Origin of the sequence: Kitasatospora sp. NPDC085464, from assembly GCF_044541955.1 — a bacterium.
Taxonomy (GTDB): Bacteria; Actinomycetota; Actinomycetes; order Streptomycetales; family Streptomycetaceae; genus Kitasatospora.
On sequence record NZ_JBITTM010000030.1, the window covers coordinates 56042 to 112986 of the forward strand.

The 56945-nt window shown below is 73.8% G+C and carries 50 protein-coding genes (2 of these 50 running past the window's edge); 30 read left to right on the forward strand and 20 right to left on the reverse strand.

The features are described 5' to 3' along the window. The 14 genes from ACIGG8_RS25765 to ACIGG8_RS25830 form a co-directional block, all read left to right on the forward strand. On the forward strand, positions 1 to 707 hold the 3' end of the coding sequence (locus tag ACIGG8_RS25765; protein WP_396551092.1) for a cytochrome ubiquinol oxidase subunit I. The gene continues 838 nt to the left of window position 1, outside the view; only the last 707 of its 1545 coding nucleotides appear in the window; its start codon lies beyond the left edge, outside the window; it ends in the stop codon at positions 705 to 707. Between the two features lie 50 nt (positions 708 to 757). Beyond that, positions 758 to 1783, forward strand: coding sequence for a cytochrome d ubiquinol oxidase subunit II (gene cydB / locus ACIGG8_RS25770; RefSeq protein WP_396551093.1), 1026 nt, complete (start codon positions 758 to 760; stop codon positions 1781 to 1783). A 4-nt stretch (positions 1784 to 1787) separates the two neighbouring features. Continuing rightward, positions 1788 to 5354 carry a thiol reductant ABC exporter subunit CydD gene (gene cydD, locus ACIGG8_RS25775; RefSeq protein ID WP_396551094.1) on the forward strand — a complete coding sequence of 1189 codons (3567 nt, stop codon included), beginning with the start codon at positions 1788 to 1790 and terminating at the stop codon, positions 5352 to 5354. 69 nt (positions 5355 to 5423) lie between these two features. Beyond that, positions 5424 to 7247, forward strand: coding sequence for a GAF domain-containing protein (locus ACIGG8_RS25780; protein WP_396551195.1), 1824 nt, complete (start codon positions 5424 to 5426; stop codon positions 7245 to 7247). A gap of 179 nt (positions 7248 to 7426) precedes the next feature. Further along, positions 7427 to 7840: a hypothetical protein gene (locus ACIGG8_RS25785; RefSeq protein WP_396551096.1), complete on the forward strand. Its 414-nt coding sequence runs from the start codon at positions 7427 to 7429 to the stop codon at positions 7838 to 7840. Further along, positions 7830 to 8234 carry a hypothetical protein gene (locus ACIGG8_RS25790; RefSeq protein ID WP_396551098.1) on the forward strand — a complete coding sequence of 135 codons (405 nt, stop codon included), beginning with the start codon at positions 7830 to 7832 and terminating at the stop codon, positions 8232 to 8234. The genes ACIGG8_RS25785 and ACIGG8_RS25790 overlap by 11 nt, the downstream gene beginning before the upstream one ends. A gap of 364 nt (positions 8235 to 8598) precedes the next feature. Then, entirely contained in the window at positions 8599 to 9633 is a 1035-nt protein-coding gene (locus ACIGG8_RS25795) for a substrate-binding domain-containing protein (RefSeq protein WP_350523693.1), read from the forward strand. A gap of 107 nt (positions 9634 to 9740) precedes the next feature. Beyond that, positions 9741 to 10337 carry a hypothetical protein gene (locus ACIGG8_RS25800; RefSeq protein ID WP_350523694.1) on the forward strand — a complete coding sequence of 199 codons (597 nt, stop codon included), beginning with the start codon at positions 9741 to 9743 and terminating at the stop codon, positions 10335 to 10337. A gap of 233 nt (positions 10338 to 10570) precedes the next feature. Further along, the gene (locus tag ACIGG8_RS25805) at positions 10571 to 13252 is read left to right on the forward strand and encodes a hypothetical protein (RefSeq protein ID WP_396551100.1); all 2682 of its coding nucleotides are present in this window, start codon (positions 10571 to 10573) and stop codon (positions 13250 to 13252) included. Between the two features lie 133 nt (positions 13253 to 13385). After that, positions 13386 to 14417 (forward strand): phosphate ABC transporter permease subunit PstC, encoded by a 1032-nt coding sequence (pstC, locus tag ACIGG8_RS25810; protein ID WP_396551102.1) that lies wholly within the window; start codon positions 13386 to 13388, stop codon positions 14415 to 14417. Between the two features lie 64 nt (positions 14418 to 14481). Further along, positions 14482 to 15738: a phosphate ABC transporter permease PstA gene (gene pstA, locus ACIGG8_RS25815; RefSeq protein WP_396551104.1), complete on the forward strand. Its 1257-nt coding sequence runs from the start codon at positions 14482 to 14484 to the stop codon at positions 15736 to 15738. Between the two features lie 38 nt (positions 15739 to 15776). Next, positions 15777 to 17612, forward strand: a complete 1836-nt coding sequence (locus tag ACIGG8_RS25820; protein WP_396551106.1) for a substrate-binding domain-containing protein — start codon at positions 15777 to 15779, stop codon at positions 17610 to 17612. Beyond that, a complete protein-coding gene (locus ACIGG8_RS25825) occupies positions 17609 to 18523 on the forward strand; it encodes a sortase (RefSeq protein ID WP_396551108.1) in 915 nt (304 codons plus the stop codon). Before ACIGG8_RS25820 ends, ACIGG8_RS25825 begins: the two co-directional genes overlap by 4 nt. A gap of 23 nt (positions 18524 to 18546) precedes the next feature. Next, positions 18547 to 19479 (forward strand): phosphate ABC transporter ATP-binding protein, encoded by a 933-nt coding sequence (locus tag ACIGG8_RS25830; RefSeq protein WP_396551110.1) that lies wholly within the window; start codon positions 18547 to 18549, stop codon positions 19477 to 19479. A 5-nt stretch (positions 19480 to 19484) separates the two neighbouring features. Here ACIGG8_RS25830 and ACIGG8_RS25835 read toward each other — a convergent pair whose 3' ends face one another. Then, a complete protein-coding gene (locus tag ACIGG8_RS25835) occupies positions 19485 to 20351 on the reverse strand; it encodes an HAD family hydrolase (RefSeq protein ID WP_396551112.1) in 867 nt (288 codons plus the stop codon). A 201-nt stretch (positions 20352 to 20552) separates the two neighbouring features. On the opposite strand from ACIGG8_RS25835, the gene ACIGG8_RS25840 reads away from it, so the two are divergent. Continuing rightward, positions 20553 to 20741 carry a hypothetical protein gene (locus ACIGG8_RS25840; RefSeq protein ID WP_396551114.1) on the forward strand — a complete coding sequence of 63 codons (189 nt, stop codon included), beginning with the start codon at positions 20553 to 20555 and terminating at the stop codon, positions 20739 to 20741. A gap of 101 nt (positions 20742 to 20842) precedes the next feature. Here ACIGG8_RS25840 and ACIGG8_RS25845 read toward each other — a convergent pair whose 3' ends face one another. The 5 genes from ACIGG8_RS25845 to ACIGG8_RS25865 form a co-directional block, all read right to left on the reverse strand. Then, positions 20843 to 23503 carry a protease pro-enzyme activation domain-containing protein gene (locus tag ACIGG8_RS25845; protein WP_396551116.1) on the reverse strand — a complete coding sequence of 887 codons (2661 nt, stop codon included), beginning with the start codon at positions 23501 to 23503 and terminating at the stop codon, positions 20843 to 20845. A gap of 288 nt (positions 23504 to 23791) precedes the next feature. After that, on the reverse strand, positions 23792 to 24436 hold the full coding sequence (locus ACIGG8_RS25850) for an SIMPL domain-containing protein (RefSeq protein WP_396551118.1): 645 nt from the start codon (positions 24434 to 24436) through the stop codon (positions 23792 to 23794). A 117-nt stretch (positions 24437 to 24553) separates the two neighbouring features. Continuing rightward, entirely contained in the window at positions 24554 to 25231 is a 678-nt protein-coding gene (locus ACIGG8_RS25855; RefSeq protein WP_396551120.1) for a hypothetical protein, read from the reverse strand. Between the two features lie 94 nt (positions 25232 to 25325). Next, positions 25326 to 26198 (reverse strand): hypothetical protein, encoded by an 873-nt coding sequence (locus ACIGG8_RS25860; RefSeq protein WP_396551122.1) that lies wholly within the window; start codon positions 26196 to 26198, stop codon positions 25326 to 25328. Further along, positions 26195 to 26710, reverse strand: coding sequence for an RNA polymerase sigma factor (locus ACIGG8_RS25865; protein WP_350523708.1), 516 nt, complete (start codon positions 26708 to 26710; stop codon positions 26195 to 26197). Before ACIGG8_RS25865 ends, ACIGG8_RS25860 begins: the two co-directional genes overlap by 4 nt. Positions 26711 to 26826: 116 nt before the next feature. Between ACIGG8_RS25865 and ACIGG8_RS25870 the strand changes: the two genes are divergently transcribed. The 7 genes from ACIGG8_RS25870 to ACIGG8_RS25900 all read left to right on the forward strand — a co-directional run bounded on the left by ACIGG8_RS25870 (position 26827) and on the right by ACIGG8_RS25900 (position 33262). After that, positions 26827 to 27738, forward strand: coding sequence for a serine/threonine-protein kinase (locus ACIGG8_RS25870; RefSeq protein ID WP_396551124.1), 912 nt, complete (start codon positions 26827 to 26829; stop codon positions 27736 to 27738). Between the two features lie 90 nt (positions 27739 to 27828). Further along, on the forward strand, positions 27829 to 28716 hold the full coding sequence (locus ACIGG8_RS25875) for an LLM class flavin-dependent oxidoreductase (protein ID WP_396551126.1): 888 nt from the start codon (positions 27829 to 27831) through the stop codon (positions 28714 to 28716). A gap of 140 nt (positions 28717 to 28856) precedes the next feature. Beyond that, on the forward strand, positions 28857 to 29453 hold the full coding sequence (locus ACIGG8_RS25880; protein ID WP_396551128.1) for a hypothetical protein: 597 nt from the start codon (positions 28857 to 28859) through the stop codon (positions 29451 to 29453). 226 nt (positions 29454 to 29679) lie between these two features. Next, on the forward strand, positions 29680 to 30690 hold the full coding sequence (locus ACIGG8_RS25885) for an ABC transporter ATP-binding protein (protein WP_396551130.1): 1011 nt from the start codon (positions 29680 to 29682) through the stop codon (positions 30688 to 30690). Continuing rightward, positions 30674 to 31573 (forward strand): ABC transporter permease, encoded by a 900-nt coding sequence (locus ACIGG8_RS25890; RefSeq protein WP_396551131.1) that lies wholly within the window; start codon positions 30674 to 30676, stop codon positions 31571 to 31573. The genes ACIGG8_RS25885 and ACIGG8_RS25890 overlap by 17 nt, the downstream gene beginning before the upstream one ends. An 11-nt stretch (positions 31574 to 31584) precedes the next feature. Continuing rightward, on the forward strand, positions 31585 to 32502 hold the full coding sequence (locus ACIGG8_RS25895; protein ID WP_350523715.1) for an ABC transporter ATP-binding protein: 918 nt from the start codon (positions 31585 to 31587) through the stop codon (positions 32500 to 32502). Between the two features lie 43 nt (positions 32503 to 32545). Further along, on the forward strand, positions 32546 to 33262 hold the full coding sequence (locus tag ACIGG8_RS25900; protein WP_396551133.1) for an ABC transporter permease: 717 nt from the start codon (positions 32546 to 32548) through the stop codon (positions 33260 to 33262). Between the two features lie 135 nt (positions 33263 to 33397). Here ACIGG8_RS25900 and ACIGG8_RS25905 read toward each other — a convergent pair whose 3' ends face one another. The 11 genes from ACIGG8_RS25905 to ACIGG8_RS25955 form a co-directional block, all read right to left on the reverse strand. After that, positions 33398 to 34636, reverse strand: a complete 1239-nt coding sequence (locus tag ACIGG8_RS25905) for a CynX/NimT family MFS transporter (protein WP_396551135.1) — start codon at positions 34634 to 34636, stop codon at positions 33398 to 33400. 63 nt (positions 34637 to 34699) lie between these two features. After that, positions 34700 to 35431: a FadR/GntR family transcriptional regulator gene (locus ACIGG8_RS25910; RefSeq protein ID WP_396551136.1), complete on the reverse strand. Its 732-nt coding sequence runs from the start codon at positions 35429 to 35431 to the stop codon at positions 34700 to 34702. Between the two features lie 375 nt (positions 35432 to 35806). Beyond that, positions 35807 to 36664 (reverse strand): HAD family hydrolase, encoded by an 858-nt coding sequence (locus ACIGG8_RS25915; RefSeq protein WP_396551138.1) that lies wholly within the window; start codon positions 36662 to 36664, stop codon positions 35807 to 35809. A gap of 87 nt (positions 36665 to 36751) precedes the next feature. After that, positions 36752 to 38026, reverse strand: coding sequence for a serine--tRNA ligase (gene serS, locus ACIGG8_RS25920; protein ID WP_350523720.1), 1275 nt, complete (start codon positions 38024 to 38026; stop codon positions 36752 to 36754). Between the two features lie 517 nt (positions 38027 to 38543). Continuing rightward, positions 38544 to 39479 carry a prephenate dehydratase gene (pheA, locus tag ACIGG8_RS25925; RefSeq protein WP_350523721.1) on the reverse strand — a complete coding sequence of 312 codons (936 nt, stop codon included), beginning with the start codon at positions 39477 to 39479 and terminating at the stop codon, positions 38544 to 38546. A gap of 135 nt (positions 39480 to 39614) precedes the next feature. Continuing rightward, complete coding sequence (efeB, locus tag ACIGG8_RS25930) at positions 39615 to 40961, reverse strand: iron uptake transporter deferrochelatase/peroxidase subunit (RefSeq protein ID WP_396551141.1); 1347 nt, start codon at positions 40959 to 40961, stop codon at positions 39615 to 39617. A gap of 14 nt (positions 40962 to 40975) precedes the next feature. Next, positions 40976 to 43012, reverse strand: coding sequence for a FixH family protein (locus tag ACIGG8_RS25935; RefSeq protein WP_396551143.1), 2037 nt, complete (start codon positions 43010 to 43012; stop codon positions 40976 to 40978). A gap of 12 nt (positions 43013 to 43024) precedes the next feature. Beyond that, the gene (locus ACIGG8_RS25940; RefSeq protein WP_396551145.1) at positions 43025 to 43540 is read right to left on the reverse strand and encodes a copper chaperone PCu(A)C; all 516 of its coding nucleotides are present in this window, start codon (positions 43538 to 43540) and stop codon (positions 43025 to 43027) included. Next, positions 43540 to 44217 carry an SCO family protein gene (locus tag ACIGG8_RS25945; RefSeq protein ID WP_396551147.1) on the reverse strand — a complete coding sequence of 226 codons (678 nt, stop codon included), beginning with the start codon at positions 44215 to 44217 and terminating at the stop codon, positions 43540 to 43542. Before ACIGG8_RS25945 ends, ACIGG8_RS25940 begins: the two co-directional genes overlap by 1 nt. Before the next feature lie 77 nt (positions 44218 to 44294). Next, the gene (locus ACIGG8_RS25950) at positions 44295 to 45050 is read right to left on the reverse strand and encodes a YcnI family protein (RefSeq protein ID WP_350523726.1); all 756 of its coding nucleotides are present in this window, start codon (positions 45048 to 45050) and stop codon (positions 44295 to 44297) included. Between the two features lie 199 nt (positions 45051 to 45249). Then, entirely contained in the window at positions 45250 to 46089 is an 840-nt protein-coding gene (locus ACIGG8_RS25955) for a hypothetical protein (protein ID WP_396551149.1), read from the reverse strand. 230 nt (positions 46090 to 46319) lie between these two features. On the opposite strand from ACIGG8_RS25955, the gene ACIGG8_RS25960 reads away from it, so the two are divergent. From ACIGG8_RS25960 to ACIGG8_RS25970, 3 genes are all read left to right on the forward strand, one after another. After that, entirely contained in the window at positions 46320 to 46955 is a 636-nt protein-coding gene (locus tag ACIGG8_RS25960; protein ID WP_396551150.1) for an ATP-binding protein, read from the forward strand. 85 nt (positions 46956 to 47040) lie between these two features. Then, positions 47041 to 47271, forward strand: coding sequence for a hypothetical protein (locus ACIGG8_RS25965; protein ID WP_350523729.1), 231 nt, complete (start codon positions 47041 to 47043; stop codon positions 47269 to 47271). Between the two features lie 23 nt (positions 47272 to 47294). Continuing rightward, complete coding sequence (locus ACIGG8_RS25970; RefSeq protein ID WP_396551152.1) at positions 47295 to 48602, forward strand: amidase; 1308 nt, start codon at positions 47295 to 47297, stop codon at positions 48600 to 48602. Here ACIGG8_RS25970 and ACIGG8_RS25975 read toward each other — a convergent pair. Then, positions 48599 to 49240, reverse strand: a complete 642-nt coding sequence (locus tag ACIGG8_RS25975) for a TetR/AcrR family transcriptional regulator (RefSeq protein ID WP_396551154.1) — start codon at positions 49238 to 49240, stop codon at positions 48599 to 48601. The genes ACIGG8_RS25970 and ACIGG8_RS25975 overlap by 4 nt on opposite strands. A 205-nt stretch (positions 49241 to 49445) precedes the next feature. On the opposite strand from ACIGG8_RS25975, the gene ACIGG8_RS25980 reads away from it, so the two are divergent. The 3 genes from ACIGG8_RS25980 to ACIGG8_RS25990 all read left to right on the forward strand — a co-directional run bounded on the left by ACIGG8_RS25980 (position 49446) and on the right by ACIGG8_RS25990 (position 52081). Further along, positions 49446 to 50309, forward strand: a complete 864-nt coding sequence (locus ACIGG8_RS25980; RefSeq protein WP_396551156.1) for an alpha/beta hydrolase — start codon at positions 49446 to 49448, stop codon at positions 50307 to 50309. Positions 50310 to 50323: 14 nt separating this feature from the next. After that, a complete protein-coding gene (locus ACIGG8_RS25985) occupies positions 50324 to 50941 on the forward strand; it encodes a TIGR03086 family metal-binding protein (RefSeq protein ID WP_396551158.1) in 618 nt (205 codons plus the stop codon). Between the two features lie 318 nt (positions 50942 to 51259). Continuing rightward, on the forward strand, positions 51260 to 52081 hold the full coding sequence (locus tag ACIGG8_RS25990) for an integrase (protein ID WP_396551160.1): 822 nt from the start codon (positions 51260 to 51262) through the stop codon (positions 52079 to 52081). Positions 52082 to 52212: 131 nt separating this feature from the next. Here ACIGG8_RS25990 and ACIGG8_RS25995 read toward each other — a convergent pair whose 3' ends face one another. Both ACIGG8_RS25995 and ACIGG8_RS26000 read right to left on the reverse strand, forming a co-directional pair. Then, positions 52213 to 53172 (reverse strand): pirin family protein, encoded by a 960-nt coding sequence (locus tag ACIGG8_RS25995; RefSeq protein WP_396551161.1) that lies wholly within the window; start codon positions 53170 to 53172, stop codon positions 52213 to 52215. A gap of 196 nt (positions 53173 to 53368) precedes the next feature. Further along, positions 53369 to 53872: an SseB family protein gene (locus ACIGG8_RS26000; RefSeq protein ID WP_396551162.1), complete on the reverse strand. Its 504-nt coding sequence runs from the start codon at positions 53870 to 53872 to the stop codon at positions 53369 to 53371. Positions 53873 to 54085: 213 nt separating this feature from the next. Between ACIGG8_RS26000 and ACIGG8_RS26005 the strand changes: the two genes are divergently transcribed. Then, positions 54086 to 55915, forward strand: a complete 1830-nt coding sequence (locus ACIGG8_RS26005; protein WP_396551164.1) for an acyl-CoA dehydrogenase — start codon at positions 54086 to 54088, stop codon at positions 55913 to 55915. Between the two features lie 405 nt (positions 55916 to 56320). After that, positions 56321 to 56945 carry the 5' portion of a M18 family aminopeptidase gene (locus ACIGG8_RS26010; protein ID WP_396551166.1) on the forward strand. Its footprint extends 680 nt past the window's final position, so 625 of the gene's 1305 nt are visible here — the first part of the coding sequence; it begins with the start codon at positions 56321 to 56323; its stop codon lies beyond the right edge, outside the window.

The window sequence follows — 56945 nt, forward strand, 5'->3', positions numbered from 1 at the left end:
TCTCCGTCTTCGCGGTCGGCGACGTCGGCAAGGGCCACAACTCGGTCGCCCTGGAGGTCCCCGGGGTGCTGTCCTTCCTCGCCCACAGCGACTTCAGCTCCTCCGTCCCCGGCATCAACGACACCGCGGCCGCCGAGGCCGCGCTGCACGGCGGCGACCCCAAGGACTACATCCCGAGCATCTTCGTCACCTACTGGGGCTTCCGCCTCATGATCGGCTTCGGGATGACCTCCTTCGTGGCCGGCCTGATCGGGCTCTGGACCACCCGGAAGAAGCTCTTCCTGCGCCCCGCGTTCCGCACCGGCGACACCGAGGTGCCCCGGCTGATGCTCACCCCCGGACGGGAACTCAGCCCGCTGCTGACCACGTGGAGCTGGCGGATCGGCATCCTGACCATGGGCTTCCCGCTGATCGCCAACAGCTTCGGCTGGATCTTCACCGAGATGGGCCGCCAGCCCTGGGCCGTCTTCGGCCTGATGACCACCTCCAGCGCGGTCTCCCCCAACGTCGGCGTCGGCACCCAGATCGGGGCGCTGGCCACCTTCACCACGCTGTACGCGATCCTCGCGGTCGTCGAGGTCCGACTGCTGGTCAAGTACGCCAAGGCCGGCCCGGTGGTGACCGAGCAGCCGCCCACCGAGGTCCCCTCGCTGCGCGGACCGTCCCCGGACGAGGACGCCGACAAGCCGCTCGCCTTCGCCTACTGAGGCACCGGGACACGGGGCACTGAGGACCACTGCGGAACTGAGGATCTGACATGCAACTCCACGACGTCTGGTTCGTGCTGATCGCGGTCCTGTGGATCGGCTACTTCTTCCTGGAGGGCTTCGACTTCGGGATCGGCATCCTGACCAAGGGCCTGGCCCGCGACACCGCCGAGAGACGGGTCCTGATCAACACCATCGGCCCGGTCTGGGACGGCAACGAGGTCTGGCTGCTGACCGCCGGCGGCGCCACCTTCGCCGCCTTCCCGGACTGGTACGCGACGCTCTTCAGCGGCTTCTACGTCCCGCTGCTGGTGATCCTGGTCTGCCTGATCGTGCGCGGCGTGGCCTTCGAGTACCGGGCCAAGCGCGACGGCGCCCGCTGGCAGCGGAACTGGGAGGAGGCCATCTTCTGGACCTCCCTCCTGCCGGCCTTCCTCTGGGGCGTGGCCTTCGCCGACATCGTGCGCGGCGTGGACATCGACGCGCAGAAGAACTACGTCGGCACCCTCGGGGACCTGCTGAACCCGTACGCGCTGCTCGGCGGCCTGGTGACGCTCGCCCTGTTCACCTTCCACGGCGCGGTGTTCGCCGCGCTCAAGACGGTCGGCGAGATCCGCGAGCGGGCCCGCCGGGCCGCCCTGCAGGCCGGACTGGCCACCGCCGTGCTGGCGCTGGTCTTCCTGGTCTGGACCCAGGCGGACAGCGGCAACGGCCGCAGCCTCGCCGCCCTGGTGATCGCCGTCCTGGCCCTGGCCGGCGCCCTGGTCGCCAACCAGCTCGGCCGCGAGGGCTGGGCGTTCGTCCTCTCCGGGGCGACGATCGTGGCCGCCGTGGCGATGCTCTTCCTGGCGCTCTTCCCGAACGTCATGCCGTCCACCCTGAACGCCGGCTGGAGCCTGACCGTCTCCAACGCCGCCTCCTCGCCGTACACGCTGAAGCTGATGACCGTCGTGGCGGCGGTGTTCACCCCGCTGGTGCTGCTCTACCAGGGCTGGACGTACTGGGTGTTCCGCAAGCGGATCGGCGTCCAGCACATCCCCGGGCACGCCCCGGCCGCCCCGCTCGACCGGGTCTGACGCGATGAAGCCGGTCGACCCCCGACTCCTCGGGTACGCCCGCACCACCCGGGCCTTCCTCGCCGGATCCGTGCTCCTCGGCGCGGCGGGCGCGGCCCTGGTGGTCGCCCAGGCGAGTCTGATCGCCGAGATCGTCGTCCGCGCCTTCCAGCGGGGGGCGACGCTCGGCGAACTGACCACGCCGCTGCTGCTGCTCGCCCTGACGGCCGTCGGGCGCGGGCTGGTCGGCTGGCTCACCGAGCTCACCGCGCACCGGTCCGTCGCCCGGGTGAAGTCCACCCTGCGGCGCCGGCTGCTCGACCACGCCACCGCGCTCGGCCCGTCCTACCTGGCGGGCCGGCGCACCGGCGAACTCACCACCCTCGCCACCCGCGGCATCGACGCGCTGGACGACTACTTCGCCCGGTACCTGCCGCAGCTGGCGCTGGCCGTGGTCGTCCCGGTGATCGTGCTGCTGCGGATCGTCGGCGCCGACTTCACCTCGGCCGCGATCATCGCCGGGACGCTGCCGCTGATCCCGCTGTTCATGGTGCTGATCGGGATGGCCACCCAGTCCCGGATGGACCGGCAGTGGGACACCCTGGCCCGGCTCTCGCACCACTTCCTGGACGTCGTCGCGGGGCTGCCCACCCTCAAGGTGTTCAACCGGGCCCGCACCCAGGCCGCCACCATCGCCCGGATCACCGCCGACTACCGCCGGGCCACCCTGCGGACCCTGCGGATCGCCTTCGTCTCCTCCTTCACCCTGGAGCTGCTCTCCACCCTGTCCGTCGCGCTGGTCGCGGTCACCGTCGGCTTCCGGCTGGTGGACGGCACGCTCGACCTGGAAACCGGCCTGCTGATCCTGGTCCTCGCCCCCGAGGTGTACGTCCCGATCCGCCAGGTCGGCGCGCTCTACCACTCCAGCGTCGAGGGGCTGACCGCCGCCGACGAGCTGTTCCGGGTGCTGGAGACCCCGCTGCCCGCCGCCGGCACGGTGCCCGCGCCCGCCCTCGCCGGGGCCGTGATCGGCGCCGAGGGCCTGGTCGTGCGCCACCCCGGACGGACCGAGCCCGCGCTGGACGGTGCCGGGCTGACCCTGCGTCCGGGCACCACCACCGCCCTGACCGGCCCGAGCGGCGCCGGCAAGTCCACCCTGCTGGCCGTCCTGCTCGGCCTCACCGCCCCCGAGGCCGGCACCGTCCGGATCACCGCCGCCGACGGCCGCTCGTACGACCTGGCCGAGCTGGAGCCGCGCAGCTGGCAGCGGCAGATCGCCTGGGTGCCGCAGCACCCGCACCTGTTCGCCGGGACGGTCGCCGACAACCTGCGGCTCCACCGGCCCGACGCCACCGACGAGCAGCTGTGGACGGCGCTGGAGGCCGCCCACGCGCTCGACTTCGTGACCGACCTGGCCGCCGGGCTCGGCGAGGACGGCGCCGGGCTCTCCGCCGGCCAGCGCCAGCGCCTCGCGCTCGCCCGGGTGCTGCTCGCCGACGACCGGCCGCTGGTCCTGCTGGACGAGCCGACCGCCAACCTGGACGGCGCCTCCGAGGCCGCCGTCGTGGACGCCGTCCGGACCCTCGCCGAGGACCCGGCGCGCACCGTGCTGATCGTCGCGCACCGGCCCGCGCTGCTGGCCGTCGCGGACGAGCGGGTCCGGCTGGCCGGGCCGGCCGCCGTCGTGGCCGGTGCCCCGGTCACCCCGCTCGCCCACAGCGGGAGGCCGACGCCCGCCCCCGCCGTCCCCGAGGAGCCGGGGGCCGACAGCGGCAGCACGCCCCGGCTGGCGCTGTCCGTCCTGCTCGGCGCGCTCGCGCTCGGCTGCGCCGTCGCCCTGATGGCCACCTCCGGCTACCTCATCTCCCGCGCCTCCGAGATGCCGCCGGTCCTCTACCTGATGATGGCCGTCACCTCGGTGCGCGCCTTCGGCATCGGCCGGAGCGTCTTCCGCTACGCCGAGCGGCTGGTCTCGCACGACGCGGTGCTGCGCACCCTCGGCACCCTGCGGGCCGAGGTCCACCGCCGGCTGAGCGCGCTCGCCCCGGCCGGACTGCCCGCCTTCCGGCGCGGCGACCTGCTCTCCCGGCTGGTCGCCGACGTGGACGCGGTCCAGGACCACTACCTGCGCTGGCGGCTGCCGGCCGCCGTGGGCGTCGTCGTCGCGCTGGGCTCGACGCTGGCGCTGGCCGCCTTCCTGCCCGCGGCCGGGGCGGTGCTCGGCCTCGGGCTGCTGCTCGCGGGCGTGGTGGTGCCCGCGCTGGCCGCCCGCTGGTCGGCCGGCGCCGAGCGGCGGCAGGCCCCGGCGCGCGGGCACCTGGCCACCGCCGTGGTGGACGCCCTCACCGGCACCGCCGAACTCACCGTGGCCGGCGCGCTGCCCGGCCGGCTGGCCGCCGTCCGCGCCGCCGACACCGCGCTGACCCGGCTGGCCGCCCGCTCGGCCGCCACCACGGCGCTCGGCACCGGGCTGATCGCGCTGCTCACCGGGCTGACCGTGACCGCCGCGGCGGCCGTCGGCGTCCAGGGGGTACGGGCCGGGGTGCTGGCGCCGGTCTGCCTGGCGGTGGTGGTGCTGACCCCGCTGGCCGCCTTCGAGGCCGTCACCGGGATGCCGCTCGCCGTGCAGGCCCGCCAGCGCAGCCGCGCCGCGCGGGCCCGGCTGGACGAGGTGCTGACCGCCCCGGTGCCGGTCGCCGAGCCCGCCGACCCCCGCGCCCTGCCCGAGCAGCCGCTGCCGGTCGCGGTGCGCGGGCTGACCGTACGGCACCCGGGGCAGGCGGTGGACGCGCTCGCCGGGGTGGACCTGGACCTGGCCGCCGGGCGCCGGATCGCCGTGGTCGGCCCGTCCGGCTCCGGCAAGACCACCCTCGCCCAGGCGCTGCTGCGCTTCCTGGAGCCGGGCGCCGGCACCGTCACCTTCGCCGCCGGTCGTCCACAGGCTGTGGACAGCCGCGCGCTCGCGGGCGAGGACGTCCACCGGGTGATCGGGCTCTGCGCGCAGGACGCGCACGTCTTCGACAGCTCGCTGCGGGAGAACCTGCGGCTGGCCCGGCCCGGCGCGGGGGAGGACGAGCTGCGCGCCGCGCTGGCCGCGGCCCGGCTGCTGGACTGGACGCAGGGGCTGCCGGACGGCCTGGACACCATGGTCGGGGAGCACGGCGCCCGCCTCTCCGGCGGCCAGCGCCAGCGGCTCGCCCTCGCCCGGGCCCTGCTCGCGGACTTCCCCGTGCTCGTCCTGGACGAGCCCGCCGAGCACCTCGACCTGCCCACCGCCGACGCGCTCACCGCGGACCTGCTGGCCGCCACCGAGGGGCGCACCACCGTGCTGATCACCCACCGGCTGGCCGGGCTGGACGACACCACGGTGGACGAGGTGCTGGTGCTGGACGGCGGCCGGGTGGCCGAGCGGGGTCGCTGGTCGGAGCTGGTCGCCGACCGGGACGGGCGGCTGCACGCGATGTGGCGGCGGGAGCGGGAGGCGGACGGGCTGCTGGAGGCGGACGAGCTGCCGGCGCCGGTGGGCCTGCCGGAGCGGGTGGGCCTGCCGGAGCGGGTGGGCCTGCCGGAGCCGGTGGGGGAGGCCCGCTAGCCGTGGCGGCGCCGGTCCCGGCACCCGCCGTCTGAAAACCGTACAAACTAGTCTTTCTTCATGGACCCCATGCCGGACCCCGCGCCGGACACCAGGCCGGACCCCTCCGAGGCCGCCCCCGAGCCGACACCCCATCGGGTGCCCGAGATCGCCTCGCTCGGCCTGGACACCCTGGTCACGGAGGTCGCCGAGCGCCTGCAGTCGGCCGCCGCCGTCACCGACCGGATGCAGCGGCTGCTGGAGGCGGTGGTCTCCATCGGCGCCGGGCTGGACCTGCACGCCACCCTGCAGCGGATCGCCACCGGGGCCGCCGAGCTGGTCGACGCCCGCTACGCGGCGCTCGGTGTGATCGCCCCCGGCGGCACCGGACTGGCCGACTTCATCCACGTCGGCGTGGACGACGGGACCGCCGCCGGGATCGGCGAACTGCCCGCCGGGCGCGGCATCCTCGGCGTGCTCATCGACCGCCCCGAACCGCTGCGGCTGGCCGACCTCGGCGCCGACCCGCGCTCCTCCGGGTTCCCGTCCCGGCACCCGCAGATGAAGACCTTCCTGGGCGTGCCGATCCGGGTCCGCGAGGAGGTGTTCGGCAACCTCTACCTCACCGAGAAGAAGGGCGGCGGCGCCTTCACCCCCGAGGACGAGCAGGTGGTGCACGCCCTCGCCGCCGCGGCCGGCGTCGCCATCGAGAACTCCCGGCTGTACGAGGAGGGCCGCCGCCGCGAGCGCTGGATCGCCGGCGCCGCCGCCGTCACCACCGCCCTGCTCTCCGCCGAGCAGGCCGAGGCGGCCCTGACCGTCGCGGCCGAGCAGGTACGGGAGTTGGCGGACGCCGCGCTCGGCATGATCCTGCTGCCGACCGGCCCGGAGGGCGAGGGGGACGGGCAGATGCGGGTCGCCCACGCCTCCGGCGAGGTGGCCGAGTTCGTCCGCGGCGAGCTGCTGCCCAAGGAGAGCTTCGCGGCCCGGCTGCTGGCGGGGGAGAGCGTCTACCTGGACGACATGTCCCGCGACCCGACCGTGGTGATGCGGCTCGCCCGCCGCTTCGGCCCGTCGATGGCGGTGCCGATGGTCGCCGCCGGGCGGGTGCTCGGCGGGCTCTGCGTCTGGCGCCCGTGCGGTGCGCTGCCCTTCACCGAGAGCGAGAAGCAGCTCGCCGAGACCTTCGCCTCGCAGGCCGCGCTCGCCCTGCGGCTCGCCGAGGGCCAGCGCGACCAGCAGCGCCTCGCCGTCTTCCAGGACCGTGACCGGATCGCCCGCGACCTGCACGACCTGGTGATCCAGCGGCTCTTCGCCACCGGGATGATGCTGGAGAGCGCGGCCCGCCGGGCGGTCGTCCCCGAGGTGCGGACCGGTATCGGCAAGGCGGTGGACGAGCTGGACGCCACCATCCAGGAGGTCCGCACCACCATCTACGCCCTGCAGCACGACAACCACGGCGACGCGCCGGACACCCTGCGCACCCGGGTGCTGCGCGAGGCCAGCCAGGCCGCGGCGGCGCTCGGCTTCAAGCCCTCGGTGAGCTTCGTCGGGCCGGTGGAGAGCCTGGTCGGCGACAGGACCGGACGTCAACTGCTCGCCGCACTGAGGGAGATGCTCTCCAACACGGCGCGGCACGCGCGGGCCTCGCGGGTCGGCGTGGAGATCGACGCGACCGTCCACCTGGGCGACGACGGGCGGCCGGTGGGCGGCGACCCGGAGTCGCTGGACCGGGGCGGCCGGCCGGGCGTGCTGCTGTCCGTGACCGACGACGGCGTGGGCATCCCGGAGGGCGGCCGGCGCAGCGGACTGCTCAACCTCACCCGGCGCGCCGAGGCGCTCGGCGGCGACGCCTGGCACGAGAGCGGGCCCTACCGGAAGGGCACCACGGTGCGCTGGACGGCCCGGCTCTGAGGGTGTCCATCGGCTGGAACCGGGCCCTCCGGTAAAGACAAGTGAAAGTTAAACGAGAGAGAACTTCCCGACCAACGGCGCAAGTTGTGAACGTTCTGGGCTTTCGGCGGCTCTGTGTGCACACATAGCTTTGCTCCGTCTCGGAGGGGAAACCGGAAGGTAACCGGACGGAGGGGGCAGTGGACGCTTCCGGCCGCGGTCACACCGCAGCAGGGGCAAGTCGAGGGGGATTCCGCGCCGAACGAGCCGCGGACGGGCGCTACCGCTGGCAACTGAAGGCGCCCAACGGCCGGGTCGTCGCGATCACCCCGGCCGCGTTCGAGACGGCCGGCGAGGCCGAGCGGGGCTTCGACGGCCTGCGGGCCGGGGCGGACGGGCTGACCGCCCGCATCACCCACGTCCGGGACGGCATCGGCTGGGTCTGGGTCGTCCCGGGCTCGCGCAACCTCCCCGAGGTGCGCTCCAGCCGCGCGTACGAGCGGTACGCGACCTGCCAGAACGCCTTCCGCCGCTTCGTGGTGCTGCTCGCCAAGCAGCCGCCGCGCGAACTGCCGGAGCGCGCAGTGCCGTTGAGACGCACCGATGGTCGCTGAGCGGCGCGGTCCGCGGCTGCTGGTCGTGCCGGCGGCCGACCGCTGCGTCGGCTGGGCGCTGCGGGCGGCCAACGGCAGGCCGCTCGGCGTCGGCGCGCGGACCTACCGGAGTGAGGATGAACTCGCCGACGCTGTACGGGAGTTGCTGATCGAACGAACCGCGCTGCGATGTTCGATCGGGCAGTCCGAGGGGCGCCAGTGGGTCTGGGCCGCCTACCTGCCGGTGCGCAGCACCCGGCCGGGGGCGGCCTCCGTCGTTCCGGTCGCCCGCAGCGCGCGCGGGTACCTGCGGCGCGACCAGTGCCAGGCGGGGATCGAGGGCTTCCTGTCCGGACTGCAGTGGGTGGGCCAGGAGTTGCGCCGTTCCGGGCGCGACGGCCGCCCACCGCTGTAGTCCGCCGCCGCATCCCCCGCCGCGCCCCGTCCGCCCCGGATCGTTCGCGGCCTTCCGTTCGTGCGCTTTCGGTGAAGTCCAGGTTTCCGGCAACACCCCGAGCAGCTTCCTGGAGAAGAACGTCGACGCCGTTCGGAGGCCCGGTCGCGACCCTGTCGCGTCCACGCTGACCAGTACCTAAACCTCGCCGAACCGATGAGTCGACATTCCCCGGCCGGGCTCGACCTCCCTTCCGGCGGAACCTGCCCGCCGGACAGGATCTGCACTGCCGGACGGGCCGCAGCGGACGCGGTCACCGGCCCCGGACTCCCGAACGGAGTGCGGGTCACGCGATGGACGTCTCTCCCACCGGAGGAAGAGAAACATGCGTAAGACCGCTGCCAACCTGCTTGCCGCCGCCGCACTGGCGACCTCGGTCGCCACCGTCTTCGCCGGCACCGCCGTCGCCGACCCGGCCGGCCTGCCGCACTCCCAGGACATCGTGGGCGTCGGCTCGGACACCACCCAGGCCGTGCTGAACCAGATCGCCGCCGACTACAACGCGACGCTGGTCAACCCGAGCGACCCGCACCTGTACAGCTGGGACGCGATTCCGGCCGGCACCATCACCACCAAGTCGGGCGCCACCCCGATCACCCGCCCGAACGGCTCCGGCGCCGGCATCTCCGCGCTGAACGCCAACACCAGCGCCACCGTGGACTTCGCCCGCTCCTCGCGCTCCCCGCAGCCGACCGACCCGACCACCGACGACTTCGTCGCGATGGCCAAGGACGCCGTCGCCTGGGCCGCGCCGTCCGCCGGCAACGCCCCGGCGAACCTGACCACGGCGAACCTGAAGGACATCTACACCTGCGCCGTCACCAACTGGACGCAGATCAACCCGTCGCTGCCGAACGCCACCATCAAGCCCTTCCTGCCGCAGACCGGTTCCGGCACCCGCTCGTTCTTCCTCACCACCATCGGCGGCGGCACCGCGGTCACCCCGGGCGCCTGCGTGGACAGCAGCGTCCAGGAGAACCAGGGCAGCGACCCCAAGCTGGCCGACGTCAACGCCCTGGCCCCCTACTCCGTGGCCCACTACATCGGCCAGGTCTACTTCGGCAAGGGCAGTGGCGCCGACGTCCAGGGCCCGCTGACCATCCGCTCCGTCGACGGCGTCGCGCCGGTCGACACCGTGAACAAGACCATCAGCTCCGCGTTCGCGGCCACCGCGTACTCCCGCGTGGTCTACAACGTCTTCCGTGACGCCGAGTGGACCGCCACCGACGCGCACGGCAACGCGCTGCGCGCCATCTTCAGCCGGACCGGCTGGATCTGCAAGAACGGTGCCACCGACCTGAAGAGCTTCGGCTTCCTGCCGCTGTCCTCCTTCGCCTGCGGCAGCGTCACCCACTCCTGAGCCACCCCGCACCACCCCGGCGGCCGCAGGGGCCTCGCCCCTGCGGCCGCCGGCCCGACCGCACGGCCGGAAACCACCTCTCCCCTCCCTCTCCCAAGGAGTTCGGCATGTCCCGCATCAGCGCGCGCCTGGCCTCGACCGGTGCCGCCGTCGTCCTCGCTCTGACCGCCGTGAGCGGTGCGGCTGTCGCCGACACCACCCCGGCCACGCCGGCCGCGGGCCAGGCCGTGATCACCACCGACGTGAACTTCCTGACGAGCGCCGCGCTCAAGGGCATCGTGGTCATTCCGCTCCAGCCCGCCAACCCGACGTTCGACCCGAACGCCGGCCTCACCGTGACGCTCCCGGTGAGCGGTGGCGAGGCGAACATCCCCGGTTTCTACGGCGACGTGCAGTTCGGCGGCGGGCTGCTCTTCCTGAACCTCGCCACCGGCAAGAGCGTGACCTTCAAGCAGTTCGACTTCTCCGTCGCCAACGGCTACTTCACCGCCGTGCCGAACGGCTCGACGGCGCCCGTGCCGCTGCTGGACCCGGCCGGCGACAACGTGATCAACCGCAACGGCCTCACCCAGAGCCTGAGCTCCTCCAGCTTCCAGGTGGACGCCGAGGGCGCGAAGTTCCTCGACACCAAGCTCGGCACCACCTTCTTCACCGCCGGCCAGCAGATCGGCTCGCTCGCGCTGTCCTACACCCCGGCGCACTGACCGCGCCGCACCTGACCGCAGACCGGCGGGTCCGTGCCTCGGCGCGGGCCCGCCGCTTGCGGATTTCCCAACTCCGGTACGGAGTCGCCGCGTTGTGGTCTCGTACACCTGGCCGACCGGATCCCGCCATGTCCGGCTGGCCGAATAGTACGCACGGAACCGTCCGTCCCCAGCGCGCTCGACGCCCGCGTGCCGCCTCCCTCGGCGGCCCCGCACCTCCCGGAGGCCCCGCCATGAGAAACCGCGTACCCGACCCGAGAGGCAGCGGGCGGTGGCGTCGCCGACTACCGGCCCTGGCGCTCGTCAAGGCCGTGGTGGCGTCGCTCGCCGTCGTCCCGATCGGGCTGGGCGCGGCGCCGCCGGCGCACGCCGACTCGGCCGTGACGGTGAAGGGTCCGAAGGTCTGGATCCCGGCCACCAAGCAGTACGGTCCCGAGGGCAGCGTGACCGTCTCCCAGACGGCGAACCTCACCAACCAGGTCCTCCAGGTCTCCTGGACCGGCTTCACCCCGACCGTCTCGCTGTACGCCAAGACTCCCGTCCCGGTGGCGGTGAAGGAGTCGAACAGCATCCTCTACGCGGTCCGGATCTACCAGTGCCGCGGGACCGACCCGGCGGTGACGGACTGCTACGGCAGCACGCTCTACGGCGGCGACGGGTCGAAGGGCTTCGAACAGCCGCCCCGCCCCACCCGCATGGAGACGCCGGAGTGGCCCTCCAACCAGGTGATCGCCGCGACCGGCCCGGACGGCTCGGGCACCGCCTCGATCGAGGTGTGGAGCGCCAAGGAGAGCGCCACGCTCGGCTGCGACTCGACCCACCCCTGCTCGCTGGTGGTCGAGCCCAACTACGGCGGTGACCCGCTGGACCTCTTCCAGGTCCAGGACGGCGGGGCCGACTGCGAGTTCCACGACCTGGACGACGATCCGGACGGCTACACCGCCGCCGACGGGATCATGAAGCCCGGTCCCGCCTTCCAGAACTGGAAGACCGGCAACCGGACCAGCGAGCAGTGCGCCTGGAAGCACCGGACGGTGGTCCCGCTCGGCTTCGCCCCCACGCCGGACTCCTGCGCCGCGAGCGACCAGGCCTTCGGCGCCGCCGGGCTGGAGATGGCCAACCGGGCCATGCAGCAGTGGCGGGCCGGCCTGTGCCTGGGCGACTCGCCGATGACCGTGGGCTACGTCCCGGCCGGCGGCGAGCCGCAGGCCCGCGCCGCGTTCCTGGCCGGCAGCAGCACCACGGACGTGGCGCTGACCGCGCGGGCGGACCCGTCACCGCCCCCGCGCCCGTACGTCTACGCGCCGCTCGCCACGACCGGCATCTCGGTGGCGTACCTGATCGACGATCCCACGACCGGCCGGCAGATCCGGGACATGAAGCTGAACGCCCGGCTGCTGGCCAAGCTGCTGACCCAGTCCTACGCGTCGCCGGGCGCGTCGATCCCCTCCGTGGCCGGCAACCCGATCTGCCTGTTCACCGACCCCGAGTTCAAGCAGCTGAACCCGGAGAACGCGGCCAACGGGATCCACTGGCCGACCAGTTGCGGCGCGGTCCTGACGATCTACCCCGGCGTCCCGGGCGGCACCACCGACTTCACCTACCTGCTGACCTCGTGGGTGGCCGCCGACCCGGACGCGGCCCGCTTCCTCGACGGCGAGCCGGACCCGTGGGGCATGCGCGTCGACAGCTTCTACCTGAAGCCCAAGTTCGCCGGCTACCCCGCGGAGGCCTTCCAGACCCAGGACTTCACCGGGCTCGACAAGGACAGCACGACCGCGGACCTCCGGCACTGGAAGCAGTACGAGTGGAACCCGTCCCTGGACGGCCTCGGGCGGGTCGCCCGCAACCTGATGCAGAGCCAGCCGAACTGCCAGGACCCGAACATCGACCCCGTCACCAACGGCCACAAGCCCTGCGCCGCGCAGGCCGTCGGCCAGCGCGCGATGCTCGCCGTCATGGACACCGCCCAGGCCAAGGCGTTCTCGCTGCCCGAGGCCGCGCTGCTCAACCCGGCGGGCTCCTACGTGTCGCCCGGCACGGCCGGCTTCCAGGCCGCCGTCGCCGACATGCCCACCGACGCGACCACCGGGGTGCAGCAGCTGCCCTACGGCACGCCCGACACCGCGTTCTCGCGCGACCAGCGGGCGTACCCGCTGAGCTACGTGCAGTACGCGATGGTGCCCACCGGCGGGGCCGCCGCCCCGAAGGCCGCCGCGATCGCGCGCTTCCTCAGGACGGTGACCACCGACGGGCAGACCTACGGCATCTCGCCTGGCCGGCTCGCCCCGGGCTACCTCGCCCTGACCGGCGCCCAGCGGCAGCAGGCCCAGGACGCCGTGCAGCACGTGGAGGCGCAGGACGGCAGACTGCCCGGCAACCAGACCGCGCCGACCACCCCGGGCACCGACCCGGGCACTCCGCAGAGCGGCAACGGCGGCACGACCGGCGCTACGGCGGGCGGCACCACCGGCGGCACCGAGGGCGGGACGAGCCCGGTGAGCAGCGCGGGCAACGCCGCCACCACCGCGGACGGCAACTCCGGCGGCAGCGGCGCCGGCTCCTCCGACGGCCTGTCCGGCACCGGTTCCGGCGGTTCCGGCAGCTCGACCGGCTCCACCGGGGCGGTCGCGGCCGGCGCCGCGGCACCCGGCCCCCAGGCGGCCGCCGCCAAGCCCGGCGCCACCGCGGCCCCCTCCGCCGCCCCGTCCGGGAGCCCGCTCGCCGCGGCCCCGGTCGGCACCCCGGTGCCCGACCGGCCCGGCACCGCCCGGCTGCTGCTGCCCGTCGCGCTGATCGCCGGCCTGGTGCTGCTGGTCGGCGGACCGGCCGCGCTGTTCCTCGGCGGCACCCCGGCCGGCGCGACGGTGCTGGCCGGCGCCCGCGCCCAGTGGTCGCGGCTGCGCCGCAGGTAGGAAGCCCGCGCTCGGCGGGGCCGCCGGCACGGCCCCGCCGAGCGCCTCCCGCCCGCCGAGCGCCTCCCGCCCGCCGAGGCAACGCCCCGGACCCTCACCGAGCACGCCCGTTCCCGAGCACGGAGAGCACACCATGACATCCGCCGCCGAGCCCGCGGCACCGTACGCCGGGGTGCCACGCCAACCCGACCACGGGCCCGACCAGGACGTGCCGCGCGCCATCACCGCCCCCGCGACCCCGGGCGACCGGGTGTTCCGCGGCGTGCTGCGGCTGGCCGGCTTCTCGGTCTTCGCGATCATGGGACTGATCGCCTTCTTCCTGATCCTGCGCGGCACCGACGCGCTGCGCACGGTCGGCTGGTCCTTCCTGACCGAGCAGAAGTGGCAGACCGCCGCGCACAACTTCGGCATCGCCGCCGTCCTGCCCAACGGCCTGCTGATCGCGGTGATCGCGCTGGTCATCGCCGTCCCGGTGGCGATCGGCACCGCGATCTTCATCTCCGAGTACGCCCCGGTGCGACTGCGCGCCGCGCTGGTCTCGCTCATCGACCTGATGGCGGCCATCCCCAGCATCGTCTACGGCCTGTGGGGCCTGTTCTTCCTGCAGCCGCGGATCATCGGCTTCGTCCGCTGGATGGCCAACCACCTGGGCGACACCATCCCCTTCCTCAAGGTGCGGATCGGCGACATCAACACCTCGTACACCTCCTCGACGTTCATCGCCGGCGTGGTGGTCTCCCTGATGATCATCCCGATCATCACCTCGCTCAGCCGGGAGGTCTTCTCCCAGGCCCCGCAGGGCGAGCGGGAGGGCGCGTACGCGCTGGGCTCCACCCGCTGGGGGATGGTCCGCGCGGTCGTCCTGCCGTTCGGCAAGGGCGGCGTGATCGGCGCCGTGATGCTGGGCTTCGGGCGGGCGATGGGCGAGACCATCGCCGTCGCGCTGATCATCTCGCCGAACTTCGAGGCCATCACGCACATCCTGGAGAACGGCGCCAACTCGATCTCCGCGCTGATCGCGCTGCGCTTCGGCGAGTCGGACTCGCTGTCGCTCTCCGCGCTGATGGCCGCCGGTCTGGTGCTGTTCGCGCTCACCCTGCTGGTCAACGTGCTGGCCGGGATCGTCATCAACCGTTCGCGCTCCGGCGCCGCGACGGCGGACTGACCATGACGAACCGCCGGCACCCCTGCCGGGCAGGCCGCCGCCCGAACCGTGAAGGGACCCTCCGATGACCACGCTCGACCTGCCGCCGGTCGCGCCGCCCGGGCCCGCCGGGGCCCCCGCGTCCGCGGAGCCCGACACGACCGACGCGACCGACGCGACCGGCGCCCCGCGCCCCGAGAAGAAGCTCCGGATCGGCGGCGTCACCCGCGACGACGTCCTCACCGTGGCGGGCGCGGCGGCCGGCTCGCTCGCGCTGGACTGGGTGCTGTACGAGCGGGTGCTGCCGTTCAGCGGCGCCTTCGGCTTCCTGATCTGCTGGTACCTGTTCTTCCTGGCCGGCTACTCCGTCCTCGGCCGGATCCAGTGGAACCCGATGATGGTGCGGGACCGGCTGGTCGCCGTGGTCGCCTGGAGCTCCGGGCTGCTGGTGGTCGCGCTGATCGCCGACCAGATCGGCTACGTCGCCGGCCGGGGCTGGGAGGCCGCCCAGCACCTCAACTTCTTCACCGAGTCCATGGAGCACACCGGCCCGCTCGACCGGCTGACCTCGGGCGGCGCGCTCAACGCCATCGTCGGCTCCCTCGAACAGCTCGGCCTGGCCACGCTGTTCGCCGTCCCGCTGGGCATCGCGGCGGCCGTCTTCATGTCCGAGGTAGGCGGCCGGGCGGCCCGGCCGGTGCGCACCCTGGTCGAGGCGATGACGGCGCTGCCGTCCATCGTGGCCGGCCTGTTCATCCTCGGCGTCGTGATCATCACCTTCGGCTTCGAGAAGAGCGGCTTCGCGGCCTCGCTCGCGCTCACCGTGATGATGATGCCGATCGTCACCCGGGCCGCCGAGGTGGTCATCCGCCTGGTGCCCGGCACCCTGCGAGAGGCCTCGTACGCGCTCGGCGGCAGCCAGTGGCGCACGGTGTGGAACGTGGTGCTGCCGACCGCCCGGCCCGGTCTGGTGACCGCGGTGGTGCTCGGCATGGCGCGCGGCGTCGGCGAGACCTCGCCGGTGCTGCTCACCTCCGGCTTCACCTCGCAGTTCAACGGCAACCCGTTCGACGGGCACCAGGTCTCGCTGCCGCTGTACATCTGGAACTACGTCAAGCAGCCGTACGACGGGATGATCGCGCGCGGCTTCGCGGCCGGCCTGACCCTGATGGGCGTGGTGCTCGTCCTCTTCGTCACCGCGCGCGTGATCGGCGGCCGCCGGCCCGGACAGCTGACCCGGGCCCAGCGGCGCCGGATCGACCGGGAGGCCCGCCGCCTGGAGGCGGCCGCCGTCGGTGCGCCCGCCCGCCCGTACCCCCTCCGGCCGCAGGGGCAGCCGTGATGTCCCGTCCAACCACCTTCCGTCCCAGAGGAGTTCACATGTTCCGGGAGGCCGCAAGGCGCTCCATGGCCCGGCTGATCGCGGGGGTGATGTCCCTGTCGCTCGCCACGGCCTCCCTGCTGCTCGGGCAGACCCCGGCCCACGCGGCCTCCGTCTCGCTGAGCGCGGACGGTTCCAGCTGGGCCGGCCCCGCCATCGACCAGTGGCGCCAGGACGTGTCGCCGCAGGGCATCCAGATCAACTTCAACCCGGTCGGCTCGGCGGCCGGCCGCACCCAGTGGGCGATCGGGCAGGACGACTTCACCGCCTCCGACGTGCCCTTCCGCTCCGGGCAGGACACCGGCCTCGGCCAGGGCGGTCAGGCCGCCGGCGGCGGCGGCAAGGAGAACCCGACCTACAGCTTCTCCTACGTCCCGATCACCGCGGGCGGCACCACCTTCATGTACAACCTGGTCGTCGGCGGCAAGCGGGTCACCGACCTGCGGCTCTCCCCGCAGACCATCGTGGACGTCTTCACCAACAAGATCACCAACTGGAACGACCCGAAGATCACCGCCGACTACGGCAAGGCCCTGCCCAACCTGCCGATCACCCCGGTGATCCGCTCCGACGGATCCGGTGCCACCGCGCAGTTCACCCGCTGGATGGAGCACACCCACAAGGACCAGTGGGACGCCTACTGCACCGCCGTCAACGGCGTGAGCTGCGGCGACTACACCGAGTTCTTCCCGAAGTCCGGCCGGATGACCGCCCAGAACGGCTCCGACGTGGTGGCCGGCTACATCAAGTCCCCGGGCAACCAGGGCACCATCGGCTACGACGAGTACGCCTTCGCCAAGCGCAGCAACTGGCCGGTCGTCAAGGTGCTCAACTCGGCGGGCTACTACGCGCTGCCGACCGCCTCCAACGTCGCCGTCGCGCTCACCGCCGCCAGGATCCGCGGCGTGGACGACAGCACCCCGCCGAACGACCCGAACTACCTGCAGCAGAACCTCGACGGCGTCTACACCATGAACGACCCGCGCGCCTACCCGATCTCCAGCTACAGCTACCTGATCGTGCCGCGCGCCGGGGCGGCGCTGCCCCCGCCGCCGCGCTTCAACAACGACAAGGGCTCCGCGCTCAGCCGCTTCCTCTCCTACGTGCTGTGCGAGGGCCAGGGCAAGGCCGACGACCTCGGGTACTCGCCGATCCCGCGCGGCCTGGTCCGCGGTGGTCTGCTGCAGACCAAGTCCATCCCCGGCAACGCCAGCCCGGTGAACCCGGACACCCTCGCCAACTGCGCCAACCCGACCTTCAACTCCGCCGGTGAGCTGACCGTCCTCAAGAACGCCCCGATGCCGAGCGAGTGCGACAAGCAGGGCGCGCCGCTCAACTGCGTGGTGCAGGGCGGCAAGGCGGTGTCGACCGGTTCCGCCGGCGTCTCCGGCACCGGCGGCGCGGGCGGTTCCGGCGGCGCGGCCGGCGGAGCGGGCGGTACCGGCGGCACCGGCGGCACCGGCGGGTCCGGGGGCGGCGGCGCCGACGGCAGCGGGACGGGCGGTGCGGGCGGCGCCGGTACGGGCGGTGGCGCCGGCGGCGCGGCGGGCGGCGACCCGAACGCGCCCGTCGGTGCGGCCGCCGGCGACCCGAACGCACCCGGCGCCGACGACGGCACCGGCGACGTGATCGACCCGCAGACCGGCCAGGTCGTCGCCCGCGGCCGCGGCGGTGCGAGCCAGGTGGCGGCCGACGTGGTCGAGGTCAGCGGCAAGCCCGAGGACTGGACGCTGTCCACCCTCACCGCGGTGGAACTGCTCGCCGTGGTCCTCGTCCCGCCGCTGCTCGGCCGCCGTCTGCTGCGCCGCCGCAACGGCTCGGACGGCACCTCGTGACCGCGCCGGTGCTGGAGAAGCCCGCCGCGCAGCCGGCCCCGGCCGGTGCGCCGCGGCCGGCCGCCGGCGGGGCCGCCCCCGACCGGCCCGCCGCGCCGCCCGCACGGCGGCGGTTCCTCCAGGGCGCCTGGGCGGCCTGCCTGGCGGCCGCCCTGGTGCTGGGCTTCGTCGGCTACCTGTTCACGCTCTCGCACCTCCAGGAGAAGCACTACCAGTCCACCGCGTACAAGACCTTCCGCGACCAGCTGGCCCGGGCCGTCGCCCCGACCGGCTCGGCCGCCGACGGCGACCCGGTGGCGCTGCTGGACATCCCGGCGATCGGCCTGCACCAGGCGGTCGTGGTCGAGGGCACCACCGGCCGGGACCTGATGCGCGGCCCCGGCCACCGCCGGGACACCGCGCTGCCCGGCCAGAGCGGCGTCTCGGTGGTCTTCGGCCGGGGCGCCACCTTCGGCGCGCCGTTCGCCGAGCTGTCCGGGCTGCGGGTCGGCGACAAGATCGAAGCCACCACCGGGCAGGGCAAGTTCACCTACACCGTCACCACGTACGGCGACGGCGACCACCCGATCGGCGACCCCGCCCGCGACCGCCTGGTCCTGGTCACCGGCGACTCCGACTGGATCCCCGGCTCGACCGTGCTGATCGGCGCCCGGCTGGAGGGCGCCCCCGCGCAGAACCCCGGCGGCCGGCCCGCGACCGTCCCGTACGACAAGGCGCTGGCCGCGGACAAGGGCGCGCTGGCCACGCTGCAGCTGTGGTCGCTCGGCCTGCTCGGCGCGGTGTTCGGCGCGCTGGTGCTGGCCCGGTACTGGCGGCGCTCGGCCGCGTACCTGAGCCTCGCGCCGGTGGTCGGCGCGCTGCTCTGGGCGGTCTACGAGAACGCCGCCGCCCTGCTGCCCAACCTCTACTGACGCGCGCCCGGAGGACCGTACCGATGACCGACGCACCACTGACCGACGTGCCACTGGCCGACGTGCCACTGGCCGACGCCCCCGCGACCGACCCGGTGGCCGACACCCTCTCCCTCCCCCCGGTCCCCGCCGCCCCGTACGCCGACCCGCGGCACCCCGGCGGCCACCCCGGCGGCGAACCGCTGGCCGGGCTGGAGACCCGCGACGTGTCCGCCTGGTTCGGCAGCCGCAAGGTGCTGGAGCGGGTCTCGCTGGCGATGCCGGCCGGCGGGGTCACCGCGCTGATCGGCCCGTCCGGCTGCGGCAAGTCCACCTACCTGCGGATCCTCAACCGGATGCACGAGATGGTGCGCGGCGCCGCCCTCTCCGGCGAGGTGCTGCTCGACGGGGACGACGTCTACCGGCCCGGACGCCGGCCCGCCGAGGTGCGGCGCCGGATCGGCATGGTGTTCCAGCGGCCCAACCCCTTCCCGGCGATGTCCATCCAGGACAACGTCTCCAGCGGGCTCAAGCTGGCCGGGATCAAGGTGTCCAAGGAGCAGCGCCGGCACCTGGTGGAGACCAGCCTGCGCCGGGCCGGCCTCTGGGACGAGGTGGCCGCCCGGCTGCACACCCCGGGCGGCGCGCTCTCCGGCGGGCAGCAGCAACGCCTGTGCATCGCACGGTCGTTGGCCGTCTCGCCGGACATCCTGCTGATGGACGAGCCGTGCTCCGCGCTGGACCCGACCTCCACCCGCCGGGTCGAGGAGACCATCGCCGAGCTGCAGGGGAGGCTCACCATCGTGATCGTCACCCACAACATGCAGCAGGCCCAGCGGGTCTCGCAGACCTGCGCGTTCTTCCTGGCCACCCACGACACCCCGGGCCGGATCGTCGAGGCCGGGCCGACCGAGCAGATCTTCGGCAGCCCGCGCGACCAGCGGACCTCGGACTACGTCAACGGGCGCTTCGGCTGAGCGGATCAGCAGCGGGGGCTGCTCGGCCGGTCGAGGCCGAGCAGCCCCTCCAGCACCGCCGCGACGCCGTCCTGCTCGTTGCTCACCGTGTGCAGCGGCACCGCCGCCAGCACCTGCGGGTGCGCGTTGGCGACGGCGTACGCGGTGCCGGCCCAGGCCAGCATCTCCAGGTCGTTCGGCATGTCGCCGAAGGCCACCACCTCGCTGCGGTCGATCCCGTGCCCGGCGCACCAGCGGGCCAGCGTGCTGGCCTTGGTGACGCCGGGCGCGCTGATCTCCAGCAGCGCGATCGGCGCCGAGCGGGTGATCTCGGCCAGGTGCCCGGCCGCCGAGCGGGCCTCGGCGAGGAAGGCGTCCGGGTCCAGCTCCGGGTGCTTGGCCAGCAGCTTGAACAGGCCCCGGACCGGCCCGCCGGCGCCCAGCAGTTCCTCCGCCGAGCCGACCGCGTGCTCCAGTTCGTCGCCCCACATCGGCACCGCGTACCCGTCCTCGCGGGCCCAGCCGCCCGGGTACTCGAAGGCGAACGCGGTGCCGGGCAGCTTGGCCCGCAGCACCTCGACCACCGCCAGCGTGGTCTCCGTCGGCAGCGGGAAGGACTCCAGCAGCTCGCCGCGCCGCACGTCCACCACCGCGCCGCCGTTCGAGCAGATCGCCACCCCGTGACCGCCGATGTGCGGGCTCACCTGCTGCATCCAGCGCGGCGGCCGCCCGGTCACGAACACCACCTGCACCCCGGCCGTCTCGGCCGCCGCCAGCGCCGCGGCCGTGCGGTCGGTGACGGTGCCGCCGGAGCAGAGCAGGGTGCCGTCCAGATCGGTGGCGACGAGGCGGGGAGCGGTACGGGGTTCGGTCACCGGTCCATCTTCGCCCATCGGCGTGGCGCGGTCACCGGCCCGGTCATCGGTACGGCCATCGGCGGGGCCATCGGCGCGGTCACCTGCCGGGGCGGGGCCGTGCGCGGCCCGATCCGGCCCTTCGTGCGCCGTTTCCGGCCGATCCGCCCCCGCCCCGGGTGTCCGGGCCCGGTACGGCGGGCAGGACTGCCCACGGCCACCCCGTCGGCAGGAAGAGCCATGCCCACTCGCCAGCTCCGTGACCAGCCGTCCCCGACCGTCCGCCCCGACTCCGCCGGCCCGGACCCGAGCGACTCCTCGCGCGACCCGGTCCTGCTCGGTGACGTCCTCTTCCACACCCTCGCGGACATCGCCCGCCGCACCGAGGCTCCGGCCCTCCCGGCCCAGCGCACCCGCCCGCACCCGTAGCGGCCCCGGCGTCCCCGCGCTGCCCGGAAACGCCGGGGGCCTCCCGGCAGCTCGCGGTGCGAACTGCCGGGAGGCCCCTTTCACGGGTTCCTGCGGCGTCCTTAGTGGAGCGCCAGCGACAGGGCCGTCGTGCCCGAGCTCGGAACGGGCAGCGCGCCCTCGAACCAGTAGCCGTCGGCGCTGTGCACCTCGTGCAGCTGGCCGTCCACGATAGCCTCGATCACGCGGTCGTTGTGCGGATTGATCTTGCCCGACAGTGCGGTGATGTTGCCGCCGATACCGGGGATCACGCCGTCGTGCCAGCCGTCGGAGCCGCTGTACACCTCGTGCAGCTGGTTGTTCTTGACGGCCGAGATCACGCGGACACCGGCGGAGTTGTAGTTGAAGCTCAGCGCGGTGATGCCGGACAGACCCGGGATCACGCCGTCGTGCCAGCCGTCGGAGGCGCTGTAGATCTCGTGCAGCTCGCCGCCCTTGATGGCCTCGATGACACGGGCGCCCGAGGCGCTGTAGCTGAAGCTCATGGCGGTGATGCCGGACAGACCCGGGATCACGCCGTCGTGCCATCCGTCGGAGGCGCTGTAGATCTCGTGCAGCTCACCGTCCTTGATGGCCTCGATGACACGGGCGCCCGAGGGGCTGTAGCTGAAGCTCAGCGCGGTGATGCCGGACAGACCCGGGATCAGGCCGTCGTGCCAGCCGGTGGCGTCGGTGTAGATCTCGTGCAGCTCACCGTTCTCGATGGCCTCGATCACCCGGTTGCCGTTGGCGTTGTAGGTGAAGCTCAGCGCCGAGACGCCGGTGACGCCCGGGACGGTGCCGTCGTGCCAGCCGGTGGTGTCGGTGTACACCTCGTGCAGCTGACCGTTCTCCACGGCCTCGATCGTCCGGTCCATGCCGGCGTCCGGGTTGCAGACCAGCTTCATGACGTTGTCGGCGTTCGGGGTGCCCAGGCCGGTGGCCATGTCGTAGCCCGACCCGGCCCAGTACAGCCCGCCCTGGATGCCGATGTCGTTGTTGCCGGAGGTGACGTCGCGCAGCGCGCCGAGACCGTGCTTGTTGGCCCAGTAGAACGCCGGGGCGATGAAGCCCACGCGGCCGGAGCAGCCCGGGTTGTTCTGGTGCGCCGTGATGGCGGCCCAGAGCGGAGCGGCGCCGCTGGTGCCGCCGACGATCATCCAGGAGCCGGCGCCGGTGGAGACCACGTAGCCGGTCGTCGGGTCGGCGTTGGCCGCCACGTCGGGCACCTGGCGGCAGGTCGTACCGGCCGCGCCCTGGCACTGGTTGGTGTAGCCGGGGCCGTAGAAACCGGCCTGGTAGGAGGTGCCGTTGAGGGACCAGCGGGAGACGCCGCCGCCGCTCGCACCGCCGTTGCGGTTCCAGACCGACTCGGAGACGACGCCGCCGTTGCTGCTCAGCGTGGTGCCTCCGACACCGGTGACGAGCGGCTGGCTCGCCGGGTCGGAGGTGCTCAGCAGGTTGGTGATGTTCGCCGGAGCGCCCATGTTCTTCAGGTAGTTGCAGCCGCTGGAGCCGTCGTCACCGGAAGCCGCCACCACGGTCTGGCCCTGCAGCGCGGCCTGCAGGAAGATGTCCCGCTCGGCATTGAGGTCGCTGGTCGCCATGACCTGGTCGCAGACGCCCCAGCTGGTGGTGACCACCTGGGCGCGGTTGTCCGAGACGATCTGGCGGTAGGTGTTCTGGATGTCCGCCTGGGTGGCGCGCGAGGCGTCCGGACCCTGGTAGACCAGCACGTTCGCGCGGGGCGCGAGACCGATGACGGTGTCGAGGTCCAGGGCGGTCTCGACGCCGACGCCGTTGTTGGTCGGCGGAGCCTGGTAACCGCTGTTGACCCGGACCCGCTGCACCGAGGCGTTGGTGCCGAAGCAGGACTGGAAGGTGCTCAGACCGGCGTCCGAGTAGTCCTCCAGGGCGAAGACGGCGACGGTCGTGCCGAAGCCGCCGTCGGTCATGCCGTTCAGGCCGTAGGCCGAGGCGAGCGCGGAGGGGCTGAAGTAGTCCTTGCTGTCCGACTTGCCGGGGAACGCCGAGGCGGCGCCGGCGCACATCGCCGGGTAGGCACCGGCGGCGGCGGTCGCGGCCGGGTGCGCGAGGCCGGTGCCGGCCTGGCCGGTGGCCCCGACCACGTGGCTGCTGTGCGCCTGGGCCAGGGTGTTCAGGCCGACGACGCCGGTGATCGCGCCGGCCACGTCGGAACGCACCGCGGGGGCGGCGGTGTTCAGGAAGCCGGTCCGGCCGTCGGGCGTCGTGTAGCCGGCCAGGTCCACGTCGAAGGACTTCTTGGCCTGGGCGACGGTGGTGGAGACCGGGATGGTCAGGCCGTCGGCGTCGAGCTCGCCGGGCTTCAGGCCCTGCGCGGTGAGGGCCTGCTTGACCTTGGCGACGGTGGCCTGGTCGGCGCCGAAGCGCTTCGCGAACTCACCGGTCTTCAGGAAGCGGTGGTACTGCGGCGACGTCTTGTCGCTCACCGCGGCGGCCAGCGCGTTGGCGCCGGCCTCGTCACGCGACTTCAGGTGCACGCTCAGCTGCACCGGGGTGTCGTCGGCCGGGGCGGCGGTCTTGGTCGCGTCGGCCGGGATCGCGGTCGGCACGCTGCCGACGCGCTGCGTGGTCGGCGCGTCGGCGTGGGCGGCCGGCAGGCCGGCGTAGGTGACCACGGCCGCGGTGGCTATGGCCAGGGTGGCCGCGCGCGACAGCGGATTCGCGCGCTGCGGCCGGGCGTGTGGCGTCGGATGGGACATCCGCGCTCCCCCCAATTTGATGATCCGATGGACTCTCGAACGAGAGTCCGACGGGAGTTCTATCAGGTCGGGCCGACACCTCCGCAAGGGAATACCCGGTTGAGCGCGCAGGGGGGCCGCCGGAGCGTCACCCCAGGGCCGTCGGCATGCGACCGAGCACGGCCCCGGACCAGCGCCGACGGCGCCGGAAGCCGGTCCGGCGGCCCGGGGCCGACGGCGGTGTGAGATCGTCATCACGCCGCCCCGGCACCCGAGTTCGCACTCCCCGAGCGGACCGGACGCCCGGCGCTACGGGGCCGCGATCGCGAACCCCAGCATCACCGCGGCCGAGACCACCACGGCGCCCGGCGCGAGGTCCGCCTCCGAGGCGCTGTCCGCGGAGCCGTGGCCCCGGTAGCGGCCCCCATCGATGCTCTCGGGATCGACGTCCTCGATGTGGACCACGGCGCCCAGCTTCACGCCCGCCGCCGCCGCGTACAGCTCGGCCTTGGACCTGGCCGCCCGTACGGCGCTCTCGCGGGCCCTCGCCCGCAGCTCCGGCTTGTTCCGCACGTCGAAGTCGACGCCGTCCAGCTCGTTCGCCCCGGCGTCCACCGCCGCGATCAGGAACGGTTCGAGGGAGTCCAGGTCGTGGTACTCGATGGCGAACGCGGCGTGGCAGCGGTAGCCGGTGAACTTCCGGTCCGCGCCGTAGCCGCTCCACGCGGTCTGCAGGTCCAGCCGCGACGCCGACACCTGCGCGTCCTGCACGCCGTGGGCCCGCATCGCTTCGCGCAGGCCGGCTATCGCCGTCCGAGCGGCCGCGAAGGCCTCCTGCGGCGTCGGTTCGGTCCGCTCCACGCCGAGCCGGATCCGGGCGAGGTCCGGCGCCGCCTGCACACTTGCCGCACCGTAGCCGGTGACTCCCCACGGGGACTTGATCGTTGTCTGCATGGCGCGCAGTCAACCACGAAGCCTCGTGCCGGGCAGGCGAGTTGTTCCTGGGCGGGGACGGGCGGCCTCCCGCTCCTCCCGCTCCGCCCGCCGGCGCGGGCGGAGCGGGGCCGCCGTTCAGGAGTGGAGGCGGTTCAGCGCGGCGGTGACGATGCCTTCGAGCTGGGCCGGGGCGTCGGTGGGCCGGCCGGTGAGCTCGACGATGCCGACCCGGGTGCCGCTGCGCAGGACCGCGACGCCGCCGGTGGCGGTGCCGTCGCCGTTGTAGGCCGGGTACCAGCGGGCGGTGCCGCCGGTGACGGTCAGGGTGTGGGCCGCGCCGTAGTACCAGTGGCCGGCGGGCTCGTCCTGGCAGTCCTGGACGAGCGAGACGAGCTGCTTCTCCCAGGTGTCGGCCGTGGTCCCGGTGGGGGCGCTCGCGGCCGACTCGGTCAGCATGCCCTCGGTGTCGAAGGTCCAGGTCACGGACGCGTACGCGGTGGCCTTGTCCTTGGTCAGGTCGCGCATCGTCTCCTCGCCGGAGCACGCGGACAGCGCCTGGCGTCCGGTCAGCGCAACGGTCGCGCCGACCGGGTTCAGGCCCTGCCGGAAGTCCTCGCTCTGGACGAGGTCGGCGGAGCCGAGGCCGGGCGCGGTGACCGCGGCCGGGCGGGCGGCGTTGTGCGCGGCCCCGTCGGCGACGGCCGACTGGGCGCCGACGACGCCGACCGTGATCAGTGCGGCGGCGACGCAGGCCGCGGCGGCGAACCGGTTGCGGCGAACGGACTTCTGCTGGACGGCCTGGTTCTCGGTCATCTGGTCCCCCTGCTGGTCGGGACGCCTGCTGCGTCCTCGTACAACCGGGGAGATGCCGGCGGAGGAAGGAAAGTCGGAGCCCCGACCCGCTGTTTCACAGCTGTGACAGAGCGGCCCTGACGACGCGGTCCATCGCGGCCGTGCCCAGGCAGGCGTCGACCTCCAGCACCCCGTAGTGGGTGCCGCTGCGCAGCACGGCGATGCCGCCGCAGGGCTCCGTGTCCTCGGGCGCCGTGCCGGTGGTGTTGAGGTCCCCCCGATAGGAGCCCATCCAGTTCCCGACGACGTCCGGAGCGAGCCGCACCGTCGTGGTCTTTCCGTAGACCCAGTGCCCTGGCACCTCCTCCTGGCAGGGCACCTCCTCCAGCAGCAGGCGGTCGGCGAAGTTCTGCGCCAGGGAAGGGGTCCGGGCGTCGGCGGCGACCTCGCGGGCGACCTGGTCGCCGTGGCCGGTGGCGGCCAGCGTGGTGTCGTCCGGGTTGGTGCGGGGGGTGGTCATCAGCCCGCGGAAGTGGGCACCGGGCCCACCCAGGGTCTGGGTGAGGGTCTTCTCGCCGGAGCAGGCCGCGTTGGCGTAGGCCCCGTCGCCGTACCGGTCGGAGACGTGGATCCGCCCGCTGCCGACGTCCGGGTCGAACGCCGCCGGGTCCAGGAGGTTCGCGGTCGTCACCGGCCCGGTCGCACCGGTCACACCGGTCGGCGTGGCGGAGCCGGAGCCGGAGGCCGAGGCCGGGGACCCGGGCGTCGGGACGGACCCGTCGGGCGTCGCGGGATCGGACGCGCCCTGGGACGCCCCGCCGACCGCCGCACTCGACCGTGCGGCCGGGTGCGCGGTGGCGCCGGGGGGCGGTGGCAGCACGAACCGGCCGGCCGCCAGCCCGAGCGCGGCGGCCGCCACCACGGCGGCGACGGCGGACCGGCGCCGGACGACGGTGCGGCCGCCGCCCGCCGCGGGACCGCCGTTCACGGACCGGTGACCAGGCGCGCGCGCATGAAGTGGCGGGCCCGGTCGATACGGTCCTTGACCGTGCTCAACGGGGCGTCCAGCTCCTCGGCCACCTGGACGTAGGTCAGGTCGCCCAGGTCGCGCAGCACGAACGCCTCGACCAGGGCGGGGTGCTGCTCCTCCAGCGCGGTCAGCGCCTCCATCACGTCGAGCCGGGTCCCGGCGATGACGCTGGTGGTGCGCGGGTCGACGGACTCGGGGAGGTCGGCGTGACTGTCCTCGGCGCGCCGGCGCATCGAGCGGTAGGTGGACCGGGCGGCGTTCGAGGCGATCACCGTCACCCAGCCCTGGAAGGAGCCGTGGCCGCCGTACCGGCCCAGGTGCGTGCTGATGGACAGCAGCGCGTCCTGCGCGGCCTCCTCCGCGTCGGCGTGGTGGGGCAGGAAGCGCGAGCAGCGGCGCAGGACCACCGGTCGCAGCCTGGCCAGCAGGTGTTCCAGCGCCTCCGGGTCACCCGCCTGAGCGGCCGTCACGAGCCCCTCCAGCTCACCGTCCTCGTACACCCGGATCCCCCCGTTTCGTCCCGCCTGCAGCCCGCCCGTCGGGCGGGAGTTCCGCACGCCCCCCGACTCCGGCAGAATGCTGCCACATGCGCAAGCTCGGCCGTTACCTCCTCGTGGAGCGGCTCGGAGCCGGCTCCTTCGCGACGGTCTGGAAGGCCTACGATCCGGAGCTCGACACCGAGGTCGCGGTGAAGGTGCTGGCCGAGAACTGGGCCGCCAACGCGGATGTGCGCGAGCGGTTCCTGGCGGAGGCGAGGCTGCTGCGCCGGATCGCCAGCCCGCGGGTGGTCCGGGTGCACGATGTCGGGGTGCAGGAGGACCGGCCCTACTTCGTCATGGACTACGTACGCGGCGGCACCCTGGCGGACCGGGTCGGGCAGTGTGACCCGCAGGAGGCGCTGCGGCTGGCCGCGGAGGCGGGCTACGCGGTCCAGGTCCTGCACGAGGCGGGCGTGGTGCACCGCGACGTCAAGCCGTCCAACCTGCTGCTCGCCGCCGGCCCCGCGCCCGCCGCGGTGCTGGTGGCGGATCTGGGCAGCGCCAAGCAACTGGCGGACGCATCCGGGCTCACCGTGACCACGGGCACGCCCGCCTACATGGCACCGGAACAGGCCTTCCAGACCGGCGGGTTCGACGGGAGGGCCGACGTGTACGCGTTGGCCGTGGTGGCCTACGAGCTGCTGACCGGGCAGAAGCCGTTCGGCCCGGGCGGGCGCGCCACAGCCCTGATGACCGACTGGCCGGCCGCCTCGACGCTGCCGGCGCTCCCGGCCGGAGCGGAGCTCCCACCGAACGTCGCCCTGCTGCTGCGGACCGCGATGTCCGTCGAGCCGGCGGACCGACCGCCGACCGCCCAGGCGTTCGCGGACGCGCTGCTGGCTCCGGCCCCGCAGTCCCGGCCCCCGGAAGGCCCCGGGTGGCTGACCCCGCGCGCGGTCTGTCTGGCGTCGGGCACGGTGTTCACGGCGACGACCCTGCTGGGCTGGCTCGTGCGTTGAACCCGCGTCGACGCGGCTTCGTCCCGGGCCGGAAGGAGGTCGTCACGTCACGGGGCGCCGGCCGCTGACGGCTACCGTAGGGTCGAGCACATGCGACTGAGCACGGTGATCCTCCCCATCCACCGGTGGAGCGAGGGGCAGAAGATCTGGCGGCGGGCCGAGGACCTCGGCTTCCACGCTGCGTACACGTACGACCACCTGTCCTGGCGGAGCTTCCGGGACGAGCCGTGGTTCGGCTCGGTGCCGACCCTGACCGCGGCCGCGACGGCGACCGAGCGGCTGCGGCTGGGCACGCTGGTCACCTCGCCGAACTTCCGGCACCCGGTGACGCTGGCGAAGGACCTGATCACGCTGGACGACGTGTCCGGCGGCCGGGTCACGCTGGGGATCGGGGCCGGCGGGACGGGCTACGACGCGACGGCGATGGGGCAGGAGGCGTGGTCGCCGAAGGAGCGGGCGGACCGGTTCGGCGAGTTCCTCCCGCTGCTGGACGAGTTGCTGCGCACCGACGCCACGACGCGTGAGGGCACCTACTACTCGGCGGTCGAGGCGCGGAACATCCCCGGCTGCGTGCAGACGCCGCGGGTGCCGTTCTACGTCGCCGCGACCGGCCCGCGCGGGCTGAAGCTGGCGGCCGAGTACGGGCAGGGCTGGGTGACGTACGGGGACCCGAAGGGCCCGGCGGACGTGCCGGTCGAGCAGGCGCCCGGGGTGATCGCGAAGCAGATCGAGAAGCTGGCGGCGGCCTGCGAGGCGAAGGGCCGGGACGTGGCCACGCTGGAGAAGATGCTGCTCCAGGGCTCGACCGCGGAGAAGCCGCTGCAGTCGCTGGACGCCTTCGTCGACTGGGCCGGCACGTACCGGGAGCTGGGTGTCACCGAGCTGGTGGTCCACTGGCCGGTCCCGGACTCGATCTTCGAGAACGACCTCGCCGTCTTCGAGCGGATCGCCACCGAGGGCCTGGCGCAGCTCGGTTGATCCCGCTCCGCCGGGGCGCCGTGCCGCCGGGCGCCCCGGCGGCCGGTGCGGTGATCCCCGGGGTCGGCGTCGGGGCGAGGCGCTAGTCTGTCCGCCGCACCGTCAATCTGATCATGTGTTACTACGGGGGTTCCTTCGCCATGTCCGTTTCCAGGAGACTGCTCGCCACCGCTCTGGTCGCCACCGCCGCGTTCGGCCTCGCGGCCTGTGGACCGGACGACTCGTCGGACCAGGGCGCGGGTGGCGGGTCGACCGCCGCGACGGCCGCCCCGACCGGCGCGGCCCCGGCCCCGGCGTCGCCCACCGCCGCCCCGGGCGGCACCGGGAAGCCCGCCGCGCCGACCGGCACCCCCGGCGCCTCCGGCGAGCCCGAGGGCTTCTGCACCCACGGCCCGCTGCCGGTTGGCCAGAAGTGGATCTACCCGGCGAAGGGCACCACCACGACGACCCTGGTCTACAAGGAGACCAAGGACGCCTGCGGTGTCAACGACGTCGTCTTCGAGCCGGTGGGCGCCGACAAGACCGCCGCGTTCGCGCCGACCGCCAAGGGCCACCTGAGCTCGGTGCTGACCGCGCCGAAGGACGTCAACCTGGCCGACCTGGTGAAGCACGTCAACGAGTGCATCGCCAACCCGGACAACCAGAAGGGCTCGTACCCCTGCTCGGGCGGCGACTACAAGGTGGCGATCGACGCCTCCGGCAAGGTCACCGAGCTGTGGGAGCGCGCGCACTCCTGAGCCGGGTCGGACACGGCGCCGGGCCCGCTCACCTCAGGTCGAGCCGCCCGGCGCCGTTCGCGCACCCGAGCGGTTTCCCGGCGGCGGGCGCGGTGGTGGGCGCGGTGGTGGGCGGCCTCCGGTTTCCGCCGACCCCTAGGGGAGAGAGGCCCCGGCGTCATACCGCAGCAGCAGAGGGGGTCGTCATTCCAGCTCATGACCCGTACCGCGCACGGCCGTTACGTTGATGGGCGTGTCCACAGCTGTCATCAAGACGGACGGCCTCACCAAGAGGTTCCCCCGGGTCACCGCCCTCGACCAGCTCACCGTCGAGGTGCGGCCCGGGGTGGTCGGGCTGGTCGGGTCCAACGGTGCGGGCAAGTCCACACTGATCAAGATCCTGCTCGGGCTCGCCCCGGCGACGTCCGGCCGCGGCGAGGTCCTCGGCCTGGACATCGCCACCCGGGGCTCCGAGATCCGGGAGCGGGTCGGCTACATGCCCGAGCACGACTGCCTGCCGCCGGACGTCTCCGCCACCGAGTTCGTCGTCCACATGGCCCGGATGGCGGGCCTGCCGGCCACCGCCGCGCGTGAGCGCACCGCGGACACCCTGCGGCACGTCGGCCTCTACGAGGAGCGGTACCGGCCGATGGGCGGGTACTCGACGGGCATGAAGCAGCGGGTCAAGCTCGCCCAGGCGCTGGTGCACGACCCCAAGCTGGTGCTGCTGGACGAGCCGACCAACGGCCTCGACCCGGCCGGCCGGGACGAGATGCTGGGCCTGATCCGCCGCGTGCACAGCGACTTCGGCATCTCGGTGCTGGTCACCACCCACCTGCTCGGCGAGCTGGAGCGCACCTGCGACCACCTGGTCGTCATCGACGGCGGCAAGCTGCTGCGCTCCTCCTCCACCGCCTCCTTCACCGAGGCGACGGCCGTGCTCGCGGTCGAGGTCACCGACCACCCGGAGGACCACGCGGTCGAGCCCGCCGCGGTGGTGCGCGAACGCCTCGCCGCGGCCGGCATCGACGTCCAGTCCGAGGGCTCGCACCTGGTGCTGGTCCGGCTGGCCGACGAATCGACGTACGACACCATCCGCGACACCGTCGCCGAACTCGGCCTCGGCCTGGTCCGGCTGGAACAGCGCCGGCACCGGGTCGCCGAACTCTTCACCGAGAACCGTGACGACCGTGACGACCCGGCCGGCCGGAACGCCCAGGACAGCAGGGGAGGTTCGGACGATGTCGCTGCCTCCTGAGACCAGGCCCGCCGACACCGGCGTCATCCATGACATCGGCTACCGCGGCTACACCGGCCCCCGGCTCGGCCGCGGCTACGCCACCCGCGCGCTCTTCACCCAGAGCCTGCGCGCCGCGTACGGCCTCGGCCGATCCGGCAAGTCCAAGGTGCTGCCGATGCTGGTGCTGGGCGCGGTCACCGTGCCCGCCGTGATCTTCGTGGCGATCGCGATCACCCTGAAGCGCGACGAACTGCCCGTCGAGTACGCGGGCTACCTCGCCAGCCTCAACCTGGTGATCTCGGTCTTCCTCGCCTCCCAGGCGCCGGTGCTGCTCTCGCGGGACCTGCGGTACCAGACCGTGCCGCTCTACTTCTCCCGCCCGATCACCCGCACCGACTACGTCCGGGCCAAGTTCGCGGCCATGGTCTGCGCCCAACTGCTCCTGATGACGGCCCCGTTGCTGGTGCTGTACGCCGGTGCGCTGCTCGGCGGGATGGACTTCTCGTACAACACCGGGCACTTCCTCTACGGTCTGTTCGCGGCCGTGCTGTACGCCCTGGTGCCGACCTCGGTGGCGCTGGTGATCGCGGCCGCCACCCCGCGCCGGGGCTTCGGGGTCGCCGCCATCATGGGCTACCTGGCGATCAGCGCCGCGGTGGCCGGCATCGCGGTCGGCATCAGCGACCCGGGCACCACCGGCTCCGACGGCGCGCAGTGGACGTCGCTGATCTCGCCCACCAACCTGGTGGAGTCCCTGGTCAACGAGCTGTTCGACCTCGGCACCGGCCTCGACCGCCGGCACGCCCCCGGCGGGCTCGGCCTGACGGTGTTCGCACTGGTGGCCGCGGCCCTGGTGGTCGGCTCGTACCGGCTGCTGCTGAGCCGCTACAAGAAGGTTTGAGAGAGGGCGGCATGGCCACCATCAGCATCGACAAGGTGTCCCGCTGGTTCGGGAACGTGGTCGCGGTCAACGACATCACGATGGCCGTCGGCCCCGGCATCACCGGCCTGCTCGGCCCCAACGGCGCGGGCAAGTCCACCCTCATCCACATGATGAGCGGCTTCCTCTCCCCGTCCAGTGGCTCGGTCACCCTGGACGGCGCACCGATCTGGCGCAACCAGCAGGTGTACCGGCAGATCGGCCTGGTCCCCGAACGGGAGTCGATGTACGACTACCTGACCGGCTGGGAGTTCGTCCTCGCCAACGCCGAACTCCACGGCCTGCCCCAGCCGGGCGCCGCCGCCCGCCGGGCCCTGGACCTGGTGGAGATGGCCCACGCCAAGGACCGCCGCACCGGCACCTACTCCAAGGGCATGAAGCAGCGGGTCAAGATGGCCTCCGCGCTGGTCCACGACCCGTCCGTGCTGCTGCTGGACGAGCCCTTCAACGGCATGGACCCCCGCCAGCGGCTCCAGCTGATGGAGCTGCTGCGCCGCTTCGGCGCGGACGGCCGCACCGTGCTGTTCTCCTCGCACATCCTGGAGGAGGTCGAGCAACTCGCCCGGCACATCGAGGTCGTGGTGGCCGGGCGGCACGCGGCCTCGGGCGACTTCCGCAGGATCCGCCGACTGATGACCGACCGCCCCCACCGCTACCTGGTCCGCTCCAGCGACGACCGCCGGCTCGCCGCCGCGCTGATCGCCGACGGCTCCACCACCGGCATCGAGGTGGACGAGCGCGAGCGGGCGCTGCGGATCGAGGCGGTCAACTTCCAGGGCTTCACCACCCTGCTCCCCAAGGTCGCCCGGGAAGCCGGCATCCGGCTGTACACCGTCTCCCCGGCCGACGAGTCGCTGGAGAGCGTCTTCTCGTACCTGGTCTCCGCATGACCGCCGCCGTGACCGTTGCTGCCCAGGAAGGGGCCGACCGACCATGAACCCCACCGTCGCCAGGCTCACCCTGCGCGGGCTGCTGGGCCGCCGCCGCGGCCTCCTGCTGCTGGTGGTCCCCGCGCTGCTGCTGCTCGTCTCCGCCGTCGCGAGCGGGTCGACCGCCGACGCGCACGGCCTGACCGTCAAGATCCTCGGCCAGCTCGGCCTCGGCACCCTGGTCCCGATCCTCGGCCTGGTGGTCGGCACCGGCGCCATCGCCACCGAGATCGACGACGGCTCGATCGTCTACCTGCTCGCCAAGCCGATCCCGCGCTGGCGGATCATCACCACCAAGCTGGCCGTCGCGATCGGCGTCACCTGGCTGTTCTCGGTCGTCCCGACGATGCTGTCCGGGCTGATCCTGTACGGCAACCGGGACAACACGGTGCTCGGCTACACCGTGGCGGTCATGGTCGCCGGGGCCGCGTACAGCGCGCTGTTCCTGCTGCTCGGCGTGATCACCCGGCACGCCGTGGTGGCCGGGCTCGGCTACGCCCTGATCTGGGAGTCGGTGGTCGGCAACTTCGTCGAGGGCGCCCGGACGCTGAGCGTCCAGCAGTGGGGCCGGGCGGTGGCCGAGGCCGTCGCCGGGGACACCGCGATCGGCGCCGACGTCTCGCTCGGGGCGGCCGTCCCGCTGCTGCTGGCGGTCACCGTCGGGGCGACGGTGCTGGCCTCGGTGAAGCTGGCCGGGCTGACCCTGGCCGGCGAGGACTGAGCCGCGCGCCGACGGAGCCGCGCGCCTACTGAGCCGCGCCCCGACGGAGCGTTCGGCAGGAAGCCGAACGGCGCTCCGGCCCGCTGGACTGCGGGCCGGAGCGCCGTCGAAGCGCCGTACGGAGATCCCGGGGGCTCAGAGCGTACGGTTGCGGCCCGCGCCCCAGCCGGCCGCGCCGACCACCACGACCAGCGCCAGCATCAGCACCAGGGTGGTCTCCCAGCCGCCGGTGAGCTGGTGCAGCGCACCGGCGCCGACCGGGCCGGCCGCCGCGACCAGGTAACCGATCGCCTGCGACATCCCGCCCAGCTGGGCGGCCCCGGCCGCGCTGCCGGTGCGCAGCACGATGAACGCCAGGCCCAGGCCCAGCGAGCCGCCCTGGGCCACGCCGAGGACGGTCGCCGACACCCACGCCGCGGACACCGGCGCGACCAGCAGCATCGCGATGCCCAGCCCGTTCAGGGCCGCCATCGTCACCGCCAGGGCGCGCTGGCTGGTCATCCGGCCGGCCATCAGCGGCACCAGGAAGGCGCCGGCCACCTGCACCAGGTTGGAGAAGGCGAAGACCAGGCCGGCCTGGCCGCGGTCCATGCCGTGGTCGGCCAGGATGGTCGGCATCCAGGCCACCAGGGTGTAGACCAGCAGCGAGGAGATGCCCATGAAGAGGCTGATCTGCCAGGCCAGCGGGGACTTCCAGATGCCCTCGACCGGCTTGCTCGGCGCCGCCGGCGCAGCCGCCGCGCCCCGCTCCTGACGGCTGCGCAGCACCTGCGGCAGCCACGCCACCGCCGCGACCAGCGCGAGCAGCGACCACGCGCCGAGCGAGGCCCGCCAGCCGCCGCCGAGCGCGTGCTCCAGCGGGACGGAGGTGCCGGCGGCGAGAGTCGCCCCGACCAGCATGGTGGTCGAGTAGACGCCGGTCATGGTGGCCGCGCGGTCCGGGAACTCCCGCTTGACCAGGCCCGGCATCGACACGTTCAGCACCGCGATGGCCACGCCGATCACCACGCAGCCCGCGTACAGCGCCGCCACCGACGGCAGCACCCGCAGCAGCACGCCCGCGCCCAGCACCAGCACCGCGCCCAGCACCACCCGTTCGGCACCGAACCGGCGGGTCAGCCGGGGGGTGAGCGGGGCACCGACGCCCTGGAACAGCACCGGCACGGTCGTGATCAGGCCGCTCGCGGTCGCGGAGAGACCGAGGGTCCGCTGGATCTCGTTGACCATCGGGGAGATCGCGGCCAGGCAGGCGCGCATGTTCAGCGCGACCAGCACGATGCCGGTCAGCAGCAGGACCGGATGGGCCAGCCGGGAGCGGACGGGGAGCGGGGCAGGGGTGGTGACAACCGGCTGCCGGGCACGGGTGACGGCCATGGGTGTGCTGTTCTTTCCTGAATGTGCGTGGATGCGGGCGGGAAGGCGGAGGCTCGCGCCGTCCTACTTCCGGGCCGCGATGGCCGCGAGCAGCTGCTCGACGGCCGCGGTCGGGCCGGCGAGCAGCGAACGACACGCCGCCTCGGCCCGGTCCGGGTCACCGCTCTCGATCGCGTCGACCAGCGCCTCGTGGGTGGCCACGACCGCTTCGGGCATGTCGTGGTCGCCGAAGGCGGAGGTCATCGCCTCACGGACGGAGGCGCCGAAGTAGCGGTAGACCTCGGCCAGCGCGGGGTTGTGCGCGGCCTCGACGACCGCGGTGTGGAACTCCAGGTCGTGCTCGACGGTGGCCTCGCGGCTCGCCCGCTCGGGGTGCGCCGCGAACACCTCGGCCTCGCGGGCCAGCGCGGCCCGCATCCGCCGGACGTCCTCGGGGGTGTGCCGCAGCGCGGCCAGCCGGGCACCCTCGGTCTCCAGCGCCGCGCGGACCTCCAGGACGTCCCGGATGCCCGAACGCTGGACGCCCCGCAGGACGGAGGCCGGGTCGCTGGTCGAGCGGACGAACGTCCCCTCGCCCTGGCGGGAGACCAGCATCCCGGCGTGCACCAGCACCCGGATCGCCTCCCGCACGGTGTTCCGCCCGACCTGCATCTGCTCGGCCAGCTCGTGCTCGGTGGGGATCCGCGACCCCACCGGCCAGACCCCGCCGGCCAACTGCTCCCGCAGCTGGTCGATCGCGGTGTCCACCAGGGATCGCCGCCCGGCCGCCTGCAGGCCGTTGCCCTCGCCGCTCATTCCGGACTCCCTCCCTCGCACACGTCCACACCAGTCGTAGGTCATCCTACAACCACTTGCCCGGTCATCCTACAACTACGGAAGAACACTCCGTAAACGCCCGACCACCGACACGCTGCGGCCTGCCCCACCCCGGGGCTGCGCCGCTACTGCCCCGGGCCCGACCCTCACACTGCGCTCGCCCGGACGAACTGAGACCGCCCCCGGGCCCACCGCCCGCCCGACCCCACCCGCTGCGACCAACCCGAGTTCCCCGCCCCGAAAGGGGCGCGGGGGAACTGCGCGCGGCGGAAGACCACCGACGTGAACGTGCCTCACGCCCCGGTTCCTCACCCCGGTTCCCCGCCCCCGGAATCCCCGGGCCGCCAGGCCCGGTCAGCGGGGCGGGTAGAGGCGCTCCAGAACGACCGCGACGCCGTCCTCGTCGTTGCCGGCGGTCACGGTGTCGGCGACGGCGAGGAGTTCCTCGTGGGCGTTGGCCATGGCGACGCCGTGGGCGGCCCAGCCGAACATCGGGACGTCGTTGGGCATGTCGCCGAAGGCGATGGTGTCGGCGGCGCGCAGGCCGAGGCGGCGGGCGGCGACGGCCAGCCCGGTGGCCTTGGAGAGGCCGAGCGGGAGCAGTTCGACGACTCCGGGCCCGGCCATCACGACGCCGACGAGGTCTCCGGCGGCGCGGCGCGCGGCTTCGGCGAGGGCGTCGTCGGTCAGCGCGTGGTGCTGGATGTAGAGCTTGCTGACGGGGGAGGCGAGGAGTCCGCCGCGGTCGACCCGGACGACGGGCAGGTCGGAGCCGATGAGCAGTTCGTAGCCGGGGCCGGCCAGGACCTGGCCGTCGAGGCCGTCCTGGTTGGCGGCGACGGCGAGCGGGCCGGTCTCGGCCTCGATCTTCTCGACGGCGAGCGCGGCGAGCCGGCGGTCCAGGGTGAGCGAGGTGAGCAGCTTGTGCGCGCCGGCGTCGTAGACCTGGGCGCCCTGGCCGCAGACGGCTATCCCGGTGTAGCCGATCTCGTCGAAGACCGGGCGGGCCCAGACGGCCGAGCGGCCGGTGACGATGATGTGCAGCGCGCCCGCGCCGGTGGCCGTGGCCAGGGCGGCGCGGGTGCGCTCGGAGACGGTCTCCTCGCTGGTCAGCAGGGTGCCGTCGAGGTCGGTGGCGACCAGCCGGTAGGGCAGGTCGCCACCGTCGCGGGTGCCCTCCGGGGAGACGGGGCTGGGGCTGGTGGTGCTCATGGGCCGGTCGTCTCCCGGGAGTTGCGGGTGGAGCGGGTGGTGCGGGTGGTGCGGCGGCTCCCCGCGAGGGGAGCCCGGGGGCCGGGCCTACTTGACCGGCTGGAGGACGGTCCGTCCGCCGAGGAACGGGCGCAGTGCCTCGGGGACGACGACGGAGCCGTCGGCCTGCTGGTGGTTCTCCAGGATCGCCACGATGGTGCGCGGGATCGCGACCAGGGTGCCGTTCAGGGTGGCGAGCGGGCGGGTCTTGCCCTCCTCGCGCATCCGGATCGACAGGCGGCGGGCCTGGTACTCGGTGGTGTTGGAGGTCGAGGTGACCTCGCGGTACTTGCCCTGGGTGGGGATCCAGGCCTCGATGTCGAACTTGCGCGCGGCCGAGGCACCGAGGTCGCCGGAGGCGACGTCGATGACCCGGTACGGCAGCTCCAGCGCGTTGAGGAAGTCCTTCTCCCACTGGAGGAGGCGGCGGTGCTCGTTCTCGGCGTCCTCGGGCGTGGTGTAGACGAACATCTCCACCTTCTCGAACTGGTGGACGCGGATGATGCCGCGGGTGTCCTTGCCGTAGGTGCCGGCTTCGCGGCGGAAGCAGGACGAGTAGCCGGCGTAACGCAGCGGCAGCTTGTCGGCGTCGAGGATCTCGTCCATGTGGTACGCCGCGAGCGGGACCTCGCTGGTGCCGACCAGGTACCGGTCGTCCTCGGCGAGGTGGTACACGTTCTCGGCGGCCTGGCCGAGGAACCCGGTGCCGTCCATGGCGGCCGGGCGGACCAGGGTCGGGGTGATCATCGGGGTGAAGCCGGCCGCGGTGGCCTGGGCGATCGCCATGTTGACCAGGGCGAGCTCCAGCAGCGCGCCGACGCCGGTCAGGTAGTAGGAGCGGGCACCGGCGACCTTGGCGCCGCGCTCGGTGTCGATCGCGCCGAGGATCTGGCCGAGCTCGACGTGGTCGCGCGGCTCGAAGCCCTCGGCGGCGAAGTCGCGCGGGGTGCCGATCTCTTCGAGGGTGACGAAGTCCTCCTCGCCGCCGACCGGGGCGGCCGGGTCGATGAGGTTCGCCAGCGAGCGGAGCAGGCGGTCGGCCTCCTCCTTGGCGGCGCCCTGTTCGGCGTCGGCGGCCTTGACCTCGGCGGCCAGGTCCTTGGTGCGCTGGAGCAGGGCGGCCTTCTCGTCGCCCTTGGCCTGGGCGACCTGCTTGCCGAGCACCCGCTGCTCGCTGCGCAGTTCGTCGAAGCGGCTGCCCGAGGACCGGCGCCGTTCGTCGGCGGAGAGGAGGGCGTCGACCAGGTCGACGTCCTCGCCACGGACGCGCTGCGAGGCGCGCACTCGGTCAGGGTCCTCACGGAGCAGGCGAAGGTCAATCACAGGCCCAAGCGTACCGGGCGGGCGTTCCTCCACCGGTACCGGTTTTCCCCTGGGGATAACCGCCCCGAACCTGTGGATAACTTCTGTGGGGAACTCTCCGGGGGCGGGTTATCCACAGGCTGGGGGCGGGGGCTGTGGATCGAAGGGGAGGGTCACCCTCCGCGCGATCGAACCAGCGAATTGAGGTTTCAAACCTCATTGGACCTTCCCGAGTGAGGGAATTGAAGCACTCAGACGGGTGATTTGCTGGCAACCGGGTGACTCTGGTCCGATTAGTCATCTCTGCGACGCAAACCGATGGTCCGACCGGTTCTGGGTAATGGCTATACCGGTTTGTCGACTCGTCCCCAGACCTGTGGATAACTTCCGGCTGTGGACAGCGGGGAGGCCTGTGGACAGCGGCCGCCGTTGTCGGACCGGCCTGTGGATGACGGGTGCGGTCGTCCGCCCCGCCTGATCGGACCGATCCAAAACGGTCGGAAAAGGTCAGAAAGACGGAAGGTGTCGCTCGGGTGACTCAGATGTCCCCGCGCCCGTCGAGCGCGCGGGAGAGCCAGTCCGCCGCCGAGCTGAAATCCTCGTCCGAGGTCCCCGGCCGCCGGTGGGTGGACACCTGCCGGTCGGCGCGCGGATAGGAGCCCAGGTACCGCACCTGGGGGCAGATCCGCTTGAGGCCCATCATCGCCTCGGCCACCCGGCGTTCCGAGAGGTGGCCCTCGCAGTCGATCAGGAAGCAGTAGTTGCCCAGGCCCTCACCCGTCGGCCGGGACTCGATCCGCATCAGGTTGACCCCGCGCACCGCGAACTCCTGCAGCAGCTCCAGCAGCGCGCCCGGGTGGTCGTCCGGCAGCCAGACCACCATCGAGGTCTTGTCCGCACCGGTCGGCGAGGAGACCCGGCCCGGGCGCCCGACCAGGACGAACCGGGTGGCGGCGCTCTTGGCGTCCGCGATGTCCTTGACCAGCGGGTCCAGCCCGTAGATCGGCGCCGCGAACTCGCCCGCGAACGCCCCGTCGTAGCGGCCCTCGGCGACCAGCCGGGCGCCGTCCGCGTTGGAGGCCGCCGACTCCCAGGTCGCCTCCGGCAGGTTGGCCGCCAGCCAGCGGCGCACCTGCGGCTGGGCCACCGGGTGGCTGGTCACCGTCTTGATCCCGGACAGCTCGGTGCCCGGCCGGACCAGCAGCGCGAAGGCGATCGGCAGCAGCACCTCCCGGTAGATCATCAGCGGTGCGCCGGACGCCAGTTCGTCGTTGGTCGCGGTGACCGCGCCCTCCACCGAGTTCTCGATCGGCACGAACGCCCCGGCGGCGTCTCCGCCGCGCACCGCGTCCAGCGCCAGCGCCACCGAGGACAGCGGCACCAGCTCGCGGGTCGCCGCCTCGGGCAGGGTGTGCAGGGCCGCCTCGGTGAAGGTGCCGGCCGGGCCGAGGTAGGTGTAGCGGGTGGCCGACATGACGCCTCCGTGGGAACTCGGTGCTGCCTGGACGGGTGGTGCCGAAACAATCACCCTAACGATTCCGCGGCCCCGGCAGGAAAGCGTTCCACAGGCCGGGACCACCTGTGGTAACGGCCGCGGGGCCGCCGGGCGCTACCCGTCCAGCAGCTGCTGGCCGAGGTGGCCGCCGACCGGCGCGGCCGGGGGCACCGCGTACACGCCGCTCGCCTCGTGCCGCAGGAAGCGGGAGAGGCCGTCGCCCCGGGAGAGCTTGCGCTGCACCGGGGTGAAGCCCTTGCGCGGATCGGCCTGGAAGGCCACGAAGAGCAGCCCGGCGTCCGGCGAGCCGTCCGGCAGCAGCCCGTCGTGGTACGAGAAGCCGCGCCGCAGCATGGCCGCCCCGCCGTTGGCCGCCGGCGCGGCGACCCGGATGTGGGCGTCGGAGGGGATCGCCAACGCGCCGTCCGGGCCCTGCGCGGACAGGTCGACCGGTGCGTGCTCGCCGGCCCCGGCGGGCGTGCCGAGCGGGGCGCCGTCCGCCTTGCGGCGTCCGATCACCCGCTCCTGCCGGTCCACCGGGAGCGCCTCCCAGTGGTCCAGCAGCATCCGGATCCGCCGGAACACCAGGTACGAGCCGCCGGCCAGCCAGCCCGGCTGGTCGCCGCCGGCGGCGCAGAACACCTTGGCGACGAAGCCGTCCTCGCCGGGCTTCGGGTTGTTGGTGCCGTCGACCTGGCCCATCAGGTTGCGGCCGGTCACCGGCTGCGCGGCGGCCCCGGGGGTTCGGGCGAAGCCGGCAGACTGCCAGCGCAGCGCCGCCGTCCCGGCCGCCAGCCGCTGCAGCACCCGCAGGGCGTGCACCGCCACCAGCGCGTCGTCGGCGCCGATCTGGACGAACAGGTCGCCGTCGCCGCGGGCCGGGTCGAGTGCGTCGCCGGGGAAGGCGGGCAGCGGTTCGAGCCCGGGCGGGCGGCGGTCGGCCAGTCCGGCCTTGTCGAAGAGCCCGGCGCCGAAGCCGACCGTGAGGGTGAGCGAGCAGGGGCCGGCGTCCAGCGCGACCTGGTTGTCGAACTCCTCGGCCGGCTCCCCGGCGGTCAGCCGCTCGGCGGCCTTCGTCCAGCGCTGCAGCAGGGCGCGCAGCCCGTCCCGGCCCGCCCCCTCGACCAGGTCGAAGGCGGCCAACTGGACCCGGGCCTGCTGCGGTTCGAGGATCCCGGCCTGGTGCTCGCCGCGGAACGGCACCCGGGCGGCGCCGAGCGCGCCGCCCGGGGCCGCCGCGCCGGTGGTGCGGTCGGCCCGGTCCAGGGCGACCGCCCCGGCGACGCCCGCCCCCGCGCCGACCAGCAGCCCGGCGCCGGCGGTGCCGAGCAGGGCGCGCCGGGTGAAGCCCGCCCGGTCCGCCGGGGCCTGCTCGGCCGGGGCCTGCCCGGCCGCCGTCCGCCCGGCCGCCGTCCGCCCGCCCGGGGCCTCCCCGGCCGCGGCCGGTTCCGTCGTCGTCACGTCGTCCACCGCCGTCAGCCGATCTTGAACTGCTGGGTCGGGGTGGTCTGGTCGATCTCCGAGGAGCGGACCTGCACCGACACCACCCAGGTGCCCGCCAGCGGCAGCTGCGCGGTGCCGCTCCAGCGGCCGGTGCCCTCCGGGGTGAGCGCCACCGGCAGCGGACCGAGGTCGCGGTCCGGCAGGGTGAAGGCCAGCTGCACCTCGGGGACGTCCACCGGCTGCCCGTCCGCGCCGTCCAGCGCGAGCTTCACCTCGTTCGGTCCGGTCCGGGCCGGGTTGAGGGTGACGGTCGCGGTGCCCTTGGCGTTCGGCGTCCGGCCCTTGGTGTCGTACGGGAGCTTGAGCTCGACGGTGCGGCCCGGCTCGGTCTGCGGCGCGGCCGCGGCCCCGCCGGCGGCCGGAGCGGCGGCCGGAGCGGCGGCCCCGGCCGTGATCTCGCCCGCCACCCGGCCGGGCGGGGAGTTGGTCAGCATCGTGGTGACCACCAGCACCGCCACCGCGACCAGGGCCTCGACCAGCACCGAGCGGCGCAGCCCGGCCCGGTTCGGGGTCAGCCCGCGCTCGCGCCCGGCGCTCTCCCGGGCGGCACGCTGGCGGTCCAGCTGCGCCCGGCGGACCGGGTCCTCGCTGTGCGCCGCGACGCCGACCGGTTCCGGCACCTCGGCCTGCTCGACCTCCGCCGCCTCGGCCGGGGCCGACCGCAGCCGGGCCAGCCGGCTGCGCGAGATCCATGCGACGCCGAGCATCACGACCACGCAGCCGCTCTTCACCAGCAGCAGCCGCCCGTACTCGGTGCCGGTCAGCGCGCCCCAGCTGCCCAGGCCCCGCCAGGACTGGTAGATCCCGGTCACGGCCAGCACGGCCACCGAGCCGAAGGCGACCTTCGAGAAGCGGTCCACCACGTCGGCGCCCACGCCCTCGCGCAGCGCGGCCAGGAGTGCGGCCAGCCCGCCCAGCCAGAGCGCCATCGCGATCAGGTGCAGGATGCCGAGCGGCAGCGCCAGCCAGACCTGGATGCCCACCGAGGCGTGGTCGGCGCCGACCCAGGTCGCCGCGAGGGCGACCGCCAGCACCAGCCCGGCCACCCCGAGGCCGAGCCGGGCCTCCCGCTGCGGCCGCTCGGCGGCGCGCTGCTCCAGCTCGCGCAGCTCGGCGGCCTCGGCGTCCTCGCCCCTGCCCTCGGCGCCCTCGCCGTCGGCGCGCCGGTCCTCGGCGGGCTCGGCAGGGAGCGGCCGCGGCGGCTGCCCCAGCTGGCCGACCAGCAGGGACAGGAACACCCCGCCCGCCGCGAGCAGCAGCAGCCGGGCGGCCAGCGCGGTGCCGATCCGCTCGTCCAGGGTGGCGCGCACCAGCGACAGGTCGAAGGCCTGCCCGATCCCAGAGCCGCGCTCGTACGGCCCGCGCAGCATCAGCACCGCGACGGTGGAGACCAGCAGCGCCGTCCAGCCGGTCATCAGCAGCCGCTGCACCGGGCGCCGGGCGGTGCCGGCCGGCCAGCAGATCAGCACGAAGGCGGCGACGCCGGCCAGCAGCGCGAACGCCGCGTAGGCGACGGTGCGGCCGGTGCCGTACAGGGCGGCGACCAGGCCGTCGGCCTTGGCGCCCTGCAGCGCGGCGGCCGACACCGAGGTGTCCGAGGGCGCGCCGATGGAGAAGGTGAACGCCCCGCCGACGGGGTGCGAGTCCTCCGAGACGGCCCGCCAGGCGACGGTGTACGTGCCGTTGGCGAGCCCGCCCTTCAGGCCGACGCGGGCGGTGCTGCCCTTGCCGTCGGCGTGCGCGGGGTTGCCGGTGTCCACGGCCTTGCCGGCCGGGTCGAGCACCCGGACGGAGTCCGAGGAGAGCGACACGGACTCGCTGAAGGTCAGCGTGACCTCGGCCGGGGCGGTGGCGACCACCGAGTTCTGCCGGGGGTCGGTGGAATCCAGGGTGGCGTGCGCGGAGGCCGGTCCGGCGCCCGCGAGCATCAGCGCGAGCAACGCGCCGAGCATTCCGAGCACCCCGGCGATCCGGCGGTGCGAGGCCTTCTCCAGGCCGGCCGACTGCATGGTGACGGTCCCCTAACTCTGGCCGGGGCGGTAGGTGAGCTCCTTGACCGGCACCTTGACCGCGATGGTGCCGGACTTGGCGAAGGTGAGGTCCAGTTCGAGCTCGTCGCCGAGTGCGGGGGCCTTCTGCCAGCCCATGATCATGAGGTGGGTGCCGCCGCGCGCGAACTGCAGCGCGCCGTGCGCGGGCACGTCCAGACTGTCGACCTGCTCCATGCTCGACGGGGTCGAGCGGTGCATGGTGACCGACTCGGCGCCGGGGCTGGTCACCTTGACCAGCTCGTCCCGGCCGCCGTCGTTGCGGACGGTCAGGTAGCCGGCGGCCATGCCGCCGGCCGGGGGCAGCGGGATGTAGGAGTCGGCGACGCTGAGCCTGGCCGGCCCGCTGCCGGCAGCGCTCGGGCCGCTCTGGCCGCCCTGGCCGCCCGTTCCGCAGGCGGCCAGGATGGCGCCGCCGCCCAGGACGGTGGCCAGCACCGCACCCGTGAGGGCGGTCCGCCGGAAGCGGTGCGTTCCGTTGCCCGCCATTACGCCGCGACCCCCTTGGCGAGCAGCGCCAGGTCGTGCTCGTAGGTCTTCTCCTCGGTTCCGCTCATGTAGAGCACGTGCGCCTTGTCGTCCGAGGGGAGGAAGGCCAGCACCTGCGCGCCGTGGGTCGAGGTGACCGTGCCGTCCGCGTTGACCACCGGGTCCTCGATCATGATGCCGAGCGACTTGGCGGCGGTCTTCACCTTGGCCAGGTCACCGGTGAGGCCTATGAAGTCGCTGCCCATCGAGTCCAGCCAGGTGCGCAGCACCTTGGGGGTGTCGCGCTGCGGGTCGGTGGAGACGAACACGACGTTGATCTTCTGCCGGTCCTCCGCGGGGAGCGCCTTCATCGCGACGCCGATGTCGCCCATGGTGGTCGGGCAGACGTCCGGGCAGCTGGTGTAGCCGAAGAACAGCAGGGTGGCCTTGCCGTTGGTCTGCTGCCGCAGGTCGAAGGGCTGCCCGGAGGTGTCGGTCAGCTGGAGGTCCGGCTTCTCGAAGTTCTTCGCCAGCTTGGTGCCCTGGTACGGGGTGTTCTCCTTCTGCTGGGTGACCTTCGCGGCGGTGGAGTCGCCGCCGGAGGAGCCGCAGGCGGACAGGGTCAGGGCGGCGGTCAGCGCGAGGGCGGCCGCGCCGGCCAGGCGGGCGGTGCGGGCGGGACGGGCGGTGCGGGACATGCGGGTTCCGATCGTGCGCGGTGGGCCGCCGGCGGGGCCGTACCCGTGGTGGGGGTACGGCCCCGCCGGCGCGGGGGTCAGGAGGCGGAGCCGCCGTTCTTGCGGCGCAGGCCGAGCACGCCGACGGCGGTGCCGATCACGCCGACCACGATGCCGACCACACCGAGGGTGCGGGCGGTGGAGTCACTGGCCTTGCTGCCGCTGTCCGAGGAGGCGGCGTGGTCCGAGCTGTCCCCGTGGGCGCCCGCGGCGGGGGAGGCGGTGACGCCGTGGGCGTCGTCGCCGGCGGCGGCCTTGGTGAGCTTCAGGACGGGCGCGGGCTTGGCCGGCTCGGGCTGGCCGTCCTTGCTCTCGTCGATCCAGCGGACGACGTCGCCGTTGTCGTAGCTCTGCAGGGCCTTGAAGACCAGGCTGTCCGAGTCGGTCGGCAGCGGGCCGAGCGAGACCCGGAACTCCTGGAACTGGCCGGGGGCGATCTTGACGCCGGCGTCCGCGGTCCAGGTGATCTTGGAGACGGCCTCGTTGACGTCGTTGCCGTGCACCTTGATCGGCTTGTCGAGCTTCGACTTCTCGATCGTGGCCGTCCAGCCCGGCATCGGCAGGGTCCGGACCGAGGCCAGCGGGTGGTCCAGCGGGAGGTTGACCTCCAGCTTCACCGTGCTCGCGGTGTCGCTCTCGTTCGGCACCCGGAAGTCCACGGCCGTGTAGCCGCCCTGCGGGGCCGCACCCGGGTTCACGGTGACGTGCGCGAACGCGGGGCCGGCCAGCGCCACCACGGAGGCGGCGGCGGTCAGGGCGACGGCGGCGAGACGACGGGCGGGAAGGGAACGCATGATGCGGGGTCTCCGATCGGAGTTCGGCGGCAGGCCGGGGCCGGGCGACGGACCGGGCCGCGCCTCGGCCGCGCTCGTGGTGCCGCGCGTGGGGACGTGTGGGGGCAGAGCCTCGGGCCGGACCCGGTGGTCGGGAAACGGCCCGGACGGTGCGCACACCCGCGCCCGGCACGGCCCGCAGGCCACCGGGGATCGCGGATCAGTACGCGAAGGCCCCGCACGGCGGACCGCGCCGCACCACGCTGTGCCGCAGCACGGCACCCGCCGGGAGCGGGCTCTCGCCGCCCCGGGCCCCGAACCGGCGGACCGGACCGGCCGCGCCGAACAGACCGCGCAGCAGCACGGCCACCAGCGCGAACGCCGACCGCAGCGGCGCCGCCCAGTGCTCCCGGGCCGCCGTCGCCGCCACCCGCAGCAGGCGCCACAGCGCCGCCTCGCCGCGCCGCAGCCACCAGCCCGCCACCAGCGCGGCGGCCAGGTGCCCGGCCAGCATCGACGGGGTCATCCCGAACACGCCGGTCTGCCACCACGGCGCGGCGGCGAACGCGTGCGGGTCCAGGCCCGCCGAGGAGACCAGCTGCTCCGGGGTCGGGCTGCCGGGCAGGCCGACCAGCGTGCCCGGGCGTGCCTCGTTGCAGATCAGCCGGCCGGCCACCTGCGGAACGGTCATCGCACCGGAGGCGCCGTGGTGCATGCCCGACATCGCGGAGGAGCCCGTGAGGCCGGTGAAACCGCCGAAGCCGTGGAAGAGGACGTGCAGACCGAGCTGCCCCGCGCCCAGCGCCCCGGCGATGCCCGCCAGCGAACGCTCCCGGCCGCCGCAGGCCGCGGCGAACGCCAGCACCGCGGCGAAACCCGCCGCCAGCGCGGTCACCGGCACGTTCCCGCCGCCGGCCAGGGCGTGTCCGGCGGCCGCTATCAGCGTGCAGACCAGCGCGAACGGGACGGCCCGGGCAAGCCGCAGGTCCCAGGCGGCGGACCCTACCGGCTGGGCCGGTCCGGGGGCGCCCGGGGACGGGGCGGCGGCGAGGGCAGTCATGGCCGGGCCATCCTCTCATTGCGTACGCCGCCGACACCGGCAGGGTGGGAAATCCCTACGAATGCCCCTTTCGGCGGCGGCGTGCAGGAGGGGGTGTGCGCCGCTCGGCACAGACCCCGTCCCCCAGTCCATCCGCCGAACGGGCGGTAGCGGCCCCCGGGCACGGTTCACCGCCGAATCGCCCGGAGATACCTAGTTGTATGTGGAGCCGCAGCCAGGAGGGACCTCCCGTGGACATCTGGTGGACTCTGCACCTCAAGCGCGATCCGGCCAGCGTGCCGCTGGCCCGGCGCATCCTGCTCGGTGCCATGGCGACGGCGGGCGTCGACCCGCAGATCGCCGACGACCTCGGCGTCGCCCTCAGCGAGGCCTGCGCCAACGCGGTCGAGCACGGCGCCACCGGGCGGCCCGACGACGGCTTCCAGGTCACCGCGTCGATCAGCGGAGACCGGCTGCGGATCGAGGTCACCGACTCCGGGCCAGGCCTGCCCGCCCCCGCGGCCCCGCCGGTCCGGCGCCCGGCCGCCGCCCCGAGCCGCCCGGCCGCGACGGGCCGGGCGCCCGGCCGCTCCCGCCGCGGCCGCGCCACCGTCCCGGCCCGCGTCCTCACCGGCCACCGCCCCCGCCGCGACGACCACCCGTACGACACCCACGTCCTCCCCTGCCGCCCCACGGCCCCCACCCTCCGCCCGGTCGACCTCGACACCCTCCCCGACCTCACCGCCGAATCCGGCCGGGGCCTCTTCCTCATCCACGCCCTCACCGACCACGTGCAGCTCCGCAACCACCCCCTGCGGGGGGCCATCGTGAGCTTCGACAAGATCCTCAAGTGGCAGGACGACGCGCTGCTGCGGGCCGCGTCCTGAGGGCGCTCGCGGGCCTTCGCGGGCGTCGGCGGGGCGTCCTACTCCCGGGTTGCCGGGGGTGGGGGCGAGCCGGACGATGGGGGGCATGAAGCACCAGATGCGAGCCGAGTACGGCGCCGGCGGTGCGGCCGAGGGGGTGCGGCTGTGGCACGTGGTCCGGGGCGAGGAGAGCGTGGCGATGTGCGGCCGGGAGCTCGATCCGCAGGCACCGGTGCGGGACGCGGTGGACTGGGGGAAGACCCCGGAACTGTGCTGCCACACCTGCGGGGCGTACTTCCTGCGCGAGGCGCCGTACCTGTCGGCCGAGCACCCGTAACCGCCGGTCCGGCGTTGCCCGGCATGGAGGAGCCCCTCGTCCGGCCGCGGTCGTTGACCGGCGACGCCGCCGGGCTGCGCGCGGGCCGCCCGGAACTGCCCGAGTACGTCGACCGCTTCTGTGCGCTGGTCGAGCGGGTGGACCCGCTGATCCACGCGTTCGTGCCGGAGCCCGGGCGCCACGACCGGCTGCGGGCGCAGGCGGGGGAGCTGGCCGCGCGGTACCCGGACCCGGCCGGGCGGCCGCCGCTGTACGGCGTGGCGGTGGGGGTCAAGGACGTCGTGCACGTGGACGGGCTGCCCACGCACGGCGGGTCGGCGCTGCCGCCCGGGGTGCTGGCCGGGCCGCAGGCCGCGGTGGTGGACCGGCTGCGCGCGGCGGGCGCGCTGGTCGCGGGCAAGACGGTGACCGCCGAGTTCGCGGCGAGCGCCCCCGGGCCGACCCGCAACCCGCACCACCCGGGGCACACGCCGGGCGGCTCCAGCAGCGGTTCGGCGGCGGCCGTCGCGGCGGGGCTGGTGCCGCTCGCGGTCGGCACCCAGACCGTCGGCTCGGTGATCCGCCCGGCCGCGTACTGCGGCGTGGTGGGCTTCCGGCCGACGTACGGGCGGATCCCGGTCGACGGCGTGATCCCGAACGCGCCGAGCCTCGACACCCTGGGGGTGTTCACCGCCGACCTGGCGGGCGCGGCGCTGGCGGCCCCGCTGCTCTGCGACGACTGGCGGCCGGTGGCGGTCGGTGCGGAGCCCGTGCTCGGGGTGCCGGACGGGACGTATCTGGAGCACGCCGAGCCGGCTGCGCTGCGCGCCTTCGAGGAGCAGCTGGAGCGGCTGGCGGGGGCCGGGCTGACCGTGCGCCGGGTCGAGCTGTTCCCCGACTTCGACGAGGTGGGGCGGCGGTTGCAGACGGTCAACCGCTTCGAGATGGCCCGGAGCCACGCCGACTGGTTCGCCCGGTTCGGCGGCCTCTACCGGCCGGAGACGGTGGCGGGCATCCGGGTCGGCCGGGGCGTCGCGCCCGAGGACCGGGCGGCCGGGCTGCGCTTCCGGGAGCGGCTGCGCGAGCGGGTGGCCGGGGCGGGTGCGGAGGCCGGGGTGGACCTGTGGCTGGCGCCCTCGGCGACCGGCGGGGCGCCGGAGGGCCTGCACGGCACCGGCGACGCGGTGATGTCGCTGCCGTGGAGCTTCCTGGGCCGGCCGGCGCTGAGCCTGCCGGCCGGGCGGACGCCGGGTGGGCTGCCGCTGGGCCTCCAGGTGGTCGGCGCGGAGGGCGGGGACGAGCGCCTGCTGGCCCAGGCGGCGGAGCTGGAGCGGGTGCTGGCGGAGCGTTAGGCGAGCGCCGGGTCGGCCGGGTCGGCGGCCTCGGCGCGCAGCAGGCGCAGCAGGAGGCGGCCGGCCCGTTCGTACGGGGTGGTCTCGTCGTGCAGCACGGCCTGGGAGTTGGCCGCCTCCAGGACCGCGATCAGGGCGAAGGCGAGGTCCCCGAGGTCGGTGTCCGGGCGCAGGGTGCCGGCGGTGCGGGCTTCGGCGAGGGCCTCGACGATCGTGTCGGACCACTCCCGGGCGCAGTCGGCCAGGGCGTCCCGGACGGCGCCGGGCCGGGCGTCGAACTCGGCGGTGACCTCGTGGAAGAAGCAGCCGCCCGGGAAGACCCGGGCGCGCGAGTAGCCGAGCCAGCCCTCGCACAGGGCGCGGACCCGGGGGAGGCCGGTCGGGGTGTCGGCGACCGGGGCGACGACGGCGTCGGCGAAGATCCGGCGGGCGGCGCGGACGGTGGCGAGCTGCAGCTCCTCCTTGGAGCCGAAGCCGGCGAAGACGCCGCTCTTGCTGAGTCCGAGGTCGGTGGCCAGCCGGCCGATGGAGAGCGCGTCCAGGCCTTCGGCGGAGGCGATGCCGACGGCGCGGTGCAGGACCGCCCGGCGGGTCTCCTCGCCGCGCAGGACCCGTCCGTCCGTGGTCGTTCGGGCCATCGTCCGCCCCCGTTCTCGTCGCTGTGCGTGTCGCCCAGGGTAGTGCGTGGGCCGGTCCGCGCCCGTGGAACTGTGCCTAAGACTGCACGAACGGTCGTGCTAATATCTCGCCGCGAGCGCGAGCACCACGGCCCCACCCCGCCAGGAACACCCGTCCGTACGACAGGGAGACCCGATGGCCCCGGCCCAGGCACCGATGGCACCGATGGCACCGAAGGCACTGATCCGCACCGTCCTCAACCCCGCCGCCCGCATCGCCCCCGGCGTGGCCGGCCGGGCCGCCTACCAACTGTTCGTGCACCCGTTGCGGCGCAGCCGGGTGCGACCCTCGGAGGCGGAGGTCCACCGACGGGCCGTCACCGAGCGGCTCACCGTGAACGGCAAGCCGGTGGTGGGCTACCGCTGGGGCAGCGGCGAGCGGCCGGTCCTGCTGCTGCACGGCTGGCGCTCCCGGGCCTCCCGGTACGCGCCCCTGGTGCCCCGGCTGCAGGAGCTCGGCCTCAGTGCCGTCTCCTTCGACGCGCCGGGCCACGGCGACTCCGGCGGCCGGACCACCGGCGTGCCGGAGTTCCGCGAGCTGGCGTTGCGGCTCCAGGAGCGGTACGGGCCGTTCGAGGCCGTCGTCGCGCACTCGCTGGGCGTCTGCGCCGCCTTCGGGGCACTGGCCGACGGCCTGCGGGCGGGTCGGCTGGCGGCCGTCGCCGGGGTGTCCCGGGTCGGCTTCTTCCCGGCCGCGTTCTGCGCCGGGCTCGGCCTGAACGCCGAAGTCGAGGGGGCGCTGCGGGCCCGGATCGAGCGCGAGCTGTTCGGCGGGGACGCCGGTGGCTGGGAGCGCTACGACGCGGCCCGCCGGGCTGCGGAGGTCGACCTGCCGGTCCTGGTGGTGCACGACGAGGACGACGACGTCGTCCCGCTGGGCCAGGCGCACCGGCTCCGGAGGGCGTACGGGGAGCGGCTCGACCTGGTGGTCACCCGGGGGCTCGGCCACCGCCGGATCATCGCGGAGCCGACCGTCGTCGACCGGGTGGCCGGATTCCTGGCCGCGGGCCTGGAGGTCGCGGCCGGATGAGTACCCTCGACCGCATGGAGATCGTCGAGCTCGTCGAACTGCACGCACGCTCACTGGAGTTGGCCGTCGAGGTGGTCGACGGCGCCCGGCCGGAGCAGCTGGACCTGCCGACCCCGTGCGCCGGCTGGACACTGCGCCACCTGCTGGCGCACGAGATCGGGCAGCGCCACGGCTTCGCGGCTGCCGCGCGCGGGGCGGGCCCGGATCCGGCGCTCTTCGCGCCCGTCACGGTCGGACCGGACCCGGCGGGCACGGTGCGCCGTTCGGGCACCGAACTCACCGCCGCGTTCCGGGGCGCGGCCGCGGCGGGCCGGGCGCTCTGGCTGCCCGAGATCCGCGACGGCGGCCCCTTCCCGCTCGACCGGGCGGTGGGCTTCCACCTGCTCGACACCCTGGTGCACGGCTGGGACCTCGCCGCCGCACTCGGCACGAAGGACCGGCTGGTCGAGCGGGTGGAGGGAGACGGGGAACTGCTGTCGGTCCTGGAAGCGGTGACGGACGCCGTCCCGGACACCCCGGAAGCGCGGGCGCCGGGCCGGGCCTTCCGTCCCGGCCTGCGGCCCGGGGACGGCGCGGGCCGGTTCGAGCGGGTGCTGGCGCTGCTCGGCCGCGATCCCGCCTGGAAGGGGTAGGTCAGCTCCGGTCGCGCTGCTCGTCCGGGAAGCGCGGACCGCCGATCAGGTACAGCAGTGCGGCCGTCGGAAAGCCGAGCGAGGCGGCCACCACCACGATGAACTGCCAGAACATCTTCCGCTCCTCGTCAGTCACGGGCCGCCCGGGCACCCGAAGGTGATCCCAAACCCGACCCGCCCCGATTGGCCGAATTGTCCGGTCACTTTCCGACGGTATGGCCGAATCACCCCGGCTGCCACCGGGCGCCGGGCCCCGGCCCGGCGCCCACCGGCGCAGGGGTCTGGGCGCGGGCCGGTGGCGGCGGCCACACTGTCGGGATGCAGCTACAGCTCGCAGGGGAAGCACGGCGGCCCGACCGGGAGAGCGAGGACTTCGCGGCGGCCTCGCCGGAGGCGTTGGTCCTGCTGGACGGCGCGAGTTCGCCGGCCGGCCTGGAGTCCGGGTGCCGGCACGGGACGGCCTGGTACGTCCGCCGGCTGGGCGTGCACCTGCTCGCCCGGCTCACCGACCGGGCGGACCGCTCGATCGCCGAGTGCCTGGCCGACGCCATCGCGGAGACGGCCGCGCTGCACGGCGGCCGTTGCGACCTGGCCCACGCCAACACGCCCGCCGCGATGGTGGTCGCGGCCCGGCGGCACGGCGAGGCGCTGGAGTACCTGGTGCTCGGCGACTCGCTGCTGGTGCTGGAGTTCAAGGACGGCCCGCCGAAGGTGATCGGGGACAACCAGCGCTTCCCCGGCGGGGAGGAGCTGCGCCGCCAGGTCTGGGCGACCGTGCCCGGCTCGGCCGAGCGGGCGGCGCTGCACCTGGAGTACGCGCTGGCCGTCCGCGCCGCCCGCAACCGGGGCAAGGGCCCGTGGATCGCGGCCGCCAGCCCGCGCGCGGCCGAGCACGCCGAGACCGGCTTCGTCCGGCTCGACCGGCTGCACGCGCTGGCAGCCCTCACCGACGGCGCCTCGCGCTTCACCGAGCGCTTCGGGCTGGGCAGTTGGGGCGATGTGCTGCGGCTGCTCGCGGAGTCGGGCCCGGGCGAGCTGATCGCCCAGGTCCGCGCGGTGGAACGGACCGACGCCGCCTGCGAGCGCTGGCCGCGCGGCAAGGCCCACGACGACGCGTCGGCCGTGTACGCGCTGCTGTAGGCGACCGGACCCGCCGTCGCGACGGCGGTCCGTCGCGGCAGCGGGTCCGCGCAACGATGCGAGGGCGGGTCGGTCGAAGGCGGGACCTTCGGCCGACCCGCCGTGCCGGTGGCCGGAGCCACCGGTCGGGCCTACTTCCCGGAGGCCGGGACGGTGCCGAGGCGGCCGGCCTGGAAGTCCTCCATGGCCTGCTGCAGTTCGCGGTGGCTGTTCATCACGAACGGCCCGTACCAGGCGACCGGCTCGCGGATCGGCAGGCCACCGAGCAGCACGACCTCGAAGTTGGCGTTCCGGGAGTCCTGGCTCTCGTCGGCGCGGATGGTGATCGAGTCGCCGTCGCCGAACAGGACCGCCTGGCCCGTGCCGAACGGGCGGCGCTCGGCGCCGGCCGAGCCCTTGCCGGCCAGGCCGTAGGCGAGGGCGTTGAAGTCGGAGCGCCAGGGCAGGGTGATCTGGGCGCCGGGGCTGACCGAGGCGTGGATCATGGTGATCGGCGTGTGAGTGGCGCCGGGCCCCTGGTGGCCGTCGAGCTCGCCGGCGATCACCCGCAGCAGGGCGCCGCCGTCCTCGGTGCTGAGGAGCTTGACGCTGCCGCCGCGGATGTCCTGGTACTTGGGGGCGATCATCTTGTCCGAGGCGGGCAGGTTCACCCACAGCTGGAGGCCGTGGAAGAGGCCGCCGGACATCACCAGCGACTCCGGCGGGGTCTCGATGTGCAGCAGGCCGGAGCCCGCCGTCATCCACTGGGTGTCGCCGTCGGTGATGACGCCGCCGCCGCCGTGCGAGTCCTGGTGCACGAAGGTGCCGTCGATGATGTAGGTGACGGTCTCGAAGCCGCGGTGCGGGTGCCAGGGGGTGCCCTTGGGCTCTCCGGCCGCGTAGTCCACCTCACCCATCTGGTCCATCATGATGAACGGGTCGAGGTACTTCGTGTCGATCTTGGCGAAGGCGCGGCGGACAGGGAAGCCCTCGCCCTCGTAGCCCTCGGGGGCGGTGACCACGGTGCGGACCGGGCGGGCGCTCGTGACGGCGGCGTCCGGCGTGGTGACGCGCGGGAGGGTCAGCGGGTTGTCGACGGTCACGGCGGGCATGTCGGCCTCCTTCGAGGGGGTGTTCTGCGGCCTACGTCCACGAGATTAGTTCAATCCTCAACAACAAGCAAGTTGAAAGTTGAACCATATGTCGACGGAGGAGCGCGGCTCCTCTTTCTCCAGGATGGGTCAGGCGTGGGTGGGGCGCACCGCGGGGCGGCCGTGGGCCGGGGCGGTCGTCGGCCGGGGGCGGCCGTCAGCCGTACATGCGGCGCATGGTGAAGTCGACCATCTGCTCGACGGCCTTGGCGTCGAACACCATCCGGTGCTCGCCCTCCATGTCCAGCGCGAAGCCGTAGCCGGTCGGCAGCAGGTCCAGGACCTCGGCGCCGGTGACGGTGAAGTGCTTGGAGTCCTTGCCGGCGTAGCGGCGCAGCTCCTTCAGCGAGCTGAACATCGGGATCACCGGCGTCGGGGTGTTGTGCAGCGCGAGGAAGCCGGGGCGGTCGCCGCGCGGGCAGTGCACCTTCGAGGTGATGAAGATCGCCTGGAAGTCCTCGACCGCCATCGAGCCGGTGGTGAAGGCCCGGACGGCGTCCGCCAGCGACGGCGGGGACGGTTCCGGGTAGAGGGACTGCTGCGACCCCGGCGCCTGCGCGCCGTAGGCGTCGGGTCCGGGCATGCCGTTCATGCCCGGCTGCGGACCCGCCTGCTGCTGGTAGGGGTCTCCCGGGTATGCGTTCTGGTCATATCCGTACACACGGACAGGCTAGCGGGAGCGCACCCGCCCGCGCTGGCGCCGATCCTGACAAGGAGTGGTCGCCCCGACTGTGGGACGTGACCACGTTCATAGCGGATTCACCGCCGAGGGCTTGCCCAAGTTACCGCTGGGTAGCATCATGATGCCTACTGGTGGGTACGGGACGCCCGAACGCGGCGGTCTCCCGGAAGCGACGAACCGGAGAAAACGGCCATGGGTCACTACAAGTCCAACCTGCGGGACGTGGAGTTCAACCTCTTCGAGGTGTTCGGCCGCGAGCAGGTCTACGGCACCGGACCGTTCGCGGACATGGACGTCGAGACCGCGAAGAACATCCTGAGCGAGATCTCGCGCCTGGCCGAGAACGACCTCGCCGCGTCCTTCGTCGACGCCGACCGCAACCCGCCGGTCTTCGACCCGGAGACCAACACCGCCCCGATCCCGGCCACCTTCAAGAAGAGCTACCAGACCTTCATGGACGCCGAGTGGTGGCGTCTGGGCATCCCGGAGTCGATCGGTGGCCAGGTCACCCCGAACTCGCTGATCTGGGCCTTCGCCGAGCAGATCCTGGGCTCGAACCCGGCCATCTGGATGTACTCCTCCGGCCCGGCCTTCGCCGGCGTCATCGCCGAGGAGGGCACCCCGGAGCAGCTGGAGGTCGCCAAGCGGATGACCGACCGCCTGTGGGGCTCCACCATGGTCCTCACCGAGCCCGACGCGGGCTCCGACGTGGGCGCCGGCCGCACCAAGGCGATCCAGCAGGAGGACGGCTCCTGGCACATCGAGGGCGTGAAGCGCTTCATCACCTCGGGCGAGCACGACATGTCCGAGAACATCATCCACATGGTCCTGGCCCGCCCCGAGGGCGGCAAGCCGGGCACCAAGGGCCTGGGCCTCTTCATCGTCCCGAAGTTCGACTTCGACTGGGAGACCGGCGAGCTCGGCGAGCGCAACGGCGTCTACGCCACCAACGTCGAGCACAAGATGGGCCTCAAGGCCTCGAACACCTGCGAGATGACCTTCGGTGCCAAGCACCCGGCCAAGGGCTGGCTGCTCGGCGAGAAGGTCGACGGCATCCGCCAGATGTTCAAGATCATCGAGTTCGCCCGCATGATGGTCGGCACGAAGGCCATCGCCACCCTCTCCACCGGCTACCTGAACGCCCTGGAGTACGCCAAGGAGCGCGTGCAGGGTGCCGACATCTCGCAGTTCCTGGACAAGACCGCCCCGCGCGTCACCATCACCCACCACCCGGACGTGCGCCGCTCGCTGCTGACCCAGAAGGCCTACGCCGAGGGCATGCGCGCGCTGGTGCTGTTCACCGCGTCCACCCAGGACGACATGATGGCCGCCAAGCTGCGCGGCGAGCACGACGAGGCCGCCGAGCGCCTGAACGACCTGCTCCTGCCGATCGTCAAGGGCTACGGCTCGGAGAAGTCCTACGAGCAGCTCGCCCAGTCCCTGCAGACCTTCGGTGGCTCCGGCTACCTGCAGGAGTACCCGATCGAGCAGTACATCCGCGACGCCAAGATCGACACCCTGTACGAGGGCACCACCGCCATCCAGGGCCAGGACTTCTTCTTCCGCAAGATCGTCAAGGACGGCGGCCAGGCGCTCACCGCGCTGTCCGAGCAGATCCAGAAGTTCCTCGGCTCCGCCGCCGGCGGCGACGCCCTGGCCGCCGAGCGCGAGCTGCTCGCCAAGGCCGCGGGCGACCTGGAGGCCATCGTCGGCAAGCTGCTGGCCGACCTGACCTCGGTCGAGCAGGACGTCAAGAACATGTACAAGGTGGGCCTCAACACCACCCGCCTGCTGATGGTCTCCGGCGACGTCGTCGTCGGCTGGCTGCTGCTGCGCCAGGCCGCGGTGGCCCTGGCCAAGCTGGAGGCCGGCGCCTCGGAGAAGGACGTCCCGTTCTACCAGGGCAAGGTCGCGGCCGCCCGCTTCTTCGCCAAGAACGTCCTGCCGACCGTCGCGCCGCAGCGCGTGATCGCCGAGGGCATCGACAACGAGATCATGGAGCTGGCGGAGGAGGCCTTCTAAGGCCACCACCCTTCCGACCGTCTGACACACCCTCACACCGAAGGGCCCGGCTGCCACCGGGCCCTTCGGTGTTGCCCGGGGGCTGCGCCCGGCCGCTTCCGCCGGACCGTCACACGCCCCGGTGCGCGCCCGGCCGCCGTGCCGCCGGCGCCGTGCCGCCGCGTCGGAGGTACCCCGCCGACGCGGTTCCGACGCCCTGCCGACGCCCTGCCGGCGCCCTGCACGCGCTCCGACGACCGTGCCCGACCAGGGACTATCCGCCGTGCGGACACCGGGTGTTGTGGCCGGTTCGCGGTCGAGAACGGTTGGGATGCTTCCGAATGCCCTGTCCGTGTACGGGCATATGCTCAAGGTGCGAAGCCGACTCCCCATCCGGCTTCGGCCCTCCCTCGACCCAGGAGCAGTATGTCGACCGCCCGACAGGCATTCTTCGACCGGACGCACAGCGACGATCTGATCGCCTTCCTCGGTACCTCGCCGTCCCCGTACCACGCGGTCGCGAGCGCCGCGGAGCGGCTGGAGAAGGCGGGCTTCCGGCAGGTCGCCGAGACGGACGCCTGGGACGGCGCCGCCGGCGGGCGCTACCTGATCCGCGGCGGTGCGCTGATCGCCTGGTACCTCCCCGAGGGAGCGGGCCCCGAGACCCCGTTCCGGATCGTCGGCACCCACACCGACTCGCCCAACCTGCGGGTCAAGCCGCTGCCGGACACCGGCTCGGCCGGCTGGCGGCAGGTCGCGGTGGAGATCTACGGCGGCGTGCCGCTGAACAGCTGGCTGGACCGGGACCTCGGCATCTCCGGCAGACTCGCGCTCAAGGACGGCACCGCGCGGCTCGTCCAGCTGGACGAGCCGCTGCTGCGCGTGCCGCAGCTCGCGATCCACCTGGACCGCCAGGTCAACGACGGCATGAAGCTGGACCGCCAGCGCCACCTCACCCCGATCTGGGGCCTCGGCCCGGTCGACGAGGGCGCGCTGATCTCCTACGTCGCCGAGCGGGCCGGCCTGGCCGTCGACGACGTGGCCGGCTGGG

Coding starts and splice junctions, on each gene's coding strand:
- cydB (WP_396551093.1), top strand. CDS start 758: ATGCAACTCCACGACGTCTGGTTCGTGCTGATCGCGGTCCTGTGGATC.
- cydD (WP_396551094.1), top strand. CDS start 1,788: ATGAAGCCGGTCGACCCCCGACTCCTCGGGTACGCCCGCACCACCCGG.
- ACIGG8_RS25780 (WP_396551195.1), top strand. CDS start 5,424: ATGCCGGACCCCGCGCCGGACACCAGGCCGGACCCCTCCGAGGCCGCC.
- ACIGG8_RS25790 (WP_396551098.1), top strand. CDS start 7,830: ATGGTCGCTGAGCGGCGCGGTCCGCGGCTGCTGGTCGTGCCGGCGGCC.
- ACIGG8_RS25795 (WP_350523693.1), top strand. CDS start 8,599: ATGCGTAAGACCGCTGCCAACCTGCTTGCCGCCGCCGCACTGGCGACC.
- ACIGG8_RS25800 (WP_350523694.1), top strand. CDS start 9,741: ATGTCCCGCATCAGCGCGCGCCTGGCCTCGACCGGTGCCGCCGTCGTC.
- ACIGG8_RS25805 (WP_396551100.1), top strand. CDS start 10,571: ATGAGAAACCGCGTACCCGACCCGAGAGGCAGCGGGCGGTGGCGTCGC.
- pstC (WP_396551102.1), top strand. CDS start 13,386: ATGACATCCGCCGCCGAGCCCGCGGCACCGTACGCCGGGGTGCCACGC.
- pstA (WP_396551104.1), top strand. CDS start 14,482: ATGACCACGCTCGACCTGCCGCCGGTCGCGCCGCCCGGGCCCGCCGGG.
- ACIGG8_RS25820 (WP_396551106.1), top strand. CDS start 15,777: ATGTTCCGGGAGGCCGCAAGGCGCTCCATGGCCCGGCTGATCGCGGGG.
- ACIGG8_RS25830 (WP_396551110.1), top strand. CDS start 18,547: ATGACCGACGCACCACTGACCGACGTGCCACTGGCCGACGTGCCACTG.
- ACIGG8_RS25835 (WP_396551112.1), bottom strand. CDS start 20,351: ATGGGCGAAGATGGACCGGTGACCGAACCCCGTACCGCTCCCCGCCTC.
- ACIGG8_RS25840 (WP_396551114.1), top strand. CDS start 20,553: ATGCCCACTCGCCAGCTCCGTGACCAGCCGTCCCCGACCGTCCGCCCC.
- ACIGG8_RS25845 (WP_396551116.1), bottom strand. CDS start 23,503: ATGTCCCATCCGACGCCACACGCCCGGCCGCAGCGCGCGAATCCGCTG.
- ACIGG8_RS25850 (WP_396551118.1), bottom strand. CDS start 24,436: ATGCAGACAACGATCAAGTCCCCGTGGGGAGTCACCGGCTACGGTGCG.
- ACIGG8_RS25855 (WP_396551120.1), bottom strand. CDS start 25,231: ATGACCGAGAACCAGGCCGTCCAGCAGAAGTCCGTTCGCCGCAACCGG.
- ACIGG8_RS25870 (WP_396551124.1), top strand. CDS start 26,827: ATGCGCAAGCTCGGCCGTTACCTCCTCGTGGAGCGGCTCGGAGCCGGC.
- ACIGG8_RS25875 (WP_396551126.1), top strand. CDS start 27,829: ATGCGACTGAGCACGGTGATCCTCCCCATCCACCGGTGGAGCGAGGGG.
- ACIGG8_RS25880 (WP_396551128.1), top strand. CDS start 28,857: ATGTCCGTTTCCAGGAGACTGCTCGCCACCGCTCTGGTCGCCACCGCC.
- ACIGG8_RS25885 (WP_396551130.1), top strand. CDS start 29,680: ATGGGCGTGTCCACAGCTGTCATCAAGACGGACGGCCTCACCAAGAGG.
- ACIGG8_RS25890 (WP_396551131.1), top strand. CDS start 30,674: ATGTCGCTGCCTCCTGAGACCAGGCCCGCCGACACCGGCGTCATCCAT.
- ACIGG8_RS25895 (WP_350523715.1), top strand. CDS start 31,585: ATGGCCACCATCAGCATCGACAAGGTGTCCCGCTGGTTCGGGAACGTG.
- ACIGG8_RS25900 (WP_396551133.1), top strand. CDS start 32,546: ATGAACCCCACCGTCGCCAGGCTCACCCTGCGCGGGCTGCTGGGCCGC.
- ACIGG8_RS25905 (WP_396551135.1), bottom strand. CDS start 34,636: ATGGCCGTCACCCGTGCCCGGCAGCCGGTTGTCACCACCCCTGCCCCG.
- ACIGG8_RS25910 (WP_396551136.1), bottom strand. CDS start 35,431: ATGAGCGGCGAGGGCAACGGCCTGCAGGCGGCCGGGCGGCGATCCCTG.
- ACIGG8_RS25915 (WP_396551138.1), bottom strand. CDS start 36,664: ATGAGCACCACCAGCCCCAGCCCCGTCTCCCCGGAGGGCACCCGCGAC.
- pheA (WP_350523721.1), bottom strand. CDS start 39,479: ATGTCGGCCACCCGCTACACCTACCTCGGCCCGGCCGGCACCTTCACC.
- ACIGG8_RS25935 (WP_396551143.1), bottom strand. CDS start 43,012: ATGCAGTCGGCCGGCCTGGAGAAGGCCTCGCACCGCCGGATCGCCGGG.
- ACIGG8_RS25940 (WP_396551145.1), bottom strand. CDS start 43,540: ATGGCGGGCAACGGAACGCACCGCTTCCGGCGGACCGCCCTCACGGGT.
- ACIGG8_RS25945 (WP_396551147.1), bottom strand. CDS start 44,217: ATGTCCCGCACCGCCCGTCCCGCCCGCACCGCCCGCCTGGCCGGCGCG.
- ACIGG8_RS25950 (WP_350523726.1), bottom strand. CDS start 45,050: ATGCGTTCCCTTCCCGCCCGTCGTCTCGCCGCCGTCGCCCTGACCGCC.
- ACIGG8_RS25955 (WP_396551149.1), bottom strand. CDS start 46,089: ATGACTGCCCTCGCCGCCGCCCCGTCCCCGGGCGCCCCCGGACCGGCC.
- ACIGG8_RS25965 (WP_350523729.1), top strand. CDS start 47,041: ATGAAGCACCAGATGCGAGCCGAGTACGGCGCCGGCGGTGCGGCCGAG.
- ACIGG8_RS25970 (WP_396551152.1), top strand. CDS start 47,295: ATGGAGGAGCCCCTCGTCCGGCCGCGGTCGTTGACCGGCGACGCCGCC.
- ACIGG8_RS25975 (WP_396551154.1), bottom strand. CDS start 49,240: ATGGCCCGAACGACCACGGACGGACGGGTCCTGCGCGGCGAGGAGACC.
- ACIGG8_RS25980 (WP_396551156.1), top strand. CDS start 49,446: ATGGCACCGAAGGCACTGATCCGCACCGTCCTCAACCCCGCCGCCCGC.
- ACIGG8_RS25985 (WP_396551158.1), top strand. CDS start 50,324: ATGGAGATCGTCGAGCTCGTCGAACTGCACGCACGCTCACTGGAGTTG.
- ACIGG8_RS25990 (WP_396551160.1), top strand. CDS start 51,260: ATGCAGCTACAGCTCGCAGGGGAAGCACGGCGGCCCGACCGGGAGAGC.
- ACIGG8_RS25995 (WP_396551161.1), bottom strand. CDS start 53,172: ATGCCCGCCGTGACCGTCGACAACCCGCTGACCCTCCCGCGCGTCACC.
- ACIGG8_RS26005 (WP_396551164.1), top strand. CDS start 54,086: ATGGGTCACTACAAGTCCAACCTGCGGGACGTGGAGTTCAACCTCTTC.